General features: G+C 62.9%; 40 protein-coding genes, 1 tRNA gene and 5 pseudogenes. 21 read left to right on the top strand and 25 right to left on the bottom strand.

The annotated features are described in order from the left end of the window. A partial coding sequence (locus PQR02_RS31030) for an IS3 family transposase (protein WP_408240682.1) occupies positions 1-922 on the bottom strand: 922 nt, incomplete at its 3' end. Between the two features lie 60 nt (positions 923-982). Between PQR02_RS31030 and PQR02_RS31025 the strand changes: the two are divergent. Continuing rightward, positions 983-2,208, top strand: a pseudogene (locus PQR02_RS31025) (IS110 family RNA-guided transposase). Between the two features lie 79 nt (positions 2,209-2,287). Here PQR02_RS31025 and PQR02_RS31020 read toward each other — a convergent pair. The 3 pseudogenes from PQR02_RS31020 to PQR02_RS31010 all read right to left on the bottom strand — a co-directional run. Continuing rightward, a pseudogene (locus PQR02_RS31020) lies at positions 2,288-2,554 on the bottom strand (transposase); the annotation flags it as partial. Continuing rightward, positions 2,478-3,127, bottom strand: a pseudogene (locus tag PQR02_RS31015) (IS256 family transposase). The pseudogenes PQR02_RS31020 and PQR02_RS31015, both read right to left, overlap by 77 nt. A gap of 21 nt (positions 3,128-3,148) precedes the next feature. After that, positions 3,149-3,686: pseudogene (locus PQR02_RS31010) on the bottom strand (transposase domain-containing protein); the annotation flags it as partial. 85 nt (positions 3,687-3,771) lie between these two features. Here PQR02_RS31010 and PQR02_RS31005 point away from each other — a divergent pair. Further along, positions 3,772-3,936 (top strand): annotated as a pseudogene (locus PQR02_RS31005) (Y-family DNA polymerase); the annotation flags it as partial. A gap of 639 nt (positions 3,937-4,575) precedes the next feature. Then, positions 4,576-4,839, top strand: coding sequence for a hypothetical protein (locus PQR02_RS31000; RefSeq protein WP_408240679.1), 264 nt, complete (start codon positions 4,576-4,578; stop codon positions 4,837-4,839). Between the two features lie 129 nt (positions 4,840-4,968). Here PQR02_RS31000 and PQR02_RS30995 read toward each other — a convergent pair whose 3' ends face one another. Continuing rightward, positions 4,969-5,889, bottom strand: a complete 921-nt coding sequence (locus PQR02_RS30995) for a dTDP-4-dehydrorhamnose reductase family protein (RefSeq protein WP_408240676.1) — start codon at positions 5,887-5,889, stop codon at positions 4,969-4,971. A 13-nt stretch (positions 5,890-5,902) separates the two neighbouring features. After that, positions 5,903-6,136 (bottom strand): heavy-metal-associated domain-containing protein, encoded by a 234-nt coding sequence (locus PQR02_RS30990; RefSeq protein ID WP_408240673.1) that lies wholly within the window; start codon positions 6,134-6,136, stop codon positions 5,903-5,905. Between the two features lie 125 nt (positions 6,137-6,261). Between PQR02_RS30990 and cueR the strand changes: the two genes are divergently transcribed. Beyond that, positions 6,262-6,684 carry a Cu(I)-responsive transcriptional regulator gene (gene cueR, locus PQR02_RS30985; RefSeq protein WP_408240691.1) on the top strand — a complete coding sequence of 141 codons (423 nt, stop codon included), beginning with the start codon at positions 6,262-6,264 and terminating at the stop codon, positions 6,682-6,684. Positions 6,685-6,979: 295 nt separating this feature from the next. Next, positions 6,980-7,126 carry a DUF3563 family protein gene (locus PQR02_RS30980; RefSeq protein ID WP_408240670.1) on the top strand — a complete coding sequence of 49 codons (147 nt, stop codon included), beginning with the start codon at positions 6,980-6,982 and terminating at the stop codon, positions 7,124-7,126. A 129-nt stretch (positions 7,127-7,255) separates the two neighbouring features. Here PQR02_RS30980 and PQR02_RS30975 read toward each other — a convergent pair whose 3' ends face one another. Next, positions 7,256-7,624, bottom strand: coding sequence for a hypothetical protein (locus PQR02_RS30975; protein WP_408240667.1), 369 nt, complete (start codon positions 7,622-7,624; stop codon positions 7,256-7,258). A gap of 338 nt (positions 7,625-7,962) precedes the next feature. On the opposite strand from PQR02_RS30975, the gene PQR02_RS30970 reads away from it, so the two are divergent. After that, the gene (locus PQR02_RS30970; protein ID WP_408240664.1) at positions 7,963-9,003 is read left to right on the top strand and encodes an ABC transporter substrate-binding protein; all 1,041 of its coding nucleotides are present in this window, start codon (positions 7,963-7,965) and stop codon (positions 9,001-9,003) included. A gap of 225 nt (positions 9,004-9,228) precedes the next feature. Here PQR02_RS30970 and PQR02_RS30965 read toward each other — a convergent pair whose 3' ends face one another. After that, positions 9,229-10,074: a 23S rRNA (adenine(2030)-N(6))-methyltransferase RlmJ gene (locus PQR02_RS30965; RefSeq protein ID WP_408240688.1), complete on the bottom strand. Its 846-nt coding sequence runs from the start codon at positions 10,072-10,074 to the stop codon at positions 9,229-9,231. A gap of 211 nt (positions 10,075-10,285) precedes the next feature. Beyond that, complete coding sequence (locus tag PQR02_RS30960; protein WP_408240661.1) at positions 10,286-11,257, bottom strand: potassium channel beta subunit family protein; 972 nt, start codon at positions 11,255-11,257, stop codon at positions 10,286-10,288. 225 nt (positions 11,258-11,482) lie between these two features. Here PQR02_RS30960 and PQR02_RS30955 point away from each other — a divergent pair, with 225 nt between their 5' ends. After that, the gene (locus PQR02_RS30955; RefSeq protein WP_408240658.1) at positions 11,483-12,280 is read left to right on the top strand and encodes a 3-hydroxybutyrate dehydrogenase; all 798 of its coding nucleotides are present in this window, start codon (positions 11,483-11,485) and stop codon (positions 12,278-12,280) included. A 10-nt stretch (positions 12,281-12,290) separates the two neighbouring features. Beyond that, a complete protein-coding gene (locus PQR02_RS30950; protein WP_408240655.1) occupies positions 12,291-13,529 on the top strand; it encodes a DUF3734 domain-containing protein in 1,239 nt (412 codons plus the stop codon). Between the two features lie 117 nt (positions 13,530-13,646). Here the strand turns inward: PQR02_RS30950 and PQR02_RS30945 are convergent, their stop codons facing one another. Beyond that, on the bottom strand, positions 13,647-14,846 hold the full coding sequence (locus tag PQR02_RS30945) for an amino acid aminotransferase (RefSeq protein ID WP_408240652.1): 1,200 nt from the start codon (positions 14,844-14,846) through the stop codon (positions 13,647-13,649). 492 nt (positions 14,847-15,338) lie between these two features. On the opposite strand from PQR02_RS30945, the gene uvrB reads away from it, so the two are divergent. The 5 genes from uvrB to PQR02_RS30920 all read left to right on the top strand — a co-directional run bounded on the left by uvrB (position 15,339) and on the right by PQR02_RS30920 (position 21,148). Then, positions 15,339-17,432: an excinuclease ABC subunit UvrB gene (gene uvrB / locus PQR02_RS30940; RefSeq protein ID WP_408240649.1), complete on the top strand. Its 2,094-nt coding sequence runs from the start codon at positions 15,339-15,341 to the stop codon at positions 17,430-17,432. A gap of 345 nt (positions 17,433-17,777) precedes the next feature. Further along, entirely contained in the window at positions 17,778-18,326 is a 549-nt protein-coding gene (locus PQR02_RS30935; protein ID WP_408240646.1) for an iron transporter, read from the top strand. Positions 18,327-18,468: 142 nt separating this feature from the next. After that, positions 18,469-18,801 carry a cupredoxin domain-containing protein gene (locus tag PQR02_RS30930; RefSeq protein ID WP_074766332.1) on the top strand — a complete coding sequence of 111 codons (333 nt, stop codon included), beginning with the start codon at positions 18,469-18,471 and terminating at the stop codon, positions 18,799-18,801. Positions 18,802-18,899: 98 nt separating this feature from the next. Then, on the top strand, positions 18,900-19,745 hold the full coding sequence (locus PQR02_RS30925; RefSeq protein ID WP_408240643.1) for an FTR1 family iron permease: 846 nt from the start codon (positions 18,900-18,902) through the stop codon (positions 19,743-19,745). Continuing rightward, a complete protein-coding gene (locus PQR02_RS30920) occupies positions 19,742-21,148 on the top strand; it encodes a 4Fe-4S binding protein (RefSeq protein ID WP_408240640.1) in 1,407 nt (468 codons plus the stop codon). Before PQR02_RS30925 ends, PQR02_RS30920 begins: the two co-directional genes overlap by 4 nt. A 295-nt stretch (positions 21,149-21,443) precedes the next feature. On the opposite strand, the gene PQR02_RS30915 is transcribed toward PQR02_RS30920, so the two are convergent. The 4 genes from PQR02_RS30915 to PQR02_RS30900 all read right to left on the bottom strand — a co-directional run bounded on the left by PQR02_RS30915 (position 21,444) and on the right by PQR02_RS30900 (position 23,994). Further along, entirely contained in the window at positions 21,444-21,704 is a 261-nt protein-coding gene (locus PQR02_RS30915) for a hemin uptake protein HemP (protein WP_408240637.1), read from the bottom strand. Positions 21,705-21,914: 210 nt separating this feature from the next. Continuing rightward, positions 21,915-22,397 (bottom strand): SRPBCC family protein, encoded by a 483-nt coding sequence (locus PQR02_RS30910; RefSeq protein WP_408240634.1) that lies wholly within the window; start codon positions 22,395-22,397, stop codon positions 21,915-21,917. Between the two features lie 76 nt (positions 22,398-22,473). Then, positions 22,474-22,872: an OsmC family protein gene (locus PQR02_RS30905; RefSeq protein ID WP_408240631.1), complete on the bottom strand. Its 399-nt coding sequence runs from the start codon at positions 22,870-22,872 to the stop codon at positions 22,474-22,476. A 243-nt stretch (positions 22,873-23,115) separates the two neighbouring features. After that, the gene (locus PQR02_RS30900) at positions 23,116-23,994 is read right to left on the bottom strand and encodes a pirin family protein (protein WP_408240628.1); all 879 of its coding nucleotides are present in this window, start codon (positions 23,992-23,994) and stop codon (positions 23,116-23,118) included. A gap of 122 nt (positions 23,995-24,116) precedes the next feature. Between PQR02_RS30900 and PQR02_RS30895 the strand changes: the two genes are divergently transcribed. Next, complete coding sequence (locus PQR02_RS30895) at positions 24,117-25,103, top strand: LysR family transcriptional regulator (RefSeq protein WP_408240625.1); 987 nt, start codon at positions 24,117-24,119, stop codon at positions 25,101-25,103. Between the two features lie 393 nt (positions 25,104-25,496). On the opposite strand, the gene PQR02_RS30890 is transcribed toward PQR02_RS30895, so the two are convergent. The 9 genes from PQR02_RS30890 to PQR02_RS30850 all read right to left on the bottom strand — a co-directional run bounded on the left by PQR02_RS30890 (position 25,497) and on the right by PQR02_RS30850 (position 33,195). Then, complete coding sequence (locus tag PQR02_RS30890; protein WP_408240622.1) at positions 25,497-25,916, bottom strand: ExbD/TolR family protein; 420 nt, start codon at positions 25,914-25,916, stop codon at positions 25,497-25,499. 16 nt (positions 25,917-25,932) lie between these two features. Next, positions 25,933-26,664, bottom strand: a complete 732-nt coding sequence (locus PQR02_RS30885; protein ID WP_408240619.1) for a MotA/TolQ/ExbB proton channel family protein — start codon at positions 26,662-26,664, stop codon at positions 25,933-25,935. A 28-nt stretch (positions 26,665-26,692) separates the two neighbouring features. Then, positions 26,693-27,427 (bottom strand): energy transducer TonB, encoded by a 735-nt coding sequence (locus PQR02_RS30880; protein ID WP_408240616.1) that lies wholly within the window; start codon positions 27,425-27,427, stop codon positions 26,693-26,695. Between the two features lie 257 nt (positions 27,428-27,684). After that, positions 27,685-27,924 carry a (2Fe-2S)-binding protein gene (locus tag PQR02_RS30875; protein ID WP_408240685.1) on the bottom strand — a complete coding sequence of 80 codons (240 nt, stop codon included), beginning with the start codon at positions 27,922-27,924 and terminating at the stop codon, positions 27,685-27,687. Between the two features lie 213 nt (positions 27,925-28,137). Continuing rightward, positions 28,138-29,025: a glutamate racemase gene (murI, locus tag PQR02_RS30870; protein WP_408240613.1), complete on the bottom strand. Its 888-nt coding sequence runs from the start codon at positions 29,023-29,025 to the stop codon at positions 28,138-28,140. Between the two features lie 163 nt (positions 29,026-29,188). Beyond that, complete coding sequence (gene bfr / locus PQR02_RS30865) at positions 29,189-29,668, bottom strand: bacterioferritin (RefSeq protein ID WP_408240610.1); 480 nt, start codon at positions 29,666-29,668, stop codon at positions 29,189-29,191. A gap of 188 nt (positions 29,669-29,856) precedes the next feature. After that, on the bottom strand, positions 29,857-31,380 hold the full coding sequence (locus tag PQR02_RS30860; RefSeq protein WP_408240607.1) for a fumarate hydratase: 1,524 nt from the start codon (positions 31,378-31,380) through the stop codon (positions 29,857-29,859). A gap of 63 nt (positions 31,381-31,443) precedes the next feature. Continuing rightward, positions 31,444-32,013, bottom strand: coding sequence for a TIGR00645 family protein (locus PQR02_RS30855; protein ID WP_223191174.1), 570 nt, complete (start codon positions 32,011-32,013; stop codon positions 31,444-31,446). 288 nt (positions 32,014-32,301) lie between these two features. After that, positions 32,302-33,195 carry a DMT family transporter gene (locus PQR02_RS30850; RefSeq protein WP_408240603.1) on the bottom strand — a complete coding sequence of 298 codons (894 nt, stop codon included), beginning with the start codon at positions 33,193-33,195 and terminating at the stop codon, positions 32,302-32,304. 511 nt (positions 33,196-33,706) lie between these two features. Here PQR02_RS30850 and acs point away from each other — a divergent pair. From acs to PQR02_RS30830, 4 genes are all read left to right on the top strand, one after another. After that, positions 33,707-35,689, top strand: coding sequence for an acetate--CoA ligase (acs, locus tag PQR02_RS30845; RefSeq protein WP_408240600.1), 1,983 nt, complete (start codon positions 33,707-33,709; stop codon positions 35,687-35,689). A 147-nt stretch (positions 35,690-35,836) separates the two neighbouring features. Continuing rightward, the gene (locus PQR02_RS30840) at positions 35,837-36,238 is read left to right on the top strand and encodes a DUF4212 domain-containing protein (RefSeq protein ID WP_408240597.1); all 402 of its coding nucleotides are present in this window, start codon (positions 35,837-35,839) and stop codon (positions 36,236-36,238) included. Between the two features lie 4 nt (positions 36,239-36,242). Then, on the top strand, positions 36,243-38,261 hold the full coding sequence (locus tag PQR02_RS30835; RefSeq protein WP_408240594.1) for a sodium:solute symporter family protein: 2,019 nt from the start codon (positions 36,243-36,245) through the stop codon (positions 38,259-38,261). Positions 38,262-38,321: 60 nt separating this feature from the next. Further along, positions 38,322-38,412 (top strand) — tRNA-Ser (locus tag PQR02_RS30830). Positions 38,413-38,748: 336 nt separating this feature from the next. Here the strand turns inward: PQR02_RS30830 and PQR02_RS30825 are convergent. Further along, positions 38,749-39,276: a DUF1643 domain-containing protein gene (locus PQR02_RS30825; RefSeq protein WP_408240591.1), complete on the bottom strand. Its 528-nt coding sequence runs from the start codon at positions 39,274-39,276 to the stop codon at positions 38,749-38,751. 169 nt (positions 39,277-39,445) lie between these two features. On the opposite strand from PQR02_RS30825, the gene PQR02_RS30820 reads away from it, so the two are divergent. The 3 genes from PQR02_RS30820 to PQR02_RS30810 all read left to right on the top strand — a co-directional run bounded on the left by PQR02_RS30820 (position 39,446) and on the right by PQR02_RS30810 (position 40,878). Further along, on the top strand, positions 39,446-39,664 hold the full coding sequence (locus tag PQR02_RS30820; RefSeq protein WP_408240588.1) for a hypothetical protein: 219 nt from the start codon (positions 39,446-39,448) through the stop codon (positions 39,662-39,664). Between the two features lie 42 nt (positions 39,665-39,706). Further along, positions 39,707-39,976 carry a hypothetical protein gene (locus PQR02_RS30815; RefSeq protein ID WP_408240585.1) on the top strand — a complete coding sequence of 90 codons (270 nt, stop codon included), beginning with the start codon at positions 39,707-39,709 and terminating at the stop codon, positions 39,974-39,976. Between the two features lie 593 nt (positions 39,977-40,569). Next, a complete protein-coding gene (locus PQR02_RS30810) occupies positions 40,570-40,878 on the top strand; it encodes a hypothetical protein (RefSeq protein ID WP_408240582.1) in 309 nt (102 codons plus the stop codon). Positions 40,879-40,986: 108 nt separating this feature from the next. Here the strand turns inward: PQR02_RS30810 and PQR02_RS30805 are convergent. Then, on the bottom strand, positions 40,987-41,522 hold a 536-nt coding region (locus tag PQR02_RS30805; RefSeq protein WP_408240579.1), incomplete at its 5' end, for a LysR substrate-binding domain-containing protein.

Here is a 41,522-nt window from a genome sequence, read left to right as displayed (position 1 = left end):
CTTTACGGCACCAGACCTTTCCTGAAAGCCGGCGTTGCAAAGCGCAAATCACCCGGAAGCATTTGGTACCCATATTCTTACTGTCGGTATTGACGATCTCAGGTTGCCCGTATTTCGCGAACGCTTCTTCCAACGCCTCGACAGCGTGCATCGCCTCCATCGTAATCGCCACGCGGTGGGCCAGTACCTTTCGGCTGGCCCAGTCCACCACGGCGGTCAGATATACGAAGCCGCGCGCCATCGGGATATAGCTCGTATCCAGTGCCCAGACCTGGTTTGCCCGATTGATCGTCATGCCCCGCAACAGATAAGGCCAGATCTTGTGCTTCGCATGACGGCGGCTTGTGTTCGGCTTGCAGTACAGCGCCTCAATGCCCATGCGCTTCATCTGCGTGCGCACGCGTCTACGGCCAATCTCGTGTCCCTCGCGACGCAGCAGGCGCGCCAGCATCCGCGCTCCGGCAAACGGAAACTCCATGTGCAGTTCGTCGATCCGGCGCATCAGCAACTGGTCTGCCTCGCTCACCGGTTGCGCCCGGTAATACACGCTCGATCTTGCGATACTAACGAGTCGCGCCTGCTGCGAGACCGGCAATGCGTGGTCGCGATCGATCATCGCTTTGCGCTCAGCAATTCCGCCTTGTTGAGCGCGCCGCTTAAAAAATTCGTTCTCCAGCGTGAGCCGGCCGATCTTCGCATGTAGCTCCTTCAAATCGACTTGCGGCTCGCTCGCCGCCGTGCCGCCTGCGCCAAACACGTCGGCGGCACGTTCCTGCAACTGCCGCTTCCATTCGGTGATCTGGTTCGGGTGCACATCGAACTGCTGCGCCAATTCCGCTAGCGTCCGCTCACCCTTGACCGCCGCCATCGCCACTTTCGCTTTGAACGCGGCTGAGTGCGTCCTTCGGGTTCTCTTCGTCATCTTCCTGTTCCTTTGTCGGCATTATCGCCGGCTCAGGCCCCGAGCGTTCCACTGATCCGACTGTCCGAATTTGCGCGGCCACCTCTATCTTGCGCAGCCGAGATTGCGTACCTCGAGAACGGCGTGTTGCAAACAGGCGGTCGCGCCGGTCTAAGACGCGACGAGCTTGAGTGCTTTGCCGCAAGGGTTGCGCAAGAGCGATCATTTGGTGCTCGAAGCGACTGGCAATATCGCCGCCATCGTGAACGTGCTGCGTCCACGCGTCGCGATTGCGAACCCACTGCAGGTGCGGCTTTTCGCCGAGGCACGCGTCAAGACAGACAAGATTGATGCGGCGGCGCTGGCGCAGCTGTACGCAAGCAATTTCCTGCCGGAAGTTCAGATGCCCGATGAGAGCACCCTAGCGCTAGCCGACAGGTCTCACGCCGTTCACAACTCGTGCGGCAACGCACGAGGCTGAAGAACGAAGTTCATACGGTGCTGGCCGCGCACGTGGTCGAGCGGTGCCCTGCTACTGATTTGTTCGGCAGGAAGGGACGTGTGTGGCTCAGTGCCCAACCGCTGCCGATGGACGAGGGTCTGGGCGTCGAGCAACGCCTGCGGGAGCTGGACCGTCTCGGTGAGGATCTGCACGGACCAGGCTCTGGCACAAGCCAGCATTGGCGACGAGCGGCCGCGCAGGCCGCCGACCGTCACCGGCGCAAAGACCACTGTGGCAATCGGGCTGCTGTCGGCGATCGGCGCCGTCGAGTGGTTTCACAATCCGGAGAAGCTGGTGAGCTACTTCGGGCTGAACCCGTCGGTCTATCAGTCAGGACCCGCGCCAGCTCGGCGCGGGTCACATCACCAAGCGCGAACATTCGTACGCGGGAGGATTGCTCGTCGAGAGAGCCTGGGGCGCAGCACAGGCGCCTCGCCCCTTGCGTGCTTTCTTCCTGCGCATACGCGACCGTCGCGGCCACCAGATCGCGATTGTCGCGACGGCACGCAAACTGGCGGTCATGGTGTGGTATGTGCTCACGCGCAATGAACCGTTCGCATGGGATCGTCCAGCCCTGACCGCGCACAAGCTGCGCGCCCTGGAGTTGCAATCCGGAATGCCGGCGCAACGCGGCTGGCGCAAAGGCCCGGCTGCGGCTTACAGCCTGACGAGCGTACGCGACCAGGAACGGGCCGTCGGGGAGCAGGCCGAGCGCACCTATCAACGGTTGTTCTCAAGATGGAAGCAGGCGGGTCCCAAAGGACACGAGGCACCACTGTTATGGCACGGAACACAGACCTCATAAAAATATCGCGCAGGGGCTTGTCGATTTCATCCATGGTGTAGATGATTCTGCGCACCTCAGGCGGATAGGCAAAGAACGGAATGACCTGCTCCCATTGGCGTTGCCACATGGCCACCGCGGTGGGGAATCTGTGGCCCCAGTCGTTTTCGGAGAAGGCTTCCAGCGCCGCTGCCGCCGCTTCGGCCGTGGTGGCCCGATAGCTCGGCTTGAGCGCGGTAGCCAGCGGCTTGCGATCCGTCCAGCTCGCCAGATTCAGCGCGAATTGCGGATCAGATCCACGATGCAGGTCTGGATCCGGGGGCTGGATAAACCGCCTCGATCGCTTCGGGGAAGGTGCACAAGCCATCGACCACCGCAATCAGGATGTCGTGCAAGCCGCGGTTCTTCAGCTCGTTGAAGTCCTTCAGCCAGAACCTGGCGCCTTCGGTTTGCTCGATCCAGAGGCCCAGCACTTCCTTGCGGCCATCGGCGCCGATGCCCAAGGCCATGTACACCGCCTTGTCTTTGACGTGCCTTCGTCACGAATCTTCAGCCGCAAAGCGTCGAAATACACGATCGGATACATCGCCTCGAGCGGTTGTTGCTGCCATCGCTCGACTTCAGCCAGCACTTCATCGGTGACGGTGGAAATGAGGTCGGCGACACCTGCAGCCCGTACAGCTCCAGCAAGTGGCCCTGGATCTCGCACGCTCATGCCACTCGCGTACATGCTGATGACGTGATCGTCGAATCCCGGCAACCGGCGTTGGTATCTGCCGACCAGTTGCGGCTCGAACGTCGCCTGCCTGTCACGCGGGCTATCCAGGTTCAACTCGCCATTGGGCGTGATGACTGTCTTCGGGCTCGTACCGTTGCGGTGGTTGCCGGCGTTGCCCTGCTCGGCCTCAGCCGTCCGCTGATGCGTCAGTTCGGCACACAAGAAATCTGACAGGCTCGCAGAGATCTTCTCCTGACGATACAGGGGCAGGTGGTCAGCATATTGGCAACCAGCACCGAGGCCGGTGGTCCCGTGGTCGGGATACCCTTGTCGATGACGTGTGCGGGCACCGGCGCCTGGATCAGCGTTTCGCAGTTCCTGCAGACCCACTTGCCATTGATATGCCGCTCTACGGTGAACACGCCCGGCGTGTAGTCGAGGTTTCTCGCTGATGTCCTCGCCGATGCGCACACGCTCGCAGCCGCACTGGCACACAGTGCTGTGCGGCTCGTGATGGATCTCTGTGCGCGGCAATTGTGCAGGCAGCGATGCGCGTTCGGCTGCTTGGGTGGCGGGTCGGCTGGGGCTGTTCAATGGCGGCCAGATCCGCGTCGATCGCTTTATCCAGCAGGGTCATCTGATCGCTGCTGAGCTGTTCGTTGCGCCGGCCGAACTGCTGGCGCCTGAGGATCGAGATCTCGTGGGTCAACTGATCGATGCGGGTCTGCTGGTAATGCGGCTCCTGTTCCTGCTCGTCGACCTCCCGTGTCTTCTCCTGAATCTTCCGGTCTCTGTCCTCGACTTAGGCAATCAGTTGCGCCGCGAGCGAGTGCAAGTGTTCCGGGCTGAGGGGCTCCGGTTTGAGCCGCCGGCCGCTACAAATGCTCACCCGTACCGAGTGGATCGAAGCGGGCTGGTGCGACGGCAATCGTGTCGAGCGGGATGACTATGTGGCGGCCGACGATCGTGGCGACATGCTCTGGGTGTATCGCGAGCGTCTGTATGGCGACTGGCATTTGCAAGGCTTGTTCGCTGAGGATCATGACGACTTTGCCGCCATCTTTCCTCTTGCAACAGCCATCGGAGCCTACTTGCCGGCCTATGTCGAATTGTCTTGCCTGACGAATGCTCATTGGCGGGCGTCGTGCGGGCCCACAACGGCGTTGAAAGAAATCAAGCCGGCCGCGAGCGTCAACAGAAAGAGCGGGAGGACAAGACAAAACCCGCGCAAGCAGAAACGTCTTCAGAGAACGCGCTAGCGCCAACGTCCTCACCCGACGGGATCGCGGAAGACGACGCATTCACCTGATCATCGGCAGCGAGCTCAATCTGATCGACGCCTGCGCTACGAACCGGCAGCTTTTCGGGAGGGTTTGCTGAACGGTCAGCCATTGGGCTTTTATTCGCCGTTGCAACTCGGGCAGGATGCGAAGCGTCACGGCGTCAGGGTATTGCCGCCCGCCGTAGCGTGGGCGACGGGGAGTCGATGTTAGGCTGCTGCGCGATGCGCCGATCGTCGAAGCGTCGCTTGCGTTTGCGCAGGCAGCGGAAAGCCGCGAGATCGTGGACGACTACGCGAGCCTGGGGCGACGCTCGATGGTCATCCCCCTTGCGTTGTTGCGTGCGCGGCTCGCGCAACAGCGTTTCCGCACGGCGGCTGAACTTGCCGTGTGCCGGCATTGTCCGCTGACGCGGGCGGGCGGCAGCGGCCGGGCACGGCGAACGGCACTGCGTTCGTTTCCCGCGAAGACGAAACCGGTTCGATCAAGGTGATCGTCTGGCCGTCGCTCGTGGCAAACCAGCGCAAGGCGTTGCTGGATTCATCGTTGCTGGCGGTCTACGGTGTCTTGCAACGCGACGACGGCGTCGCCACTGGCGGCGACCTTGCAGGCAGTGAGCCGAACGCCGACAGGGCGGCCCAAGGGAAGCGGTAAACAGAGGAGAAGTGATCCATCCCGTCGCCCATCAAGCATCGCGGCGAACTGCTCGGCGCACTGGCCACGGCAAGCCGCGATTTTCATTGAGGCCGGTTGGCCGTGGCCGGGCACGCATCCATGCCGATGTCAGGCGTCCGTCCCGCCCTGCCACGGAAACGCGGCCAACACTTGCCGGATCGCCGTGTCGAACGGCGTGCGGCGGCCAATCCCGAGCGCTTCGAGCTGGCGCGACGCCAGGTGGCAGTTATGCGGACGAGGCGTCGCATCGGCCGGCGTGGATTGCGGGCGCAGATGTGCGTCGAGTCGCAAGGCTTCGGCGAGGCGCACGGCGATTTCGTACTTGGTCATCGGTTCGTCGCCGGACCACTGCACGATGCCGCGAATCGTTTCGCCACGCGCATGCCGTTCGAGCATTTGGCGGATCACCAGCGCGACGTCCGGCGTGAAGGTGGGATAGCGGATCGCCCACGCATCCATCACGGCGGTCTTGCCGTTCAGTGACGCCGACCCGGCAATCGCCGGCACGAGACTCGTCACCGCCGATTCCGCCCAGTTGACAATCGGCCCATACAGCAGCGGCAAACGCAGCACGCAGCCGAGGTCGGTCGCTTCAGTCAGCGCGCGCTCTCCTTCGAGCTTGCTACGTCCATACGCATTGAGTGGCGCGGGCGCGGAGTCGTGCCGGTAGGGCGGGTGAGCGCCGTCGAACACGTAATCGGTGGAGATCGACAGCGTCCAGGCGCCGCGCCGGCGGGCCGCTGCGGCCAAGGTGCGCACCGCATCGACATTCAGCGCGCGGGCCAGCGCCGGATCGTGCTCGCACACATCCGGCCGCCGCTCCGCCGCGGCAATCACCAGCGCTTGCGGCGCTTCGCGTTCGACGAATTGGTCCACTGCCTGAGCGTCGCGAATATCCAGCGCGACGGTGTCCGGCCCCGGCCTGCTGAACGCCGTGGCGACGACATGCCAACGGGTCTGCTGCGCCAGTTCGTTGACGAGCGCGCGGCCGAGCAACCCCGAGGCGCCAATTACGGCAACTTTGAACATGATTCGAACTCGCTTAGTGGGCTGCGCCGCCGGTTGCCCTGCCGCTGGCGACAGCGGCGACCGTGTAACCGGCCTCGTCGATGGCGGCCTTCAGCAGGTCGACCTGTTGCGCCGAATCGACCGTCACGCGGCCGGACGCTAGATCCACTCGAACCTGCGCGGCGGCATCGTGCTCCCGAATGGCGTTCGTGACGGCCGTGATGCAATGCTGGCAGCTCATGCCTTCTACCTGAAATTCAATTGTCATGGGGATTGCCTTTAAAGGAATCGTGTTGCGATAGCTGAATTATGCCTGCCGGACTGTATCCCTGTCGCTCGACCTTCCCATCATGGGAAGGTGTACCATCGACTCACGCTATAGGGGAAAAGGTCATGAATATCGGGGAAGCGGCCCGTACGTCAGGCGTCACGGCGAAGATGATTCGCTATTACGAAAGCGTTGGCTTGCTGGCGGCAAAAGGACGGACGAGCGCCGGCTATCGCGTTTACGGCCCGCAGGAGATTCATTCGCTGCGCTTTATCCGGCAGGCGCGCCGGCTCGGCTTTCTAGTCGAGGATATTCGCCGGCTACTGGCGCTGTGGCATGACCGCTCGCGCGCGAGTGCCGAAGTGAAGCGGATTGCGCTGGAACACGTCGCGGAACTCGATCGGCGGATCGCCGAACTCACCGATATGCGCAACACGCTGGCGCATCTCGCCGACCACTGCCATGGCGACGATCGCCCGGACTGTCCGATCATCGAGCGCCTTGCCGATACTGATGTGGTTTCCGGGAAAGGTTGCGACAGGGTGTGACTGCAATCGGTCGGTGCAACCAGTGAATAACTGTGTTGCAGCGGGACGGGATGTGCACCAATAACGTGCCAAAAACGTGGGGAGCCATGAGAAAAAGCTGAAATTGCTCATGAATTGAATTAAATCAACCATTTGCATGCGCCGTGAACATGCACCATTCCGAAACGGAATGCACATCATGCAGGCATTTCACTTCCAAGGTCGCACCTCAGGGCTATAATGCGGGTTAACCCTTTTACGGGAAATCCCTGATGTCCAAGTCACCGGGGATTCAATCTGATCCTTGGAGAACATCATGTTTGCACACCTTCTTGAAACGCTGAGCACCTGGTTTGAAACCGCAGAACCTAGCCGTCGCGAAGCCTACCTCGCATCGTCGTCGGATATCGTTCAGCTCGAACAGCGTATCCGCTCGCTCGAAATCAACGGCTACTCGCTGTAAGTTTCAGCTGTTTCGAGTGGGGCCGCCCACCATCGGCGTGCGGCCACCGCACTCAATGTGAAGCCCCGTCAAATGCGGGGCTTTGTCACATCTGGACTCTGAAATTTCCCACCGAACGGGGTCCACCGCTCATGTCTGGCGAATATCGGCTAGCCTGGCGGATAACGCCGGGGTAAGGTAAGACGTTTTCTGCGCAACCCCGGCATTCTCAAACCCGACAGGTCCGCCCATGCCCTGCGTCCGCTCGCCCCAATCCCCCCAATTCCTTCTGGCCGCAGCCATTGCGGCCATGCTGACGACGGTTTGCGTCGCGTCGAACGCGTTCGCCACGCCGGACAGTGCCCGCAGGCCCGTGCTCATCGACTCGCACGGCGGTATCAACAATGGCCAGAGCGGCTCGGTGGTCCAGACCGGACCGCTGTCCTGGGAGCCGATCGCCGGTGCCCAGCCCATCGCGGCGCCGACCGAGTTGGCACCGGAATCGTCGCCACCGATCATGGTCGCGCCTTATATTCAACTGCCCGTAGGCGGCGGTTCGCCGCCACGGCCGCAGCCTCGTCCGACGCCTCTTCCGCAATAAGCGGATTCGGCGCGAATGCTGGCCGCGCTGTTGCGCGGCTGCCGTTGACCCTTTGCCCCCGCGAGAGGCTCTGGCCGGCGGTCGCGTATCGTACTCGCCCCTCATCCCTGCGTGACAAGTGCCATTGGGGTTTGGGCGCATGGCGCGCGTAGAACCGTCCGACGACAATCGTTTCGCGCTGGGCCTCCGGTGGCCCGAGCCTCGCGTCTCGCGCAGCGTCACCGCTTCGAACGAATAGAAAACAAGGAGACAACAAATGCCCACTGACTGGACGCGGCGCGCGACGAGCGCCTTTGTGACGCTACTCGCGCTGGCGGTGTTGCCGGGCGTCGCGCTCGCCAGGGACACGCCCGAGAAACCCGCTCTGACAATGGCCGTCGGCGGTTTGCCGGGCCTCTACTATTTGCCCGTACTGACCGCGAAGCAGTTGGGCTACTTCAAGGACGAAGGTCTCGACGTCACGCTCGAAGATTTCGCGGGCGGATCGAAAGCGCTGGAAGCGGTGGTGGGCGGGAGTGCCGACGTGGGCGCAGGGGCGTACGAGCACACGCTGTTCATGCACGCCAAGGGCCAACACTATCGCGCGTTTGTGCTGATGGGCCGCGCGCCGCAGATCGTCGTCGCGGTGCTGAAGTCGAAGGCCGATCAGATCAAGACGCTGGCGGACTTCAAGGGCGCGAAAGTCGGCGTGAGCGCGCCGGGCTCGTCGACGGATCTGGTGCTTACCGTGGCGCTGCGCAAAGCCGGTGTGCAACGCAGCGAAATTTCGGCGATCGGCGTGGGCAGCGGCGCGACGGTGCTGGCGGCGGTGAGCAGCGGCCAGATCGACGCGCTGTCAAACGTCGATCCGATGATGACCAAACTGACCCGCAGCGGCGCAATCAAGGTGCTGGTCGATACGCGCACGGTGAAGGGCACGCAGGAGGTGTTCGGCGGGACCATGCCCGCGGCGACGCTCTACGCGTCGGAGAGCTTCATACAGAAGAATCCGAAGACGACCCAGGCGCTCGCCAATGCGATCGTACGCGCCAACCATTGGCTGCAAACCGCGAGCGATGCCGATCTGCTGAAGATGGTGCCGCCGGCCTATCTGCTCAACGACTCGGCGCTCTACGTCGAAGCCTTTCACAACGTGCGTGACGCGTATTCGCCGGATGGTTTGATGCCGGAGGACGGCCCGCCGACATCGTTGCGTGCGCTGGCGTCGTTCGATAACCGGCTCGATCCGAAAAAGATCGACCTGAACGCGACCTATACCAACGACTTCGCCCGTAAGGCCGCTGCGCAACTGAAATGATGTGAATGCGCAGCGGTTGGGAGGATCGGTTGCGCGTCGTGCGCTGTGCTTTGGCGGAAGACGCGCGCACGGTCGCGGCCGATTCGCTTGTCGCACCGCATGCGCGTTAAACCCGGAGCATGGGCGGCGGCAGGGTGGGGCACCAAAGCTCGTGCGCCGCGAGCAGCGCGGTGGTTACTGCCAACCCGCGGAAAGCCTCACCAGGGAAGCCTCAACCGCCAAGCCTCAATCGCCGCGATACTCCACCTTGAACCCGGCCGCCTTGTCCTCGCCGAGCGCTTTGACGAGCCAGGGCATCTGCTCTTTGAGCATCTTCGCCAGCGTGTACGGCGGATTCAGGATGAACATGCCGCTGCCGAAGAGACCAAAGCCGTCCTCCGGCGGATTGCTGACGGTCAGGCTCACGTGGAGCCAGTTACGCTCCTGCAGCTTCTTCAACTGATCGGGAAAGCGCTGCGATTCCGGGCGCTTCACCTGCGGATACCACACGGCATAAGTGCCGGTTGGAAAGCGCTTCAGACTCTCCTCGACGCAGCGCAGCGTGCGCGTGTAATCGCGTTTGTCTTCATACGAGGGATCGAGCAGCACCAGCGCGCGGCGCGGCGCCGGAGGCAGCAGCGCGAGAATGCCGTCGAAGCCGTCGCCCGCGAAAAGCATCGCCCGGCGGCCCGCGTCGCGAAAATTGTGGCGCAGCACGTCGATTTCGGTCGTGTGCAGTTCGAACAGACGCATGCGGTCCTGTTCGCGCAACTGCCGCCACGCGATGTACGGCGAGCCGGGATAGAAGCGCAATTGGCCGTCCGGATTGAGCGCGCTCACTTCTTCGACATAGTCGGCGACGAGCGGCGGCAGATCGTTGCGCTCCCACAGTCTGGCGATGCCGGTCTGGAATTCGCCGGTCTTGGTCGCGTAGCCTTCCTTCAGCGAATAGACACCGGCGCCCGCATGCGTGTCGATATACCAATAGGCTTTGTCTTTCTGGCCGAGGTAGCGCAGTAGCTGCAACACGACGGCGTGTTTCAGAACGTCGGCGTGATTGCCTGCATGAAAGGCGTGGCGGTAGCTGAGCATGATGAGGAAACGCTGAAAGAGGGCGTGCCGGTCCAAGGCGGATTCGGCGGTGCGGGTGCAATGCGGCGGCACGACGGGCAAAGGGCGCCGGTGCGCAGCGCGGCCGCGTATTGTACGCGACGCCGCGTTGCGCTTCGGCGTGAGTTCGCGGCAAGTTCCGCTTCACGGGGCCGCCGCCTCGGCCGTGCTACGCGCGCTGGCGCGAATCTGCTCAGTCGAAGGCGTCGCCGACGATCTCCTCGATCCGCTGCTTGATCTCCGGCGTGATCAGCGCAGCCACGTCGGCGGCCTTCATGTTTTCGCTGATCTGCCCGACCCGCGACGCGCCGGTAATCACCGTGCTGACATTCGGATTCTTCAGAATCCACGCGATCGCGAGCTGCCCGACGCTGCAGCCCAACTCGTCGGCGACCGCGCCTAGCTTGCCGACCACCTCGTTCTTCGCGGCGTCGGTGACCTGCTGGCGCAGCCAGTCGTAGCCTTGCAACTGCGCACGGCTATCGGACGGCACGCCGTCGCGGTATTTGCCGGTGAGCAGGCCGGACGCCAGCGGGCTCCAGGTGGTCAGCCCGAGGCCGATATCCTCGTAAAGCCGCTTGTATTCCTGCTCGACGCGTTTGCGGTGGAACAGGTTGTACTGCGGCTGTTCCATGATCGGCTTGTGCAGATGGTGCCGCTCCGCAATCTCGTAAGCGGCGCGGATTTCATCGGCGCTCCATTCGGACGTGCCCCAGTACAGCGCCTTGCCGCGCGTGATCATGTCGCTCATCGCCCAGACGGTTTCCTCGACGGGCGTGTTCGGATCGGGACGATGGCAGAACACCAGGTCCACGTAGTCGAGTTGTAGACGCTTGAGCGACGCGTCGACCGCGTTCAGCAGATATTTGCGGTTCAGCGTGTGGTACTGGTTCGGCGCTTCCGTGAGCCCCCAGAAGAATTTCGTCGACACCACATAGCTCACGCGCGACCACGCCAGTTCCTTCAGCGCCTGGCCCATGATCTCTTCGGATTTGCCGCCGGCGTAGACCTCGGCGTTGTCGAAGAAGTTGACACCCGCGTCGCGCGCTGCCGCTAGCGATTCACGCGCCGCGCGATGATCCACCTGATTGCCATAGGTGACCCACGAGCCGATGGACAGTTCGCTGACTTGCAGGCCCGAACGGCCCAGACGTCGATAATTCATGCATTCCTCCTTGTTGGTGGTGCCACGGGATTGCGCAGAAGGCGTCCAGTTTAAAGAGATATGGCGCGATGTGCGTTTTACCTATGGAGTTCACAGGGTTCATGCACAATAGCAGCGTTGGCCGCAGTGCAGCATCCGCCGGACGGTCTATGCCGTTTGGCCGGCTTCACGACGCTTGCGGCCTGTGTTTTCATTGCTCATCAATCAACTGCATGGAGGTTCTGGATGTCGTCTCTGAACACGAATCTGAATGGCAAGGTTGCTGTGGTCACCGGCGCGGCAAGCGGCATCGGCAAGCAGATCGCGCTGACTCTTTCCGCGGCGGGCGCGGCGGTCGCAATCGCCGACCTGAACCAGGACGGCGCGAACGCGGTCGCTGAACAAATCACCAAAGGCGGTGGCAAGGCAATCGGCGTGGCGATGGACGTCACGAGCGAAGAGGCCGTGAATCAGGGCATTGACAGGATCGCCGCGGAACTCGGGTCGATCGACATTCTCATTTCCAACGCCGGCATCCAGATCGTCAATCCGATCGAAAACTATTCGTTCTCGGACTGGAAGAAGATGCAGGCGATCCACGTGGACGGCGCGTTTCTCACCACCAAGGCCGCGCTCAAGCACATGTACAAGGACGACCGCGGCGGCATCGTGATCTACATGGGCTCGGTCCATTCGCACGAAGCGTCGCCGCTGAAGTCCGCTTATGTGACGGCCAAGCATGCGCTGCTCGGTCTCGCGCGCGTACTGGCCAAGGAAGGCGCGAAGCACAACGTGCGCTCGCATGTGGTGTGTCCGGGTTTCGTGCGTACGCCGCTCGTCGACAAGCAGATTCCCGAGCAATCCAGGGAACTCGGCATCAGTGAAGAAGAGGTCGTCAAGCGCGTGATGCTGGGCGGCACGGTCGACGGCATTTTCACCACGGTCGAAGACGTCGCGCAAACGGTGCTGTTCCTGTCCACCTTCCCGACGGCGGCACTGACCGGCCAGTCCTTCATTGTGAGCCACGGCTGGTATATGCAATAAGGAGGTGCCCATGGGGCAACGCAATCTCAAGCGGGCGCGCGTCGGTGCGCCCGGCGACGGGGAAGGCGAGGGCGCCGGCCCGGCGTCCGCCGCGCGACCCGGCCGGCACGTCCATTTGCCCAACTACGAGACCGTCGCGCTGATGCTGCAGGGCGGCGGTGCGCTAGGCGCGTATCAGGCCGGTGTCTTTCAGGGGCTCTACGAAGCCGGCATCGAGCCGAACTGGCTGGCGGGCATTTCGATTGGCGCATTGAACACGGCCATCATCGCCGGCAATCCGCCTGGCAAGCGCGTGGAGCGCTTGCTGCAGTTCTGGGAGACGATTTGTCAACCGGCGTTCGGGCCGCCGTTGCCGGCGTTCATCGAGCACGCGCTTTTCAATTCCGGCGAGGCTCTGCGCAAAGCCTTCACGGCAACTCAGGCGATGAGCGCGATCGTCGAGGGGCAAAAGGGCTTTTTCGTGCCGCGTTTTCCGCCCCCATTGCCCACGGTGTCCGGGCCACCGCAAACGGCCAGCTACTACGACACCGCGCCGCTGAAGGCAACCCTCGAAGCGCTCTGCGATTTCGACCGCATCAATTCGGGTGAAATGCGCGTGTCGGTGGGCGCGGTCAATTGCGGCACGGGCAATTTTGCGTACTTCGACAACACGCACACCACGCTGAGGCCCGAGCACTTCATGGCGTCGGGCGCATTGCCGCCAGGCTTTGCGGCGGTCGAAATCGACGGCCAGTACTATTGGGACGGCGGTTTGATGTCGAATACGCCGCTCTACGAGGTGATTCAGTCCACGCCGCGTCGCGACACGCTCGCGTTCCAGGTCGATCTGTGGAGCGCGATCGGACCGGTGCCGGACAACCTCACCGACGTTCAGGGGCGCATGAAAGACATCCAGTATTCAAGCCGCACGCGACTCGTGACCGACATGCTGCAACGCTCGCAGCGCTTCCGTCACGTGCTGCGCGAGGTGCTGGAGCGCGTGCCGTCCGACCAGCGTGAAGACCCATGTTGCAAGCTGGCGGAAGAGCTCGCGTGTTCGAAGCGCTACAACGTGATCCATCTGATCTACCGGCACAAGGAGTACGAAGGGCACTACAAGGATTTTCAGTTCGGCCTGTCGACCATGCGCGAGCACTGGCAAAGCGGTCTGGACGACATTCGCCATTCGCTCGAACAGCCCGACTGGCTCGACATGCCCGATAACGATGCGGGTTTCGTCACGCACGACATCCATCGCGATTCGCGCTGAAGTACTGCAGTGGCGGCAAAATGAAAAACGGCGCCCTTTCTGAAAGGGCGCCGTTCTCGTTCTAACAGCAGTTGCAGCAGACGGAGCGCGCGGCGAACTCCCGCGCTCCGCAACGCATTACTTCAACACGTGAGCGATCGCGTTAGCCACCACGTCGAGGTTGCGCGTGTTCAGCGCAGCCACGCAGATGCGGCCGGTACTCACGGCGTAGATGCCGAACTCTTCGCGCAGACGGTCCACTTGCGGCGCCGCCAGGCCCGAGTACGAGAACATGCCGCGCTGTGCATTCACGAAGCTGAAGTCGCGATCCACGCCGCTTGCCTTCAGGCGTTCGACCAGACCGTTGCGCATTGCGCGGATACGGTCGCGCATTTCGGCCAGTTCCGCTTCCCACGTGGCGCGCAGTTCGGGCGATGCGAGCACCGCTGCGACCACCGCGCCACCGTGTGTCGGCGGGTTCGAGTAGTTCGTGCGGATCACGCGCTTCAGTTGCGACAGCACGCGTGCGGCTTCTTCCTTGCTTGCGGTGATGATCGACAGCGCGCCGACGCGCTCGCCGTACAGCGAGAACGACTTCGAGAACGACGAAGAGACGAACACGTTCAGTTCCGATGCCGCGAACAGTCGCACGGCAGCCGCGTCCGCTTCGATGTTGTCGCCGAAGCCCTGGTAGGCGATGTCGAGGAACGGCACCAGATTGCGCGCCTTGACGACTTCGACCACCTGCCTCCATTGATCGACAGTCAGGTCGACGCCGGTCGGGTTATGGCAGCAAGCGTGCAGCACGACGACCGTGCCTGCGGCATAGTTGTTCAGGGCGCTCAGCATGCCTTCGAAATTCACGCCATGCGTGTGCGCGTCGTAATACGTGTACGACTCGACGTCGAAGCCTGCGCCTTCGAACAGCGCGCGGTGATTTTCCCAGCTCGGGTCGCTGATCGCGACCTTGCCGGTCGGGTTCAGACGCTTCAGGAAGTCCGCGCCGATTTTCAGCGCGCCCGTGCCGCCCAGTGCCTGCGCCGTGACGACGCGGCCCGCTGCGATCAGCGGCGAGTCGTTGCCGAGCAGCAGCTTCTGCACGGCGGCATCGTAAGCGGCAATGCCTTCGATCGGCAGATAGCCGCGCGGCAGCGCGGCTGCGATGCGGGCCTGTTCAGCTTCGCGCACGGCGCGCAGCAGCGGAATCTTGCCTTCTTCGTTGAAGTACACGCCAACGCCCAGGTTGACCTTGGTGGCGCGCGTATCGGCGTTGAAAGCTTCGTTCAGGCCCAGAATCGGGTCGCGGGGAGCAAGTTCGACGGCGGAGAACAGAGACATGGTGGGTGGGCAGCAGTTGTGAAAAGAAGGCGGCTCCGAACGCGGGCGGCCCAGCCCGAAGCGTTTGATGCAAAACACGCACAAACACGAACGGGCAGCGAACAGCGGCGAGCGAGCGCAACTTCGCATTGTAACGAATCCGCAGGTGTTTTTTGGACCAGAAGGCCGACGGCAGGGAATTATTTGCTTGAAAAAAAGGCACCCCGACGCCACCTGCCAGTAACGGATTGGGGCCGGCAACCTGGCGAAGGCCGCCGGCCGGCTCCGGGCGGAGGGCGCGCGTATTCATCAACGCGCTCTGATTGCGAGTCCGGAAAGCCCGCCTCGTTCCTGCAAAGGGCTATAACGTTACGCGCACATTGCGCCCCATGATGCCCGGCGAACCGGCCCGCCGCCCGGCCCGAGGCGCCCAAACCCCGCGCAGACCCGCTCGATCCGCGTTTCCCGCAACCCGTTAGAATGGTCCTTTGCCCAAGGCCCGATGCCGTCCCCATGTCCGAACAACATCTGACTGAAGCCGAAGATACGCTCGACGAATCCAAGTTCGTCACGTTCGAAGGCTCGCCGTTCCAGCTCTATCAGCCGTATCCGCCCGCCGGCGACCAGCCGACGGCGATCGACACGCTCGTCGAAGGCGTCGAGGACGGTCTCGCGTTCCAGACGCTGCTCGGCGTGACCGGCTCCGGCAAGACCTTCACGATGGCGAACACGATCGCGCGGCTCGGCCGCCCGGCTATCGTGTTCGCGCCGAACAAGACGCTCGCCGCGCAGCTTTATTCGGAATTCCGCGAGTTCTTCCCGCGCAATGCGGTCGAGTACTTCGTCTCGTACTACGACTACTACCAGCCGGAAGCGTATGTGCCGCAGCGCGACCTGTTCATCGAGAAGGACTCGTCGATCAACGAGCACATCGAGCAGATGCGGCTGTCGGCCACCAAGAGTCTGATGGAGCGGCGCGACGTGGTGATCGTGGCGACGGTGTCCGCGATCTACGGTATCGGCAATCCGTCCGAATATCACCGGATGATTCTCACGCTGCGCACCGGCGACAGGCTAGGCCAGCGCGACGTCATCGCGCGGCTGATCGCGATGCAGTACAACCGCAACGAGGCCGACTTCCAGCGCGGCTCATTCCGCGTACGCGGCGACACGATCGATATCTTCCCGGCCGAGCACGCCGAAATGGCGGTGCGCGTCGAATTGTTCGACGACGAGGTCGACACGCTGCAGCTGTTCGATCCGCTCACCGGCCGCGTGCGGCAGAAGATTCCGCGTTTCACCGTGTATCCGTCGTCGCACTACGTGACACCGCGCGATACCGTGATTCGGGCGGTCGAAACGATCAAGAGCGAATTGCGCGAGCGGCTCGAATTCTTTTATAGCGACGGCAAGCTCGTCGAAGCGCAACGGCTCGAACAGCGCACCCGCTTCGACCTGGAAATGCTGCAGGAGCTCGGCTTCTGCAAGGGCATCGAAAACTACTCGCGGCACTTCTCCGGCGCGGCGCCGGGCGAGCCGCCGCCGACCCTGGTCGACTACCTGCCGCCGGACGCGATCATGATGCTCGACGAATCGCACGTGCTGATCGGCCAGTTGAACGGCATGTACAACGGCGACCGGGCGCGTAAGGAAAATCTGGTCGACTACGGTTTCCGTCTGCCGTCGGCGCTCGACAACCGGCCGCTCAAGTTCAACGAGTTCGAACGCAAGATGCGTCAAGTCGTGTTCGTGTCCGCGACGCCGGCGGACTACGAAAAGAAGACTGCCGGGCAGGTGGCCGAGCAGCTGGTGCGCCCGACCGGGCTCGTCGATCCGCAGATCGAGGTGCGGCCGGCGCGCAGCCAGGTCGACGACATACTCGGCGAGATCAATGAACGCGTGAAGGTGGGCGACCGCGTGCTGGTCACCGTGCTGACCAAGCGGATGGCCGAACAGCTGACCGAGTTTCTGGCCGACCACGGCGTCAAGGTGCGCTATCTGCATAGCGACATCGACACGGTGGAGCGGGTCGAGATCATCCGGGATCTGCGGCTGGGCACCTTCGACGTGCTGGTCGGCATCAACCTTTTGCGCGAGGGGCTGGATATCCCGGAAGTGTCGCTGGTCGCGATTCTCGACGCAGACAAGGAAGGCTTTCTGCGCGCCGAGCGCTCGCTGATCCAGACCATCGGCCGGGCGGCGCGCAACGTGAACGGCAAGGCGATTCTGTACGCGGACAAAGTGACGGACTCGATGCGCCGCGCGATCGACGAAACCGAGCGGCGGCGCGCCAAGCAGATCGCCTTCAATCTCGCGAACGGCATCACGCCGCGCGGCGTGGTCAAGCGTATTCGCGACATCATCGACGGCGTGTACAACGTCGACGACGCGCGCGCCGAACTGAAGGAGCAGCAAGCGCGCGCGAAATTCGAGGACATGTCGGAAAAGCAGCTCTCCAAGGAACTCAAGCGCCTCGAAAAGCAGATGATGGAGCACGCGAAGAATCTCGAATTCGAGAAGGCCGCGCAGACCCGCGACCAGTTGGCGCTGCTGCGCCAGCGCGTGTTCGGCGCGAATGTCGGCGATCACGTTTCCGGCGTCGATTAAAGCCTCCCGTCCCCCGCGGCGCGGCAATGCGCCGCGCTCTTTTCAATTGACGCGCACCAGGTCGCCGCGCGGCTCCCCGTGAGCCGCCCGACCGCTCACACGCACTTTCCTTAAAACCGCCTTAAGACCCTGTTGCCACAAGGCTTTGCGTGCGTGCGGATTTGTTTCCCTTCGCGATCGATGATAAACTCCGCTCAAATTGAGAATGGTTCGCATTTAAGGTTCGCGCAGCCAAATGACGCCCGGTCGATCGCCTTGCAGCAGGCGACGGGGCGCTCGCCTCGGCATGTGCCACGCACCGTTCCAATGGATTCGATTCCAGTCTGATAAAAACAAGGAGTTTCAATGCGGATTTCTTCTTTTGTCCGTGGCGGCGCCGCAGCGGTGGCCGCCGTGGCGGCTCTTTCGGCGGCGGCTGCGGAATACCCGATCGGCAAGCAGCACATTCAGAGCGGCATGGAAATCGGCGCGGTCTACCTGCAACCGATCACGATGGAACCGGAAGGCATGATGCGCAAGGCGTCGGATTCCGACGTCCACCTCGAAGCCGACATCCACTCGGTCAAAAACAATCCGACGGGGTTCGCCGAGGGCGACTGGATGCCGTATCTGCAGGTGCATTATGAGCTGACGAAAGCCGGCTCGAACCAGCCGCAGAAGGGCGACCTGATGGCGATGGTCGCCAACGACGGCCCGCACTACGGCGACAACGTCAAGCTGCAAGGGCCGGGCAAATATCACCTGAAGCTGATCGTCGAACCGCCGATGCAGACGGGCCATATGGCTTTCGGCCGTCACGTCGACAAGGAAACCGGCGTGGGTCCGTGGTTCAAGCCAGTCACGATCGAATACGACTTCACCTTCGCCGGTATCGGCAAGAAGGGCGGCTACTGATCGGCCGGTTGCCGCCTCTCACGCGGCGCAGTCACGCCTGAATGAACGCGTGGCCGCATCGCGCCGCAGGGGCGAACGAGTATGTGCAGCAGGCGGCGCGCGGACGATCGAGGTCGGCGCGCTGCGTTTTCCGGAAAGGCTAATGAGAATTAACCGAAAGATCGCGATGTTTGCCGCCACGGCGTTGCTCGCGGGCGCGGCCCACGCTGCCGACCTGCCGACCTTCAAGCTGGAAATGAACGACGGCAAGCTGAACCCGGCGCGCATCGAAGTGCCGGCCGGGCAGCGGATCAAGATCGAAGTGCGCAACACCGGCAAAGGCGCGGCCGAATTCGAAAGCGTGCAGTTGCGCAAAGAGAAGGTGCTGGCGCCGGGCGCGGATTCGTTCGTCGTGATTGCTCCGCTGGAGCCGGGCGAATACAAGTTCTTCGACGATTTCCATCAGCAGGCGCAGGGCGTGATCGTCGCGAAGTGACGGCCTCGAAGTCATGGCCTGACATGCGGGCGCGCTGTCAACGAGCGCTGCATTCGCTCAGGCCGTCAGGCAGCGGAAGTATTGAAGGGAGAGCTTGAATGGGTCAGATTCTGTTCATCGTGTGGCGGGAGAGTGTCGAAGCCTTGCTGGTCGTCGGCATCCTGTACGCGTGGTTGAAAAATGGCGACGACGATGCGCGCCGTGGCTTGCCGTACCTGTGGGGCGGCGTCGCCGCCGGTGTGATCGCGGCGGTGGCGCTCGGCGCGGCGCTGGTCGGTTTCACCGAAGTGCTCTCCGGTGACGCGCAGGACTATTTCCAGACCGCGATGGTGCTGGTCGCCTGCGTGCTGATCGTGCAGATGGTCCTGTGGATGAAACAGCACGGCCGGTCCCTGAAGCGCGACATGGAGCACTCGCTGGCAAAGAGCCAGCGCGACTCGAACTGGTGGGGCGTCGCATTGCTGGTGGCGCTCGCGATCGCGCGTGAAGGCAGCGAAACGGTGATCTTCCTGTACGGCCTCGGCTTCGGCCAGTCGGGCCACGTGGACGGCAGCCAGATGCTCGCGGTCGTGATTGGCCTCGCTCTCGCGTTCCTGACCTTCTACCTGCTACAACTGGGCGGCAAGATCTTCTCGTGGCGGCTGTTTTTCCGCGTCACCGAAATCATGCTGTTGTTCCTTGGCGCGGGCCTGTTCCAAACCGGCGTCGACAAGCTGATCGACAAGGAAATCCTGCCGACGCTCGTCGACCAGCTGTGGAATTCGTCGGCGCTCCTCGATGACTCGAGCACCTTCGGCTCGCTGGTCGCGACGCTCACCGGCTATCGCGCTCATCCTGCGCTGATGAATCTGATCGCTTACGCGGTGTATTGGGCGGTCGTCTATCTGCTGCTGCGCCGCGCGAATCGCAAGCCCGCGCATCAAGCGGCAGGGCGCGCAGCATGAGCACCGTGATGACCCGCCCGGGACGCCTCGCGGCGGCCGGGCAGTGGATGCAGCGTCATGGCGCCGTGATCCGCGGCATCCAGTGGGTCGTGGTGGCGGTGTACGCGTTTCTGATCATCGTGCCGGCGGTGATGCCGCTGCCGGACGATGCCGCGCATCTGTGGAACAACCTGACGCTCGCCGCGCAGTTCGTGTTCTGGGGCATCTGGTGGCCGTTCGTGTTGCTGTCGATGGTGATGCTCGGCCGCGTCTGGTGCGGCGTGCTGTGTCCGGAAGGCGCGCTCGCCGAATTCGCCAGCAAGTTCGGCCGCGGCTGGGCGATTCCGCGCTGGATGCGCTGGGGCGGCTGGCCATTCGTCGCGTTCGGCATCACGACCATCTATGGCCAGATGGTGAGCGTCTATCAGTATCCGAAAGCCGTGTTGCTGGTGCTCGGCGGCTCGACCTTCGCGGCGATCATCATCGGCTTGCTATACGGACGGGAGAAGCGCGTCTGGTGCAAGTACCTGTGCCCCGTCAACGGGGTTTTTTCGCTTCTGGCGCGCCTCGCGCCGTTTCACTACAAAGTCGATGAAGACGCGTGGCGCCGTTCGTACAAGAACGGCGAGCATGGGCATCGCGTGATTCCGATCAATTGCGCGCCGCTCGTGCCGCTGCGCAATATGAAGGGCGCGGCGGACTGCCATATGTGCGGCCGTTGCAGCGGGCACCGCGATGCGATCGCGTTGACGTGGCGTGCGCCGTCGTCGGAAGTGGTGCAGCTCGGCGACAAGAAGGCGAACGCGTGGGATACCGCGTTGATCCTGTACGGCTTGCTCGGCATCGCGATCGGCGCATTCCACTGGACCGCTTCGCGCTGGTTCATCGACCTGAAGATGTTCTTCGCCACGTGGCTGGTCGATCACGACATCACCTGGCCGCTCGACACCAACGCGCCGTGGTTCCTGTTCACGCATTATCCCGAGCAGAACGACGTGTTTTCGTGGCTCGACGGCACCATGGTGATCGGCTACATCCTCGCGACGGCGCTGGTGTACGGCACCACGCTGCTGCTGTTGCTGACGGGCGCGACCCGCATGCTGGGGCGCTTCAGGACGGTGCGGCTGCATCATCTGACGCAGGCGCTGATTCCGATCGCCGGCACGGGCGTGTTCCTGGGGTTGTCGGCCACCACGCTGTCGCTGTTGCGTGCTGAACATGTGCCGCTGTGGTGGGCGTCGGACCTGCGCATCACGATTCTGGTGATTGCGAATCTGTGGAGCGCATGGCTTGCCTGGCTCATCACGCGCCGCTACAGCGAGCGCTTCGTTCAGCGCGGCCTCGCGATGGTGTGGTTCGTCGCGGCGCTGGCCGTGGTCGATAGCGCGTGGTGGCTGATGTTCTGGGGCTGGGCTTCGAAGTAAGTCAGAACGCTTTTTCGGCGTGCCCCGCTGTTGAAACACCTGGGCGCCGCACAAACAGAAAGCCGTGGTGATGTATCGACATCCCACGGCTTTTCCATTTTCTTCATCAGCGATCCACGAGGTTTCGTGCATCCGCGTCGGGTGAGAACCAAAAAAGCGGCCTGGCTGGCTGCGACGGCTGGCTTGGTGTCTGCACGAAGGGGTCTAGTTCTCACGTGCAAGCCGTCGTGGCTGGCTAATGCCCAACACCTCTCGAGGAGGTGGTCCCCACAATACCCGGTACTGCTATTCGTTCTTACTTCGTCAGGATCAGCTTGCCCAAGCGCGTTGCCCGCAACTGGTAGGTTTCGCCGTTATGCACGATGCTGACGTGGCTATGTCCCTGCAGCAAGGCGTCGCTGCGCACGACCCGCTCCGACGTCTCGCCCGAACCGTTGACGCGCTCCGCGGCTGGCTTTGCGCTGGTGCTCGCCGTCGACGACGACTTCGGACGGCTGGTCAGCGCGGCCGCCGGGCGGCGCAGGCTAAGTGTGGAAGGGCGGCTGAGATCGGTCATTGGTTTTAGGTGTTCGTCGATTCAATGGATTAATTCTAAATGATAACTATTCCTATTTACAAGGAAGGGAAATTCATCGGATTCGACTTCTGATAGGTGAGGGGCTTGCCACTGGAGAGCCGGGCAGCGGGGTCGCGGCTTGCACGGCCGTCCTGGCCGGCGGCGCAGCAACGCAAAGCCGGCGGCGTGGGCCGAGCGCCCGCGCGGGATTCAATGCAGCGAACCGGGCTCCTGCTTCGTCTGCACGAATTGGCGGATCATGCGGACCGTGTCGATATCGTTCTCCCGATACGCCGACTTGACGATTTCCTGCGTCTGCACCGCGTCCTGATCGGTAGAGACAGGCAGCGTGGTCGCATACTCGAAGCGCAGGAACAGCTGCAACTCGTCGGGCTGCTCGATGGTCATCGTCAGCGAGCCGCCGACGTGGTCCGCGGTTGGCAGGATGTCGTAGCGCACGCTCTGGCTTTCCTGCAGCGTCACGCGATCGCGCACGGTGGCCTGGCCATAGTGCAGCTCCCGTTCCAGGACATTGCCTTCGCGCGAAAGAATCGTGCAGCTGTCGAGCCCCATCACGAATAGTTGCGGCTGTTCGGCGCGCAGCACGAGCCCCTCCCACAACTGGTCGCGGGTCATCGCGTCGACAAAGGGATTCAACGGGTCGTTGATCTGGATAAGGTGTTCGAAATTCAAGACGCCAGCTTCCTATGAAAGCGTTGCAATACGCGCGGGCCTGTCGGCTGGGCGCGCGCTTCAGGCGATCGCCGCGTTACGCGGCGGCGAGGCCGGTTCGGATCGTGATCGAATGCGTGAGGATCTTGTGGACCGGGCATGCATTGGCAATTTGCAAGAGCCGTTCCCGCTGTTCGTCGGACAGATCGCCCAGGAGCACGATTTTGCGGTCGATGGTCGAGCCCGCGTCGCCGGTTTCGAGTGCGAGCGTCACATGCACATCCGTGAGCGGCCAGTCCTTGCGCTGGGCGTACATTTTCAGCGTGATCGACGTGCAGGCGCCGAGACTCGACAGCAGGAGCGAAACGGGTGTCGGGCCGCGATCGCCGCCGCCGATCGACTCCGGTTCGTCGGCCAGCCATGTGTGCTTGCCGTCGTCGAAAAGGACCTGAAAATTAGTCGAACCGATATGGGCGGTGACGGTGGGTTCTGCCATGCGCGCTCCTGAACAGGACGGAAAAACGCCGCGCGTCACGGTTCATCGTGATGAAACGGTGTGGCGCGGCATGAGCCGCTATTGTGAACGAAATTACCCGCCTTCGCGCCTGCGGCGGATGCGGGTCTAGGGTGAAAACAGTGGGAGTGCCGCCGGCAGCCGGTTCGCGCCGGCTGCCGGCGCGGTTGAGCTAATGCGGGCAATCCACCCACCGCAAACCGCGTCACCTGCCGCGTCGGCCATTCAGTGCGTGATTGCGCCCATGCGCCCGGCCTGAAAGTCGATGACAGCCTGGCGGATCTCGTCTTCGGTGTTCATCACGAACGGGCCGTAGCGCACTACGGGCTCCTTCAGCGGTACGCCGCCCAGCAATAGCACGTCGAGCGGTTCTTCGCCGGCGGCAAGCGTGACCGCGTCGCCATCGTTCTGGAATACGACCATCTTCTGCGCGCCGATTTCCTGACGCGCTTCGCCTTCGCCATAGAAGCCCTTGCCCGACAAGCCGTAGGCGAACACGCGATAGTCGGCCGGTACCGGCTGACGGATCGTCGCGCCCGGTTGCAGCGAGAAATGCTGATACAGGATCGGCGTGCGCGTTTCGATCGCGGCCTTCACGCCGAGCGCTTCGCCGGCGATCACCTTGACGCGCACCTTGCCGTCCCCGGACACAGCAACCGGAATACTCGACGACGGTATTTCCTGGTAGCGCGGCGCAATCATCTTGTCGCGACGTGGCAAATTCACCCACAGTTGCAGACCGTGCACGCGTCCGCCGGTACGCACGAACGAGGGGTCCGGCATTTCGCTATGCACGACGCCCGCGCCGGCGGTCATCCATTGCACGTCGCCTGCATGCAGGGTGCCGGAATGGCCCGCCGAATCCTTGTGGCCGAACTGGCCTTCCAGCACATAGGTGACTGTCTCGAAGCCGCGATGCGGATGGTCGGGCGCGCCTTTGGCCTCGCCCGGCGCGTAGTCGATCGGGCCCATTTCGTCGAGCAGCAGGAACGGATCGAAGTCCATCAGCATTCGGGTGGGAAACGGGCGGTTGACGATAAAGCCGCCGCCTTCGGTCGTGCGAACGGCGGGGAACGTGCGTTCGATCGTGCGTGTCGTGCTCATCAATATCACCTTGAAAAATGGGGAATAGCGTCATTTTTGAAACATGGAGCTATTATAGGGACCGTTTTTCGAGGTGCCAGCCGCCGTCACGCAATGGATTGTTCTATTACTGGAACGATGAGATGAAGATCGATTCACACAACCTGAATGACCTGATGTACTTTTCTCAGGTCGTCGAACATGGCGGTTTTTCCGCCGCCGAGCGGGTGCTGGGCATCTCCAAGTCGCGCTTGTCGCGCCGCCTGACCGAACTGGAAGCGTCGCTGGGCGTGCGTCTGCTGCAAAGGTCCACGCGCAAGCTCGCGCTGACCGAAGCCGGCCAGCTGTTCTACCAGCATTGCCAGGCGATGCTCGGCGAGGCGCAGGCGGCGGTCAACGTGGTGCAGCAACTGCGCTCGTCGCCGCGCGGCACCGTGCGCGTCAGCGTGCCGGTCACGATCTCGCAGACCATCCTGTCGACGATCCTGCCGGAGTTCATGCATCGCTACCCCGAGGTGCGGGTCGTGATGCGCGTGACCAACCGCGTGGTCGATCTGTTCGAAGATTCGATCGACGTCGCGCTGCGCGTGCGCTCCGAGCCGCCGGAAAACGCCAATATCGTCGTGCGGCCGCTGTGGCGCACGCAGCAGATGCTGGTGGGGGCGCCGAGCCTGTTGCAGCAGAATGCGCCGCCGCTGCTGCCAACCGATCTGAGCCGCTTCGAAACGCTCGACGTGCCGACCGGCGACGGCCGCCATGTCTTCAACCTGATCTCGCCCGACGGCACGCGGCACGCGCATGAGCACGAGCCGCGGCTCGTCACCGCCGATCTGATGACGATTCGCGAGGCCGTGCTTGCCGGGGTCGGCATCGCCGCGCTGCCGGAGATGATGTATGGCGCCGCGCTGCGTGCGGGGCAATTGTCGCCGGTGATGCCGGGCTGGACCTTGCCGACGCCGCAACTGTATGCGGTCTTCGTATCGCGCAAGGGGATGGTGCCGGCCGTGCGCGCGTTCGTCGACTATCTGGTCGAGATGCTCGATGCGGACGACGGCAAGCATATTACGGGCGAGTGTCCCATCCGCGAGGATATCGCCACGGTGCAAGCGTCGCTCGCGGTTGCGTCATAGCAGGCTCACGTGCTGCTGCATCGCTTTTAGCATTTAAGCACGGCTTGTCATGAGTACTTTCAATGGCGGTTTGCTTGAATGCGCGCGCTGGCGGGCTTATAGTGAAATCCCTTCGCTAAGGAGTCTCTTATGCGGAAACTCATGGCCGCTATCATAGCGGGCCTGATAGGGCTGACCGCGCTGTCCGTGTCGATCACGGCTGTCGCATGCGGAGACACGAGCAATCAATCATCGAACGATGGCAAATGAACCCGCCGCCCGAAGGCGCCGTGTGCGCACAAAAAAAGGCCTTCATCTGACGATGAAGGCCTTTTACTTTTAGCCCTTGTTTCAAGGGATTTTGTGCGCTTTTCGGCAGGCGCTGCTTAATGCGCCGCGCTTTTGCATGCCGCGTTACCTCGTCTTGGGCTGCGTGACGAAGCCGATCTTCGTGAGGCCGCCGGCCTGCGCGGCCGACATCACCTGCGCCACTTTCTCGTACGGCAGCTTGCGGTCCGCATCGAGGTGCAGTTCAGGCTGCGGGCTCGCTTGCGCGGCCTCTGCAATCTTCGCGCTCAACGCTGCTTCGTCGACTTTCTTGTCATCCCACAGCACGTTGCCGTCGACGTCGATCGAAACCGTCACCTGGGCGGGCTTGGTATCTTCCTTCTGACTGCTTGCATGCGGCAGATCGATTTTGACCGCGTGACGAATCACCGGAATCGTCACCATGAAGACGATCAGGAGAACCAACATCACGTCGACGAGCGGCGTCATGTTGATCTCGTTCATCAGGCCGTCGTCATCGTCGCCGGCGAAGGGGCTCATTGCCATCGGAGTGCCTCGTCGATCAGTTCGCGCGGGTTGCGAGACGCAGGCCGTCGCCGCGCCTGGACGACGACAGGCGCGCGCCCGTCACGAAGAATGCGTGCAGGCCATGCGCAAAGCGGCTCAGCTTGGCGACGACCGACTTGTTGGCGCGCGTCAATGCGTTGTAGCCGAGCACCGCGGGGATCGCGACGAACAGGCCGAATGCGGTCATGATCAATGCTTCGCCGACCGGGCCGGCGACCTGGTCGATCGACGACTGGCCGCTCGCGCCGATCGCCAGCAGCGCGTGATAGATGCCCCACACGGTGCCGAACAGACCGACGAACGGCGCCGTGCTGCCGATCGACGCGAGCACTGCGAGGCCGCTCTGCATGCGCGCGACGCTTTCATCCATGGTGTCCTTCAGGCAGCGCGTGACCCAGTCCGACACGTCCATGCGGTCATGCAGATGCGGTTGCGTCTGGTGATGGTGATCGGCCGCTTCCTGGCCCGACAGCGCGAGCGCGAGGAACGGATTGTCGTGCGGGGTCGACGAGCCGGCGCCGAGTTTCTTGACGCCTTCGGCGAGATCGTCCGAATGCCAGAACGCCTGCTCGGCGTTCTTCGTGAGACGCTTCAGGCGCATCACGTTCCAGCCCTTGATGACGATCACGCTCCACGACATCACCGACATGATCAACAAGGCGAGCGCGATACCGCGCGTCACGAAATCCCCTTGCGCCCACACGTGCGCCAATCCGTAGTTTTGCATTGCAATTCCTTGTTATTTGAAATCTGCCTCAATCGGTCAGATTGAAGTCGAAAGGCTGGGCGTATGCGGCCCGAACCGGCTGGCCGTTCTCGAGATAGGGCTTGCAGGCGCTTGCACGCACCGCGGCGAGCGCGGCGTCGTCAAGGCGGCTGAAGCCGCTGCTTTTTTTCAATTCGATGCGCTCGAGCTTGCCGCTCAAGCTGACCACGAACTTCACATAGGCGGTGCCGGTTTCGCCGCGCCGCCTCGACAGCGACGGGTAGTCGGGTTTGGCGATGTTGCACTCGACGTGCGAAACGTTCTTCGGCGCGCTGATTTCCATCGTCTCGCGACCGATCGCGGGCGCGGCCGCAGCGGGCGGCGCCGCTGGTGCGGCCGCAGCGGGCGGCGTGGGATCAGGCGCCGCGACCGGCGTCGGCGACGGCGCGGCCGCCTGCGGCAATGGCGCAGGGGTCGGCTTGGGAACCGGTGTCGGCTTCGGCTGGACTTTCGGCTTCGTGTGGACCGGCGGCGTCGGCTTGGGCGGCGGCGCGATGGATTGCAGGGCGACGGGCGCGGCAAGCGGCGCCGGCGGCAGCAACTGCGCGGTCATCACGTGCGATTCGAGCGTGGCCTGCACGGGTTCGTGACGCAGCGTCATGATCACGGCAAGCGCGGCAACGTGCAGCGCCGCTACTACGGCGGTCGCGGTCATCACGCGGGAATTCGTACGAGGGGGCGAAGCCGGCACGATGCCGGCTGAAACGGTAGGCAAGGCCGGCATATTAGCGCGGCGGCGCGCTGTCGAGGCAGCGCGTCGGACAAGACATCGTCATGTTCGGAAGATCAGCAGGGAAATGAACACAGTAGTCACGAAACCAATCAGCAATTCCATCTCGAACTCCCTTTGACAGTTGAGCGGGTAGCTGGCTGGTACGAATACTGGCTTGCTGACGGCAGTGGGATAACGCGTGAGGCAGCGTGAAACGGCGGGGCGCGGCGCCCCGAGGCACGGCTCGCGCCGCGCCGTGAAAGCAGACCTCAGGCGGCCTTGCGTTCGTAGAAAGTCAGCGGGATGGCCTGCGTGTGATGCTCGACGACGCCGCAGCGGCTTGCGCACACGCCGCTTTGCATCATGACCTCACGCACGGATTCTTCGCACTTGCCGCAGCATGAGGCGACGCCGAGTTCAAACTGAAGCTCGTCGAACGAGTCGATGCCATCCGCGATGGAGGAACGGATCGTGCGGTCAGAAACAGATTTGCAGACACAGACAATCATGGCAGGCGTCATAGATAACGTTAATGCGAATTATTATCATTTTGTTTGGGTCGTTTGGCAAGCGTCCTGCAGGGTTTTTTGTAACAAAACCAGACTCTTAGAAGGGTTTCGTCTAAGGGATAGGCCGGCGCATGCGGCCGGCACGGGCTCGAAATCTTGGAGAATGCGCAAAAACGCGTCAGCTTGCGGGCCAGAACGGCGCCGCTGCGCATTTTATGCGGCTTGGGGATCCGATCCCGCGGTGCGCGGGGACACGATCCGCACTCGCTCGACGGCCGCTTCGACGTGCAGCAGCGTTGCCGCAAGCTGCTGCTGATGGGTGCCGTCGCCGGTTGAATAAAAACGGGGCGCAACCGTGTTCGCGCTGTCCGGGACGGCGCGCAGCCCGTGCTGGTCCAGCACGCGCTCCAGTTGACGCGCAATGGCCACACTCGTGTCGATCAGACTCAGCCGGTCGCCGACGATGTCGCGGATCGCCGCATCGAGAAACGGGTAGTGGGTGCAACCGAGCACCAGCGTGTCGGCGCCCGCGTCGAGCATGGGCTGCAGGTAGCCGTGCAGCAGTGCGCGCAATTCGGCCGAGCCGACATCGCAGCGCTCGACGGCCTGCACGAGACCGTGGCCTGGCTGGCACAGAAAGCGGCAGTCGGCGGCGTAGCGTTCGAGTAGCGCCTGAAAGCGGGCGCTGCGCAAGGTCACCTGGGTGGCGAGCACGCCGGCCACCCGCGTTTTGGACTGCAGCGCGGCAGGTTTGACGCCGGGCTCGACGCCCACTAGCGGAATGGGCAGCTTTTCGCGCACCAGCGCGATGGATTGCGCGGTCGCCGTGTTGCAGGCGACCACCAGCGCCTTCGCCCCTTGCTTGACCAGCCATTCGCCGATGGCAAGCGTGCGGTCGGCGATGAAGTCGTCGTCGCGCTCGCCGTAGGGGGCGTAAAGCGAGTCGGCGACATACAGGATCGCTTCGTCGGGCAGTTGCGCCCGCACCGCTCTTAACACCGACAACCCGCCCAGACCCGAATCGAAAATGCCGACCGGCGCACACGAAGCGGCGCCGGGGGTGAATGTCCGGACAGTCGGAGACGGTGCATGTGCAGGCATAGGCGAAGAGGGCGCAAGAGGGGCACGCGCGGCGCGCCAATCAAGGGAAACCCGGGAAAACGGGAAAGTGCGCAAGTATATCGCCCGCGCGGGTCAGGTCGTCGCGGATGCCAGGGCATCCGGGCGAGCCCATGTGCGTGCGGGCCGCTTCAGCGTCAGGCGATCAGGACTCGACGTCGCCCATTGCCGTTTGCTGATAGTTCTGGATGCCGACCTTGTCGATCAGGTCGAGCTGGGTTTCGAGCCAGTCGATGTGTTCTTCCGTGTCGTCGAGAATCTTCACGAAGATCTCGCGGGAGATGAAATCGCGGACTGATTCGCAATAGACGATTGCTTCTTTGCAGGTGTTCTGCGAAATCTGTTCGAGCTTCAAATCGCATTCGAGGATTTCTTTGGTTTCCTCGCCGATCAACAGCTTGTGCAGGTCTTGCAGATTCGGCAGGCCGTCGAGCATGAAAATGCGTTCGATCAGCCAGTCGGCATGTTTCATTTCACCGATCGACTCGTCGTATTCATGCTTGCCGAGCTTATCGAGACCCCAGTGCTTGTACATCCGCGCGTGCAGGAAGTACTGGTTGATGGCGGTCAGCTCGTTTTTGAGTTGCGAGTTCAGATACTCGATAACTTTCTTGTCGCCTTGCATGGCATTTCCTTAGGGGAGACCTTGATTTTTCAACAACAATAAACGCCATACCTGAAAAAGCCAAGGACTCAGAAGCAACTTTCGGCATTGTTTCAGGTATCGCGCACCGTGCCGCCTGCAGCAATAAAAAAGCCGGGTTCTCATGCCCCGGCTTTTCGACTCACATGACAGACGCTAATTGCGAATCATTAAACCGTCGCAACTGGAATCTTGCCGATTTTTGCTTGCCATTCCTTCGGGCCAGTCTGGTGCACGGACGTGCCGGTCGAGTCGACCGCGACCGTCACCGGCATGTCCTGCACGTCGAACTCGTAGATCGCTTCCATGCCGAGGTCTTCGAACGCGAGCACCTTCGCGCTGCGAATCGCCTTCGACACAAGATAGGCGGCGCCCCCGACGGCCATCAGATAGGCGGCCCTGTGCTTCTTGATCGCCTCGATCGCAACCGGTCCGCGCTCGGCCTTGCCGATCATCGAGATCAGACCGGTTTGCGACAGCATCGTCTCGGTGAACTTGTCCATGCGCGTCGCGGTGGTCGGGCCTGCCGGGCCGACGGCTTCGTCGCGCACCGGATCGACCGGGCCGACGTAGTAGATCACGCGGTTGGTGAAGTCGACCGGCAGCTTTTCGCCCTTCGCCAGCATGTCGGCGATGCGCTTGTGCGCGGCGTCGCGTCCCGTCAACATCTTGCCCGACAGCAGCAGCGTCTGGCCCGGCTTCCAACCGGCAACTTCTTCCGGTGTCAGCGTGTTCAGGTCGACACGCTTACTGGTTTCCGTGTTCGGCTCCCACTGCACTTTCGGCCATGCGTCGAGCGATGGCGCTTCGAGCCTGGCGACGCCTGAGCCGTCCAGCGTGAAGTGCGCGTGACGCGTAGCGGCGCAGTTCGGGATGATCGCGATCGGCTTGGACGCGGCGTGCGTCGGCGCGGCCATGATCTTCACGTCGAGCACGGTGGCGAGGCCGCCGAGACCTTGCGCGCCGATACCGAGGGCATTGACCTTCTCGTGCAATTCGACGCGCAGTTCTTCGATCCAGTCCTTCGGGCCGCGTGCGATCACGTCCTGAATGTCGATCGGGTCCATCAGCGATTCCTTCGCCATCACCATCGCTTTTTCGGCGGTGCCGCCGATGCCGATGCCGAGCATGCCCGGCGGGCACCAGCCCGCGCCCATGGTCGGCACGGTCTTCAGAATCCAGTCCACGATCGAATCCGACGGATTGAGCATCGCGAACTTCGACTTGTTCTCCGAGCCGCCGCCCTTGGCCGCGACCTGCACGTCGACCTTGTCGCCCGGCACGATCTCGTAGTGGATCACGGCCGGCGTGTTGTCCTTCGTGTTCTTGCGTGCGCCTTCCGGCGGGCTCACGATCGACGCGCGCAGCACGTTGTCCGGGTTCAGGTAACCGCGGCGCACGCCTTCGTTGATCATCTCGGTGACGCCCATCGTCGCGCCATCCCAACGCACGTCCATGCCGACCTTCACGAACACCGTGACGATGCCGGTGTCCTGGCAGATCGGGCGCTTGCCTTCCGCGCACATGCGGCTGTTGGTGAGAATCTGCGCGATGGCGTCTTTCGCGGCGGGGCTCTGTTCGAGCTCGTAAGCGCGGCCCAAGGCCTGGATGTAGTCGAGCGGATGGTAATAGCTGATGTACTGAAGCGAATCAGCAATGCTCTGAATCAGATCTTCCTGTTTGATGACGGTCATGGCTAGCTCAGTGGGGACAATGGCGCTTGTGGTCGGATCGCAGCGCGGTGCGGTGCGGTGCGGTCAGTCGTGCGCCTTCAGGGGAGTGGAACCTTTGATGGAACCCACGGCGTGCAGCGCCGCGGGCTCTTCGAAATGTTTGGGATGCGTATGCGTGGTGAGGCGGTCGACCAGCGCCATCACCAGCGCCGACACCAGGAACGCCACGTGGATGATGACCTGCCACATGATCGTGTGGGTCGTATTCTGGTCGGGGCTGATGAAGGTCTTCAGCAAGTGGATCGACGAGATGCTGATCAGCGCCATCGACAGTTTGACTTTCAGCACGCCGGCGTTCACGTGGTCGAGCCATTCCGGTTCGTCCGGATGACCTTCGACGCCCAGGCGCGACACGAAGGTTTCATACCCGCCGATGATCACCATGATCAGCAGGTTCGAGATCATCACGACATCGATCAGGCCGAGCACGACCAGCATGATGTTGGTTTCGTCGAGCGTCATCGACGCCGTGACCAGGTGCCAGACTTCCTTGACGAACAGCACCACGTAGACCGCCTGCGCGACGATCAGGCCCAGGTAGAGCGGCAATTGCAGCCAGCGGCTCATGAAGATGATGGCGGGCAGCGGACGCATTGGGCGGCGCTGACGGGCGGAGTCGGGTCGCGGAGCGGACATAGGCAAGAGTCAGATGAAACGCAGGTGATGGAACACGGACTAAACGCGGCGACCCGGGCGGGCTGTGGCGCACGCGGATCGTCTGCGCAAACCCGCGCAAACGAGGCGCAGACGGCGCCATGGACAGCCGGGAGGGCCGCAAACGCTCGCGTCAGGCGCGCTATTGTACAGCGTCGGGTGAATTTGCTGCGGCGCGGCGGGCAGGGCGGCCGCGTGGGGCTGGCGCGGGCGTTGTGAGCGGTTTGCTCAGGACGCCACGGGCGGCACGCTCCTCGTCTTCAGACTGGCGAGCCCGATGCCCACGATCACGCAGGCGAGCGCGAAGCCGTGCGCGAGCGTGGGCCGTTCGCCGAGAAACGTGATGCCGTAGATCGCCGCGGCCACCGGCAGCACCGCGCTGAATACGCCCGCGAGACTGCCGGGCACATGGCGGATGCCCTTCATCCACAGCCAGAACGAAAAGATGCTGGCCGACAGCCCGTACCACAGCACCAGGGTCCAGACGCCGAACGGTACCGTGCGATAGTCGAAGTGCGCGAGCGCACTCGCGCCGAGCGGCAGCATCAGCAGCAGGCCGAACAGGTGTGTGTACGCGCAGATGTCGATGGGCGCCAGCGTTTGCGTGAGGCGGCGCGACAGGATGACGTAGAGCGATTCGCAGCACACCGCGCCGAGCACCATCAGGTTGCCGGTGAACGACGTTGCGCCGCCCGCGTTGTGCTCCACGTGCGCGAGATTGATGACGACCACGCCGACGATCGCCAGCGCGATCGACGCGAGCGCTCGTCCGTTGGGACGCTCCTTGAGGATCAGCCACGCGAGCAGCGCGACGACCGCGGGGATCGTGCTGGTGATCACGCCGGCCGCCACCGCGCTGGTGCGGTGCACGCCGTTGAGCATCAGCAGCGTAAACCCGAAGGTGCCGAATAAGGCCTGCAGAAAGAGGTTGATCCATTCGTCGCGCTTGACGCGGCGCAGCTTGGCCACGCGCAGCAAAGGCCATAGCACCGCCATCGCGATCACGAAGCGCAGCAGCGCGAACAGAGGGACGGGGACGAACTCGACGATCGATTTACCGATTCCGACATTGCTGCCGACCAGCAGCATCGAGGTAATGAGAAGCAGGGAGTAGCGATTCAAGCTGGAATCCGGACGGCTAGTTCAGTTAGCATTGTAAGAGGCCGGGCGAGCCAGCGTAAAGGCGCGAGGCCTGCCGGCAGGGCGCTCGACGCTGCAACGCATGCGCCGCTTTTATCGTATGTGGGTTCGACTACATGAAACTCGCGTAACGAGTAGCATGCGCGCTTGGGGCCGCGTAGGGTTGAGTGCGCCGCATGTGCGTTGGCCGTGCGTCATGGCAACACAGCAGCAAGGCAGCAGCTAAGGGTTTTCGCTGGCAAGCCGATGCGGCTCGCGTAAGTGCCCGGTAAGTTGCAGCGCTTATGTTTAGGCACAAGAGTGGCAGGCCTGTCGCGCGCCCGCATGCTGCGGCGCCACATCGCCGCGCGATGCAAACCCGCGGTCGGCTGCGCGGCGCGCGGGCCGCAAGAATTGGCGACAGCGCTGCGCTTGCCGCGGCGTCCACCGGATAGGGCGCGTCATCGGCGCGCCGGCCGAGATTTTACGTTTCATCTTCACCAAGGGGTTGTCGATGTCTGCGATTGAATCGGTTCTTCAGGAACACCGTGTTTTCCCGCCCTCCGCTGAAGCAGCGGCGGGTGCCGCGATCTCCGGCATGGACGCGTACCACGCTCTCGCCGCCGAAGCGGAGCGCGATTACGAAGGCTTCTGGGGGCGCCTTGCCCGCGAGACGCTGAGCTGGAGCAAGCCCTTTACCAAGGTGCTCGACGAATCGAACGCGCCGTTCTACACGTGGTTCGAAGACGGCCAGCTGAACGCGTCGTATAACAGCATCGACCGCCACGTCGAAGCCGGCAATGGCGAGCGCGTCGCGATCGTGTTCGAAGCCGACGACGGCACCGTCACCAACGTCACCTATCAGGATCTGCTGCAACGCGTGTCGCGCTTCGCGAACGCGTTGAAGAAGCGCGGCGTGAAGAAGGGCGACCGCGTGGTGATCTATATGCCGATGTCGATCGAAGCCATCGTCGCGATGCAGGCTTGCGCGCGGCTTGGCGCCACGCATTCGGTGGTGTTCGGCGGCTTTTCGTCGAAGTCGCTCAACGAGCGGCTGGTGGACGTGGGCGCCGTCGCGCTCGTGACCTCCGACGAACAGATGCGCGGCGGCAAGGCATTGCCGCTGAAGAACATCGCCGACGAAGCGCTCGCGATGGGCGGCTGCGAAGCGGTCAAGAGCGTGATCGTCTATCGGCGCACCGGCGGCAAGGTCGCATGGAACGAAGACCGCGACCTGTGGATGCACGAACTCACGCAGGCCGAATCGGATCAATGCGCGCCCGAGTGGGTCGGCGCCGAGCATCCGCTGTTCATCCTCTACACGTCCGGTTCGACCGGCAAGCCGAAGGGCGTGCAGCACAGCACCGGTGGCTATCTGCTGTGGGCCGCGCAGACCCTGAAGTGGACCTTCGACTGGAAGCCCACCGACGTGTTCTGGTGTACCGCCGACATCGGCTGGATCACCGGCCATAGCTACATCACCTATGGGCCGCTGACGCTCGGCGGCACGCAGGTCGTGTTCGAAGGCGTGCCGACTTACCCGAACGCCGGGCGCTTCTGGGAGATGATCGCGAAGCACAAGGTGTCGCTCTTCTACACGGCGCCCACGGCGATCCGCTCGCTGATCAAGGCCGCCGACGCCGACCAGAAAGTGCATCCGAAGAGCTACGATCTGTCGACGCTGCGCATCATCGGCACGGTCGGCGAGCCGATCAATCCGGAAGCGTGGGTGTGGTATCACGAGAACGTCGGCGGCGGCCGTTGCCCGATCGTCGACACGTGGTGGCAAACCGAAACCGGTGGCCACATGATCACGCCGCTGCCGGGCGCCACGTCGCTCGTGCCGGGTTCATGCACGCTGCCGCTGCCGGGCATCATGGCCGCGGTCGTCGACGAAACCGGTCAGGACGTGCCGAACGGGCAGGGCGGCATTCTGGTAGTGAAGCGTCCGTGGCCGTCGATGCTGCGCAACGTGTGGGGCGACCCGGACCGCTACAAGAAGAGCTACTTCCCCGAGGAACTCGGCGGCAAGCTCTATCTCGCCGGCGACGGCGCGGTGCGCGACAAGGAGACCGGCTACTTCACGATCATGGGCCGTATCGACGACGTGCTGAACGTGTCGGGTCACCGGCTCGGCACGATGGAGATCGAGTCGGCGCTGGTGTCGAATCCGCTCGTCGCCGAGGCAGCCGTGGTAGGCCGGCCCGACGCCACCACCGGCGAAGCCGTCTGCGCGTTCGTCGTGCTCAAGCGGGCGCGTCCGGAAGGCGACGAGGCGCTGAAGCTCGCCAACGAACTGCGGAACTGGGTCGCCAAGGAGATCGGGCCGATCGCGAAGCCGAAGGACATCCGCTTCGGCGAGAATCTGCCGAAGACGCGTTCGGGCAAGATCATGCGCCGCCTGCTGCGCTCGCTCGCGAAGGGCGAAGAGATCACTCAGGACGTGTCCACGCTGGAGAACCCGGCGATTCTCGATCAGCTCGGCGAGTCGCTCTGAGCGCCGGTTCAACTGTGTTCATAGCAAGGGCGCATCGAACGATGCGCTCCTCATCTGACGCAAAGTTCGGCCCGTGAGCCACGCTATGAAGGCCACCGCGCGGTCAATCCCGATTGCCTGCCCGGTGCCTTTTTGATACATAGGCGCATGGCCGCGCCGCACCACTCCCACGCTACGCTCAATCCCGCGCCCGAACCGCCCGCGGTCTCGGCGGAGATGGCGTTCGCGCATCGCCGGTATTGGCGCTTCAATCTCGCGCTGATCGCGACGCTGATGGCTGTCGGCTTCGTGGTCTCGTTCGTGTTGCCGCTGATCGCGCCGGCGATGGCAGCGGCGCGTATCGGCGGCTTCAGGTTGCCGTTCTACTTCGGCGCACAAGGCGCGATCCTGATCTACCTCGCGCTGATCATCGTGTACATCGTGCTGATGCAGCGCGCCGACCGCCGCCTGCAACGCGCATTCGATGCCGATGCCAGCGCCAGGGCGACTGCCGATGCCAGCGCGGACACGAACGCCAGCGCCGCTGCGCCGGCCACCGGCGGACGCTGAGCCGATGAAGCTCACGCACCGTCTGATCCGCTCCTACGCGCTCTATACGCTCGGCTTCCTGCTGTTCATCTATGTGATGTGGCGCATCGAGCGCACGAACGGCCCCGGCGTGTGGATCGGCTATGTGTTCCTGTTCGTGCCGATCGCGGTGTACGCGGTGATCGGCGTGCTGTCGCGCACCTCCGATCTGGTCGAATACTACGTGGCGGGGCGGCGTGTGCCCTCTGCGTTCAACGGCATGGCGACCGCGGCCGACTGGCTGTCGGCCGCGTCGTTCATCGGACTGGCCGGGTCGATCTATGCGACCGGATACGACGGTCTTGCGTATCTGATGGGCTGGACCGGCGGCTATTGCCTCGTCGCGTTTCTGCTTGCACCCTACGTGCGCAAGCTCGCGCGCTACACGATTCCCGATTTTCTCGGCACGCGCTTTTCGAGCAACGCGGTGCGCGGCCTCGCGGCCTTGGCCGCGGTCCTGTGCTCGTTCGTCTATCTGGTCGCGCAGATCCAGGGCGTCGGCCTGATCGGGACGCGCTTTATCGGCGTGGATTTCGCCGTCGGCATTTTCTGCGGCCTCGCGGGCATCCTCGTGTGTTCGTTTCTGGGCGGCATGCGCGCCGTCACGTGGACCCAGGTCGCGCAGTACATCATCCTGATCGCGGCGATCCTGATCCCGGTGTCGATGATCGCGCATAAGGACGGCCTCGGCTGGGCGCCGCAATTCAGCTACGGCCGTTTGATGGAGCGCATGGAGAGCCTCGAGAAACAGGTGCGCGACGAGCCGCTCGAACAGACCGTGCGCGACGACTATCGACGCCGCGCCACGCTGATGCAGAGGCGGCTCGACACGTTGCCGCAATCGTTCGTCGACGAAAAGCAGCGGCTCGCGCAGGAAGTCGCCGATCTGCGCCGTCACAACGGCCCGCTGCGCGAAATCAAGGAGCGCGAAAGGGCGCTCGAACAGTTTCCGCGCGACGCCGCCGCCGCGCAGATCGTCTGGACCCAGCGCCGTGACGAAATGCTGATGCGCGCGGCCGCGCCGGTGCCGATGCATGAGCCGTTTCCCGCTGTCAACGATGAAGACCGGCGCATCCATGAGCGCAATTTTCTTTCGCTGCTGCTGTGTCTGTCGCTCGGCACCGCGAGCCTGCCGCATATTCTGACGCGCTATAACACGACCACGTCAGTGGCGTCCGCGCGGCGCTCGGTCGGCTGGACGCTCTTTTTCGTCGCGCTGTTCTACCTGACGGTGCCGGTGCTCGCGGTGCTGATCAAGTACGAGATTCTGAGCAACCTGGTCGGCCATCACTTTGCCGATCTGCCGCAATGGCTCACGCAATGGCGCAGGGTAGAGCCGACTCTGATCAGTCTCGCCGATACGAATGGCGATGGGATCGTGCGTTGGAGCGAGATCCAGATGCAGCCCGATATGGTCGTGCTCGCCGCGCCGGAGATTGCGGGGCTGCCGTACGTGATGTCGGGCTTGATCGCGGCCGGCGCGCTGGCCGCGGCGCTTTCGACCGCGGATGGTTTGCTGCTGACGATCGCCAATGCGTTGTCACACGACGTGTACTACCACATGGTCGATCCCAACGCGTCGAGCCAGCGGCGTGTGACGATCTCGAAGATTCTGTTGCTGGGGGTGGCGCTGTTCGCCTCGTATGTGGCGTCGCTGAATACGGGGAATATTCTGTTTCTGGTGGGGGCGGCGTTTTCGCTGGCGGCATCGAGCCTGTTTCCGGTGCTGGTGCTCGGCGTGTTCTGGAAGCGCACGACGCGGCTCGGCGCCGTCGCGGGCATGGTGGCGGGGCTGCTGGTGTGCATCTACTACATCGTTTCGACGTATCCGTTCTTCACGCAGATGACGGGTTTCACCGGCGCGCGATGGTTCGGCATCGAGCCGATCAGCTCGGGCGTGTTCGGCGTGCCGGCGGGGTTTCTTGTGGCGATCGGCGTGAGTCTGATCGACCGCAAACCGGACGCTTATGCGAGGGCGCTGGTGGACTACATCCGGCATCCCTAGCCGCGTTTGCGCGAGGGTGTGGCGTAAGGCGTGAAGTTTGCTATAATTCGGCTCCCCGCCGGAGAGATGGATGAGCGGTTTAAGTCGCACGCCTGGAAAGCGTGTATAGGTTAATAACCTATCCGGGGTTCGAATCCCCGTCTCTCCGCCACCCTTCCCATAAGCCTTTCCAGGCTGTCGGATTTGTCCGCTGTACCTTTGGCGAGCTATCGCAAAGCCTTTACGTCCCGGTTTCCGCCTGTAAATATTCTCGGTCAAGTGCCGTCGGCAACCGCCAATAGCGCTCGGGCGTGCTCCAAAGTCTCCGCGTCGGTCGCGTATTTCGCCCGCGTGTCGTGCTCGGTCAATTTCTCTTTCATCTCCGTCTTATCAGAACCCTGGCCATGAAGTTGCGCCACATCGTGTCGCGTCCGCCGGCGCGTCCTGTCTGTTCGTCTAAGTAATCCTCGCCGCGCGTGACTTCCAGGGTACGTTGTGCCGCATGCGATCATGCTGCGAATTCGAAGGGTCTGGGCTGCGTGTTGGCGGCGATGTAAAGCGGGTGCTTCGGGCTGCCGTCCTTATTCAGGCCGATATGAAATAGCCTGCTGCGCCAGCCGACGCTCCCGAAGAGGCGCATCAGGTCAGCGGCTCGCCCGGCGGCCGCCGGGTGCGCTCCCCACGCGCAAATCACGATGTGGGCCCGCTCGATCGCAGCCATGACGGCGCCGTCGGCTGTCCGCCCAGGTCCGAGCGGGTCTGCGTGAGTGAGCAGTTCGTGCGGGTTAGTCGCGCGCAGCGGGAAGAGGTTGACCACCTCGAGCCGGCCGTACTTGCCGGCGACCGCGCGAGACATACACCGCATGATGGTGGGATCGTCCGTGAGGTGGTCGGCCGTCGACGGGTTCAGCATCAGAAAGGCCAGCGTCGGCAGGCTGCGATCCCATCCGCGCCAGAGGCGATACCGGTATGCCCCGCAGTCGCTGAGGTGCGCGCCACGCTCGCCGGCGAGGTCGGTGTCGATAAGGTATTGCATGCTAGGATCCCTCAAGGAGACCGACGGAGGCCGCTGTGTGGACCTGTCGAAACTGCAATGTGACGTTCGACTTTGATCAGGTCGAACCGGAAGTCGATGAACAGGGATTCTTTTTCCTCTGTCCTGCTTGTGACTACCGGACGAGTAGAGCAAACTTTTGGAGACGACCATGCGGTTTGACTACAAGGAGTTCCACATCGACGCGTCGCCTCTCGACGAAGGTGGCCACTATTACGCTCGCGCGAAGATCTACCGGCGCGCCTCGGCGGGTGGCGATTTCGCCGAGGTGAAGTATTCGGGCCCCCTCGGGGATTATCCCTCCGACGCGGACGCTTTCGAGGCGGCCCAGCGTTGGGCCATCCAGTGGTGCGACGAGCATGGCGCTTAGGCAGCGTGCAGCGATTTCTCGACAATCACGATGGAGACAGCCATGTGGGACAAGATCGAACACAACGGATACGAAGTCTGGGTCCTGCCGATCCTTGCATACGGTCCCCCGGCTCCGACCACCTTGTGGCATTACTCGGCCTACATCTGTCGCCACGGTTCCGATGCCCACCTCGCTGGGCAGAGCATTCGCTTCCAGGAGCTTGTCGCCACTTTCCGCAGTGAAGAAATGGCCCGAGAGGCGGGGTATGTCGAAGGCAAGCGGCGCGTCGACATGATTCTCGAAGGCGGTTCGGGTGCCGGCATCGGCTGACCAGCGTTCTAGTTGTTCAAGATGGAACTCTGGAGTCACCCCCGCCCATCTTGCGCCGACCTTGACGGGCAGCCGGCCGCCGGAGCGCCAGATCCGGATGCTGCTGAACGGCGGGCAAGATTGATCGGGTTGTCGCTTTCTTCGCTGCTATGATCATCGGTGAAACTGGGAGAGCGACATGACTCCGCGCGCGAAGTACCACAACTATTGGTATGAGATCTCGGCCACTCCGGTGGGCACAAATGGTTCGCCATGGCAGGGTGAACTGAGACTCGGCAGGGACGGAACCGAAGAGACTATTTTGGACGGGCACGCCGTCCCGGGATACTTCGACACTGAGCCTCAGGCTCGAGACGCCGCCGACGCGTATGCCCGCGTATATATCGATCAGCTTTGACTGCGGTCCTTCGACACAGGTCGCGCCTTCCATCGTTGCTCGCACGTTGAGCCTGTTAGTGGGGGGCGGTCCGTCAGGCGATAGCGATACATGCCGCAAGGGCTGATAACGGCGCTCCCGATCGATCCTCCCGATCCCCGGCAAAAGAAGCGGCGCATAATGATGAAATCCCTTTGTCAGGGCGATGGAGGTAGATGTGACTACTTTTGCTATAGACGCCGTTCGCATCAACCCGGCGAACGACAGGTTTACCCACGTGCGCTGGGCTCCCGTCGATCCGTCGACGCGTGACTGGCTGTCCCCCCCGTCGATTGTCGAGGTGGAAGAAGTCGTCGCCGCGATCCGTCGGGGAGATGCTGTTTGGTCCCTTTTTACGCTGGGCGGCACACGGTATCTTGGGCCAAAAATTGTGTCTGTCGCTCACACCGACGGCCACGACGGGATCAACACGGATGTCCCTGGCGATCATGTCGAAAAATGCATTGACGATCTGCCGCGCGTTTGAGCGCATACCGTTAAGGCCGTCGGCAATCATCGCGCGCAGGGTTTCCCGGCAGTCGCGTGGTTCAACGTTTTCCAGAGATGCATCTCAAAGATGCTGAGTAAGCACTCGCTAGCTCCGCCGGACGGCCGCCTTGGCGCGCGCGGCCGCCCGGACCCCGTTCGTGCCGCGGCTTTGTGTCGAATCTTCCGCGGCCCGACGCTCGCCCCAGGACCTCACCGCATCCGCGAACAATCTCAAAGCCGCAGGCTGGTGACGATTAGCCGGATAGTACAGACAGAGTCCCGGAAACGTAGGACTCCATTCCGGCAACAACTGAACCAGCCGCCCGGCCGCCAGTGGCTCCTCGACCAGTTCCTCGGGCACCCACGCAATACCGATCCCGGCCAGCGCCGCCTCGATCATCAGATTGATATTGCCGAGCGTCATCGGGCCGTCGACATCAATGCTCGCCGTCTTGCCCCGATGCGTCAGATCCCAGCGGTACAGCGTGCCGCTTTCGAAACGGAAGCGGATGCAACGATGATTCACCAGATCGTGAGGGGCCTTCGGAGCCGGGTGACACGACAGATAGTCGGGCGATGCAACCGCAGCAAAGCGCATATCCCGGCCGAAGCGAATGGCGATCATGTCGCGCGGCACGTCTT

It is taken from the genome of Paraburkholderia sediminicola, from assembly GCF_046026895.1.
Taxonomy (GTDB): domain Bacteria; phylum Pseudomonadota; class Gammaproteobacteria; order Burkholderiales; family Burkholderiaceae; genus Paraburkholderia; species Paraburkholderia sediminicola_C.
This window is presented reverse-complemented; position numbering and strand designations above follow the sequence as displayed.

Bases quoted from the DNA above. Each gene is read 5' to 3' on its own strand.
- PQR02_RS30995 (WP_408240676.1), bottom strand. From the start codon at position 5,889: ATGTTCAAAGTTGCCGTAATTGGCGCCTCGGGGTTGCTCGGCCGCGCG.
- PQR02_RS30955 (WP_408240658.1), top strand. From the start codon at position 11,483: ATGTCGTCTCTGAACACGAATCTGAATGGCAAGGTTGCTGTGGTCACC.
- PQR02_RS30915 (WP_408240637.1), bottom strand. From the start codon at position 21,704: ATGACCGATCTCAGCCGCCCTTCCACACTTAGCCTGCGCCGCCCGGCG.
- PQR02_RS30895 (WP_408240625.1), top strand. From the start codon at position 24,117: ATGAAGATCGATTCACACAACCTGAATGACCTGATGTACTTTTCTCAG.
- PQR02_RS30835 (WP_408240594.1), top strand. From the start codon at position 36,243: ATGAAGCTCACGCACCGTCTGATCCGCTCCTACGCGCTCTATACGCTC.
- PQR02_RS30920 (WP_408240640.1), top strand. From the start codon at position 19,742: ATGAGCACCGTGATGACCCGCCCGGGACGCCTCGCGGCGGCCGGGCAG.
- PQR02_RS30815 (WP_408240585.1), top strand. From the start codon at position 39,707: ATGTGGGACAAGATCGAACACAACGGATACGAAGTCTGGGTCCTGCCG.
- PQR02_RS30970 (WP_408240664.1), top strand. From the start codon at position 7,963: ATGCCCACTGACTGGACGCGGCGCGCGACGAGCGCCTTTGTGACGCTA.
- PQR02_RS30900 (WP_408240628.1), bottom strand. From the start codon at position 23,994: ATGAGCACGACACGCACGATCGAACGCACGTTCCCCGCCGTTCGCACG.
- PQR02_RS30820 (WP_408240588.1), top strand. From the start codon at position 39,446: ATGCGGTTTGACTACAAGGAGTTCCACATCGACGCGTCGCCTCTCGAC.
- PQR02_RS30975 (WP_408240667.1), bottom strand. From the start codon at position 7,624: ATGATCGGTGGCGACGATTCCGGTGCCAACTCGGTCGGCGCCGCGATG.
- PQR02_RS30935 (WP_408240646.1), top strand. From the start codon at position 17,778: ATGCGGATTTCTTCTTTTGTCCGTGGCGGCGCCGCAGCGGTGGCCGCC.
- PQR02_RS30945 (WP_408240652.1), bottom strand. From the start codon at position 14,846: ATGTCTCTGTTCTCCGCCGTCGAACTTGCTCCCCGCGACCCGATTCTG.
- bfr (WP_408240610.1), bottom strand. From the start codon at position 29,668: ATGCAAGGCGACAAGAAAGTTATCGAGTATCTGAACTCGCAACTCAAA.
- PQR02_RS30885 (WP_408240619.1), bottom strand. From the start codon at position 26,664: ATGCAAAACTACGGATTGGCGCACGTGTGGGCGCAAGGGGATTTCGTG.
- acs (WP_408240600.1), top strand. From the start codon at position 33,707: ATGTCTGCGATTGAATCGGTTCTTCAGGAACACCGTGTTTTCCCGCCC.
- PQR02_RS30990 (WP_408240673.1), bottom strand. From the start codon at position 6,136: ATGACAATTGAATTTCAGGTAGAAGGCATGAGCTGCCAGCATTGCATC.
- PQR02_RS30855 (WP_223191174.1), bottom strand. From the start codon at position 32,013: ATGCGTCCGCTGCCCGCCATCATCTTCATGAGCCGCTGGCTGCAATTG.
- PQR02_RS30875 (WP_408240685.1), bottom strand. From the start codon at position 27,924: ATGATTGTCTGTGTCTGCAAATCTGTTTCTGACCGCACGATCCGTTCC.
- PQR02_RS30840 (WP_408240597.1), top strand. From the start codon at position 35,837: ATGGCCGCGCCGCACCACTCCCACGCTACGCTCAATCCCGCGCCCGAA.
- PQR02_RS30825 (WP_408240591.1), bottom strand. From the start codon at position 39,276: ATGCAATACCTTATCGACACCGACCTCGCCGGCGAGCGTGGCGCGCAC.
- uvrB (WP_408240649.1), top strand. From the start codon at position 15,339: ATGTCCGAACAACATCTGACTGAAGCCGAAGATACGCTCGACGAATCC.
- PQR02_RS30860 (WP_408240607.1), bottom strand. From the start codon at position 31,380: ATGACCGTCATCAAACAGGAAGATCTGATTCAGAGCATTGCTGATTCG.
- PQR02_RS30980 (WP_408240670.1), top strand. From the start codon at position 6,980: ATGTTTGCACACCTTCTTGAAACGCTGAGCACCTGGTTTGAAACCGCA.
- PQR02_RS30960 (WP_408240661.1), bottom strand. From the start codon at position 11,257: ATGAATTATCGACGTCTGGGCCGTTCGGGCCTGCAAGTCAGCGAACTG.
- PQR02_RS30880 (WP_408240616.1), bottom strand. From the start codon at position 27,427: ATGCCGGCCTTGCCTACCGTTTCAGCCGGCATCGTGCCGGCTTCGCCC.
- cueR (WP_408240691.1), top strand. From the start codon at position 6,262: ATGAATATCGGGGAAGCGGCCCGTACGTCAGGCGTCACGGCGAAGATG.
- PQR02_RS30950 (WP_408240655.1), top strand. From the start codon at position 12,291: ATGGGGCAACGCAATCTCAAGCGGGCGCGCGTCGGTGCGCCCGGCGAC.
- PQR02_RS30905 (WP_408240631.1), bottom strand. From the start codon at position 22,872: ATGGCAGAACCCACCGTCACCGCCCATATCGGTTCGACTAATTTTCAG.
- PQR02_RS30965 (WP_408240688.1), bottom strand. From the start codon at position 10,074: ATGCTCAGCTACCGCCACGCCTTTCATGCAGGCAATCACGCCGACGTT.
- PQR02_RS30930 (WP_074766332.1), top strand. From the start codon at position 18,469: ATGAGAATTAACCGAAAGATCGCGATGTTTGCCGCCACGGCGTTGCTC.
- PQR02_RS30925 (WP_408240643.1), top strand. From the start codon at position 18,900: ATGGGTCAGATTCTGTTCATCGTGTGGCGGGAGAGTGTCGAAGCCTTG.
- PQR02_RS30890 (WP_408240622.1), bottom strand. From the start codon at position 25,916: ATGGCAATGAGCCCCTTCGCCGGCGACGATGACGACGGCCTGATGAAC.
- murI (WP_408240613.1), bottom strand. From the start codon at position 29,025: ATGCCTGCACATGCACCGTCTCCGACTGTCCGGACATTCACCCCCGGC.